The organism is Kitasatospora sp. NPDC091335, assembly GCF_044757205.1.
GTDB lineage: Bacteria > Actinomycetota > Actinomycetes > Streptomycetales > Streptomycetaceae > Kitasatospora.
Genome location: NZ_JBIVUM010000001.1, coordinates 618,332 through 673,606, shown reverse-complemented (window position 1 = coordinate 673,606; position 55,275 = coordinate 618,332). Strand labels below are relative to the sequence as shown.

The window sequence follows — 55,275 nt, the reverse complement described above, 5'->3', positions numbered from 1 at the left end:
CGCCGGACATGCCGGCCGCGAGGTTGCGTCCGGTCTCGCCGAGGACGACGACCCGGCCGCCGGTCATGTACTCCAGGCCGTGGTCGCCCACGCCCTCGACCACCAGGGTGGCCCCGGAGTTGCGGACGGCGAAGCGCTCGCCGGCCTTGCCGCGCAGGTGGACGCGGCCCGAGGTGGCGCCGTAGCCGATGGTGTTGCCGGCGATGACGTGGTTCTGCGCGTCGTTGCCGATGGCCGCGGCCTCGCGGGCCGGGCGGACGACGAGCACGCCGCCCGAGAGGCCCTTGCCGACGTAGTCGTTGGCGTCGCCCTCCAGCCGCAGGGTCACGCCGCGCGGCAGGAACGCGCCGAAGGACTGCCCGGCGGAGCCGGTGAAGGTGACGTCGATGGTCCCCTCCGGCAGGCCCTCACCGCGGTACCGCTTGGTCACCTCGTGGCCGAGCATGGTGCCGACGGTGCGGTTGACGTTGCGGATCGGCAGCTGCACCCGCACCGACTCGCCGCGCTCCAGGGCGTCCTCGGCCAGTGCGATCAGCTGGTTGTCCAGGGCCTTGTCCAGCGCGTGGTCCTGGGTGGTGGTGCGGTGCCTGGCGGCGCCCTCGGGCAGCGCCGGCACGTGGAACAGCGGAGCCAGGTCGAGCCCGGCGGCCTTCCAGTGGTCGATCGCGGCCCTGGCGTCGATGTGCTCGGCGTGGCCGACGGCCTCCTCGATCGAGCGGAAGCCCAGCGAGGCCAGGATCTCCCGGACCTCCTCGGCGATGAACTCGAAGAAGTTGACCACGAATTCGGGCTTGCCGGAGAACCGCTCGCGCAGCACCGGGTTCTGGGTGGCGACGCCGACCGGGCAGGTGTCCAGGTGGCAGACGCGCATCATGATGCAGCCGGAGACCACCAGCGGGGCGGTCGCGAAGCCGAACTCCTCGGCGCCGAGCAGCGCGGCGATCACCACGTCGCGGCCGGTCTTCAGCTGGCCGTCGGTCTGCACCACGATCCGGTCGCGCAGCCCGTTCAGCAGCAGCGTCTGCTGGGTCTCCGCGAGCCCCAGCTCCCAGGGGCCGCCGGCGTGCTTCAGCGAGGTGAGCGGCGAGGCGCCCGTCCCGCCGTCGTGGCCGGAGACCAGGACGACGTCCGCGTGCGCCTTGGACACACCCGCCGCGACCGTCCCGACGCCGACCTCGGAGACCAGCTTCACGTGGATGCGGGCCGCCGGGTTGGCGTTCTTGAGGTCGTGGATCAGCTGCGCCAGATCCTCGATCGAGTAGATGTCGTGGTGCGGCGGCGGCGAGATCAGGCCGACGCCCGGGGTGGAGTGCCGGGTCCTGGCGACCCACGGGTACACCTTGTGGCCGGGCAGCTGGCCGCCCTCGCCGGGCTTGGCGCCCTGGGCCATCTTGATCTGGATGTCGTCCGCGTTGACCAGGTACTCGGAGGTGACGCCGAACCGGCCGGAGGCGACCTGCTTGATCGCCGAGCGGCGCTCCGGGTCGTACAGCCGGTCCGGGTCCTCGCCGCCCTCGCCGGTGTTGGACTTGCCGCCGAGGCGGTTCATCGCGATGGCCAGCGTCTCGTGCGCCTCGCGCGAGATCGAGCCGTACGACATGGCTCCGGTGGAGAAGCGCCTGACGATCTCGGAGACCGGCTCGACCTCCTCGACCGGGATCGGCTCCTGCCCGAGCCCGTTCAGCCGGAACAGGCCGCGCAGCGTCATCAGCCGCTCGGACTGCTCGTTCACCCGGTCCGTGTACTGCTTGAAGATGTCGTACCGGCGGTTGCGGGTGGCGTGCTGGAGCCTGAAGACGGTGTCCGGGTCGAACAGGTGCGGCTCGCCCTCGCGGCGCCACTGGTACTCGCCGCCGATCTCCAGCGCGCGGTGCGCGGCCGGGATGCCGGAGGCGGGGTACGCCTTGGCGTGCCGGGCGGCGGTCTCCCTGGCGAGCTCCTCCAGGCCGATGCCGCCGAGCTTGGTGGTGGTGCCGGCGAAGTAGCCGTCGACGAGGTCCTGGGAGAGGCCGATGGCCTCGAAGACCTGGGCGCCGCGGTAGGAGGCGACGGTCGAGATGCCCATCTTGGACATGACCTTGAGCACGCCCTTGCCGAGCGCCTTGATCAGGTTCTTGATCGCCTTCTCGGGCTCGACGCCCTCGATGAAGACCCCCTGGGCGACCAGGTCCTCGACCGACTCCATCGCCAGGTACGGGTTGACGGCACCCGCGCCGTAGCCGATCAGCAGCGCGACGTGGTGCACCTCGCGGACGTCGCCGGCCTCGACCAGCAGCGACACCTGGGTGCGCTGCTTGGTGCGGATGAGGTGGTGGTGGACGGCGGAGGTGAGCAGCAGCGAGGGGATCGGCGCGTGCTCGGCGTCCGAGTGCCGGTCGGAGAGCACGATGATCCGGGCGCCGTCGGCGATGGCGGCGTCGGCCTCGGCGGCGATCGCGGCCAGCCGGGAGGCCAGGCCCTCGCCGCCGGCGGCGACCTTGTACAGACCGGAGAGCGTGACGGCCTTGAGGCCGGGCTGGTCGCCGTCCGCGTTGATGTGGACGAGCTTGGCCAGCTCGTCGTTGTCGATCACCGGGAAGGTGATGCCGACGGAGCGGCAGGCGGCGGCCTCGGCGGCCAGCAGGTTGCCCTCCGGGCCGAGGTTGGACAGCAGCGAGGTGACCAGCTCCTCGCGGATGGCGTCCAGCGGCGGGTTGGTGACCTGCGCGAAGAGCTGCACGAAGTAGTCGAACAGCAGGCGCGGCTTCTCGCTCAGCGCGGCGATCGGCGAGTCGGTGCCCATCGAGCCGAGCGCCTCGCCGCCGGTCCGCGCCATCGGCGCGAGGATGACCCGCAGCTCCTCCTCGGTGTAGCCGAAGGTCTGCTGGCGGCGGGTGACGGAGGCGTGGGTGTGCGCGATGTGCTCGCGCTCGGGCAGCTTGGCGAGCTGGATCTGCCCGCCGTCCACCCACTCCTCGTACGGGTGCTCGGCGGCGAGGGCGGACTTGATCTCCTCGTCCTCGACGATCCGGCCCTCGACGGTGTCCACCAGGAACATCCGGCCGGGCTGGAGGCGGCCCTTCCTGACGACCTTCTCCTGGTCGATGTCGAGCACGCCGACCTCGGAGGAGAGGACGACCAGGCCGTCCTCGGTGATCCAGTACCGGGCCGGGCGCAGGCCGTTGCGGTCGAGCACGGCACCGATCCGGATGCCGTCGGTGAAGGTGACGCAGGCCGGGCCGTCCCAGGGCTCCATCAGGTTGGAGTGGTACTGGTAGAACGCGCGGCGGGCCGGGTCCATGGTGGCGTGGTTCTCCCACGCCTCCGGGATCATCATCAGCACCGAGTGCGGCAGCGAGCGGCCGCCGAGGTGGAGCAGCTCCAGGACCTCGTCGAAGGAGGCGGAGTCGGAGTGGTCCGGGGTGCAGATCGGGAAGATCCGCTCCAGGCCCTGCCCGTTCCCGTTGGCGGGGATGAGGTCGGTGGCGAGCTGGGACTCCCGGGCCCGCATCCAGTTGCGGTTGCCCTTGACCGTGTTGATCTCGCCGTTGTGCGCGACGAAGCGGTACGGGTGGGCGAGCGGCCAGCTCGGGAAGGTGTTGGTGGAGAACCGCGAGTGCACCAGGCCGATCGCGGACGCGTAGGTGCGGTCCGACAGGTCGGGGAAGAAGGGCTCCAGCTGGCCGGTGGTCAGCATGCCCTTGTAGACGATGGTGCGGGCGGACAGCGACGGGAAGTACACCCCGGCCTCGCGCTCGGACCGCTTGCGGGCCACGAAGGCGACCCGGTCCAGCTCGATGCCGGCCAGGCCGGCCTTCGCCAGGAAGAGCTGCCGGAACCGCGGCATCACGCTGCGCGCGGTGGCCCCGAGCAGGTCCGGGGTGACCGGGACGTCGCGCCAGCCGAGGACGGTCAGCCCCTCCTCCAGCGCGATCGCCTCGATCCGGGCGACGGCGGCCGCGCAGGTCTCGTCCTCGTCCGGCAGGAACGCGATGCCGACGGCGTAGGACCCGGCCGCCGGGAGCTCGAAGGCGACCTTCCCGCGCAGGAAGGCGTCCGGGATCTGGGTCAGGATGCCCGCGCCGTCACCGGAGTCCGGATCGGCGCCGGTGGCGCCGCGGTGCTCCAGGTTGCGCAGGACGTTCAGCGCCTGCTCGACGATGGTGTGGTCGGCGATGCCGGTCAGCGTGGCGACGAAACCGACGCCACAGGCGTCGTGCTCGTTTCGCGGGTCGTACAGGCCCTGAGCAGCAGGTCGCGCATCCGGCACGAGCGCGTACGGCCGGCGGGCGGCGCCGGCCTGGTGCTCGTTGGCGGAGTGCATGGATGCAGACAGCATCGGCTCTCCCGTCGTCGTCTTTCGGCAAGTTGATGCAAGGAGGGACGACGTTGGCCCTGATGCGATGGTGCAAGTTACATGATGCCCGTGATCCTGAGAAGCGAAATATCCCGTCCACATGGCGGAATGACGCGCAGGTCAGAGGGTGTGTGAGGGGACGCGCCACAGTGCGCGTCCCGACGATTGTGCCCAACCGTCCGCGGCCTGAAACAGCGGCGAAACCGGATCGTCATGGAAGCCGATCATGGTTGCCTGCGAATCCATCCCGGGAGCCCGTCCGCGGATGCGAATCCGCGGCGAAGGGGCTCGAATGATGAGACAGTGCCAGGCCCCGCTCGCCGTCCATGTGTGAAACGTCACGCACTGACCAGCATAGTCATGCACGCCCGCGGTTAGCCCACATGGCCGCCGATCAGCAACCCGAGCAGGTAGGTCACCCCGGCCGCGGCGCCGCCCAGCACCAGCTGCCGCAGCCCGCTGAACCACCAGCTGCGCGCCGTCACCCTGGCCACCACCGCACCGCACAGGAACAGCCCGGCGCCCGCCAGCAGCATGGCGGGCAGCAGCGTGGTCGCCCCCAGCAGGTACGGCAGCAGCGGCAGCAGCGCGCCGAGCGCGAAGCACAGGAAGGACGAGCCGGCCGCCACCAGCGGCGAGGGCAGGTCGGTCGGGTCGACGCCCAGCTCCTCGCGGGCGTGCACCTCCAGGGCCAGCTCCGGGTCCGCGGACAGCTGCCGGGCCACCTCGTGGGCCAGCTCCGGGTCCACCCCGCGCGAGACGTACAGCTGGGCCAGCTCGGCCAGCTCCCCGTGCGGGTTGCGGCTCAGCTCCAGCCGCTCGACCTCGATCTCGGCCTGGACGAGCTCCCGCTGCGAGGCCACCGAGGTGTACTCCCCCGCCGCCATCGAGCAGGCGCCGGCCGCCAGGCCCGCCAGCCCGGTGAGGATCACCGTCCCGTTGGAGGCCGCACCGCCGACCACACCCGTCATCAGCGCGAAGTTGGACACCAGCCCGTCCACCGCCCCGAACACGGCCGGCCGCAGCCAGCCCCCGTTGACGTCCCTGTGGTGGTCGGCCGCGGGTATCCGGGGCTGGTGTCCGGCGTCGGCCTCCACGGTGATCGCACTCATCGTCATTCCCCTCCGTCGTCGTTCGTCAGCCCTGAACGTAGCCCTTCTGACCTGGGCATTTCCAGCAAAGTAAGGCTGTCCGAACACCACTGAGGCCACCCTTCGCAAACCTCGCGAAGGGTGGCCTCAGTGCGGAGAAGTCCCAGGTCAGATCGGGTTCTTGGCGTCCTCGCCGGCCGTCTCCCCGTCCACGGGATCGGCCTGCTTGCGCAGAACCGGCTTCCCGTCGGCCTTCTCCTCGACGCTCTTGCCGTTCTTCTCCCCCACCGGGGCGTCCTCCGCCGGGGTGCCGTCCGCCGGCGCGCCCTCCACCACGTGCGCGGCCGGATCGACGCCCGCCGGGTCCTCCCGGCCGGGCCGGGTCCTGCCGACGATCACGAAGTACGCGACCGCGCCGAGGAACACCGCGATGGACACCCAGTCGTTCAGCCGCAGGCCGAAGTAGACGTGCGCGTCGTCAATCCGCAGCCACTCGATCCAGAACCGGCCCACCGTGTACGCGGCCACGTACAGCGCGAAGGCCCGGCCGTGGCCCAGCCTGAACCGGCGGTCCGCCCAGATCACCAGCAGCGCGACACCGACGCACCACAGCGACTCGTACAGGAAGGTCGGGTGGTAGACGCCCTTCACGACCTCGCCGTCGGGCAGCGTCTTGTCGATCTCCAGGCCCCACGGCAGGGTGGTCGACCGGCCGTACAGCTCCTGGTTGAAGTAGTTGCCCCAGCGGCCCAGCGCCTGGGCGAGCGCGATGCCGGGCGCGATGGCGTCGGCGTACGCGGGCAGCGGCACGCCCCGGCGGCGGGCACCGATCCAGGCGCCGACCGCGCCCAGCGCGACCGCGCCCCAGATGCCGAGGCCGCCCTCCCAGATCTTGAGGGCGTCCCAGGGGTTCTTCCCGTCGGCGAAGTACAGTCGGCCGCCGTCGGTGATCACGTGGTACAGGCGGCCGCCGACCAGGCCGAACGGCACGGCCCACACGGCGATGTCACCGACCGTGTGCTTGGCACCGCCCCGGGCGACCCAGCGCTTGCTGCCGAGCCAGACGGCGACGACGACACCGAGGATGATGCAGAAGGCGTAGGCGCGCAGCGGGATCGGTCCGATGTACAGGACGCCCCGCGACGGGCTGGGAATGTAGGCGATATCCATGGCAGTTCCGACGCTACAGGGTCCGACGGCCCCGTCGGACACCCCTGGGGTCACAGAAACCGAACAACGGGCCGCGCCACCCCCTCCGGACGGGGAGGGGACGGGCGGGACCGGGATCGCGCTCAGCCGGCCGTCGGCGACGGGTTGTTGGCCTCCGAGGCGGTGCTGGTCGGCGCCGGGGTCTGCCCGTGCGAGCCCGCCGTACCCAGCTGCTTGCCCTGGTTCGCGGCGTCCACCCACTTCACCAGGTTCGCCGGGGTGATCTCCTCGCCGCCGTTCTTCGGGTAGATCGGCTGGCCGTTGAGCAGCACCGTCGGGGTGGACTTGAAGCTGGACTTGTCGAAGTCCTGCTGCACCGCGGACACCCACCCGCCGAACTTGTTGTCCTTGACGCAGGACTGGAACTCGGGCGTGTCCAGGCCGTTGACCTGCTTGGCCAGGCTGAGCAGGACGGCCTTGTCGCCGAAGGCGTCGTTGGTCTCCTCCGGCTGGTTGCGGTACAGCACGTCGTGGAAGTCCCGGAACCGCCCGGCGTCCTGGGCGCAGCCCAGCGCGTTGGCGCCCGTCCTGGACCCCTTGCCCGACACGGCCCGGTCGATGAACGACACGATGTGGTAGTTCGTGAAGATCTTCCCGGCGTCCTCCAGCTGGTCGATGGTCGCCGAGAACTCCCGCTCGAAGGTGCCGCAGGCGGGGCAGCGCGGGTCCTCGTAGATGGTGAGGACGGAGGGCGCGTTGCCGGCGCCGACCGGGATGACCAGGTTCTTGTCGCCGATCGTCCCGGCCGGTACGGCGGTCGGGGTCTCCGGCTTGGAGCGCTGGTTCTGCACCACGACGCCGACGATCACCGCCGCGGCGATCACCGCGAGCACGGAGCCGCCCACGATCAGCTTCTTCCTGCGCCGGGAGGAGGCCTCATCGGCGGCCCGCTGTTCCTGCATCCGCTCGCGGGCGGTGCGCTTGCCTTCTCGGTTCTTATCGCTCATTGCCTTGACATCCACGGTCGGGGGCCTTCGTCGGGTGCGGGGATGTGGGGGTCAGCTCGCCAGCCAGCCGTCTGCCGACAGCCGGGTACGGGGCCGCCACAGCAGCCACCCGGCCAGCAACAGGAACCCGGTGTCGCGCAGGATCTCCTGGAGGTACTCCGTCCGGGACTCGTCGACGTGCCCGCCGCCGCCGAAGCAGCCGCAGTCGATCGAGATGCCACGGGCCCAGGCGGAGGCGATCCCGGCGATGAAGACCAGCAGCAGCAGCGCGGAGACCCCTGCCACCAGCCGGACACCGAGGCCCACCACCAGCAGCAGGGCCAGCGCCAGCTCCAGGAACGGCAGGCCGTAACCGATCGGCTTCACCAGGCCCTCGGGCAGGATCTCGTACGCCCGGACCGCCTGGGCGGCCTCCGCCGGATCGGAGACCTTGGCCAGTCCGGCCCACCCCCAGACCACCGCGAGACCGAGCCGGACGACGGTGCCGAGCCACTCGCTCCAGACCGGCACCGGCCGCCGCGCCATCGGCGCGGGCGCGGAACCACCGGGCTGCGCGGCCATCAGGGAACCCCCCTCGGGAAACTCGTTCACTCCCTGATGAACCGTAAGGGACGAAGGCCGGTTCCTCCGTATTCAGGAATTAAGCCGGATGAGTGACGTTCTGTCCGAATAACTCGAACACTCACGCGTCACCGGCACCCCGCCCGCCACCCGGAATCGAACAGATCGGGATGCCGAGCCGCCTCCGCACAAGCCACCGCCTCCCGCTCCGCCCGCTCGGCCCCCCGCTTCGCCAACGCGTGCCCCACCTCGACATGCACCCCGACCGCCGCCCCCAGCGCCAACGCGGCCACCACCGCCCGCAGCAGAACGGCCCGCTGGAGACCCCGCACCGGCTCACCCCTTCCGCTCACCCCACAACCCCGGCACACCTCGTTCGTGCACTCCTCCCTCCACTCAACGCCGCCCACCCCCACCCGATGCGTCCCCCCACCCCCAGTTCACCCGTTCGGGTCCACCCCCACCCCCGACACCCCCTCACCCTCACCGCGCCACCCCACCCCCAGCCCCCACCCACCCTCCCGAAAGCCCCCCGACCACACCCCCACCCCACCCTCCCGAAAGCCCCCAGAAAACCCGACGACCCCCCACTCCCCAAGGAGTGAAGGGCCGTCAGCCACCCGCTCTACCGCGCGTCAGCGCCTCCGCACGCCCCCAGCCAACTCCCCCGCCAGCCCCCGCACCGCGTCCAACGCCCCCGCCTCATCCTGGCCCGCGGCCAGGATCCGCTTCACGAACGCCGACCCCACGATCACCCCGTCCGCGAACCGCGCGACCTCCGCCGCCTGCACCGGGTCCGAGACCCCGAGCCCGACACAGACCGGCAGGTCCGTCGTCGCCCTGGTCCGGGCGACCAGGTCCTCGGCCATGGAGCCGACCGCCGACCGCGTCCCGGTCACCCCCATGACGGCGGCCGCGTACACGAACCCGCTGCCCGCCGCGGTGACCTCCGCCAGCCGCGCGTCCTTGCTGCTGGGGGCGACCACGAACACGGTGTCCAGCCCGTGCTCGTCCGCCGCCTTGCGCCACTCCTCGGACTCCTCCACCGGCAGGTCCGGCAGGATGCACCCGGCCCCGCCCGCGGCCGCGAGGTCGGCCGCGAACCGCGCCACCCCGTAGCGGTCGACCGGGTTCCAGTACGTCATCACGAGCACCGGCGCCTCGGGGTGCGCAGCGGCGACCTCCTGGACGGTCCGCAGCACGTCCTTGATCCGCACACCGCCCCGCAGCGCGATGTCGTCGGCGGTCTGGATGACCGCGCCGTCCAGCACCGGGTCGGAGTGCGGCAGCCCGACCTCGACCACGTCGCAGCCGCCCTCGATCAGCGCGTTGATCGCCCGGATGCCGCCGTCCACCGTCGGGAACCCGGCCGGCAGGTACCCGATCAGCGCGGCCCGGTCCTCCGCCTTGGCCGCGGCCAGGACACCACTCAGCTTCGAAGTCATGATCACTTACCCCCCTCGGCGGAGCCGTTGCCGGCACCGTTCCCAGCGCCTTCGCCCGCGGACCCCGCACCCGGCTCGTCGTACAGCCCGAAGTACTCCGCCGCCGTGTGCATGTCCTTGTCCCCGCGCCCCGACAGCGAGACCAGGATGGTCGCCTCGGGCCCGAGCTCGCGCCCCAGCTCCAGCGCCCCGGCGAGCGCGTGGGCGCTCTCGATGGCCGGGATGATGCCCTCGGTGCGGGACAGCAGCCGCAGCGCCTGCATCGCCGCGTCGTCGGTGACCGGACGGTACTCCGCCCGCCCGGTGTCCTTCAGCCAGGCGTGCTCGGGGCCGACCCCGGGGTAGTCCAGCCCGGCCGAGATCGAGTGCGACTCGATGGTCTGCCCGTCCTCGTCCTGGAGGACGTACGTCCGGGAGCCGTGCAGCACCCCCGGGTCCCCCTTGGTGAGGGTGGCCGCGTGCCGCGGCGTCTCGGCCCCCTCGCCGGCGGCCTCGCAGCCGACCAGCCTCACCCCGGCGTCCGGGATGAACTCGTGGAAGATCCCCATCGCGTTGGAGCCGCCGCCGACACAGGCCACGACCGCGTCGGGCAGCCTGCCGGTCCGGTCGAGAACCTGCTGCCGCGCCTCGACCCCGATGACCCGGTGGAAGTCGCGGACCATCATCGGGAACGGGTGCGGCCCGGCGACGGTGCCGAACAGGTAGTGGGTGGAGTCGACGTTGGCGACCCAGTCCCGGAACGCCTCGTTGATGGCGTCCTTGAGCGTCCGGCTGCCGGACGTGACGGCCACCACCTCGGCGCCCAGCATCCGCATCCGGGCGACGTTGAGCGCCTGGCGCCGGGTGTCGACCTCGCCCATGTAGATGGTGCAGTCGAAGCCGAACAGCGCGCAGGCGGTCGCGGTGGCCACGCCGTGCTGGCCGGCGCCGGTCTCGGCGATGATCCGGGTCTTGCCCATCCGCCTGGTGAGCAGTGCCTGACCCAGCACGTTGTTGATCTTGTGCGAGCCGGTGTGGTTGAGGTCCTCGCGCTTGAGCAGGACACGCGCGCCGCCCGCCTCGGCGGAGAAGCGGTGCACGTCGGTCAGCGGGCTCGGGCGCCCGGTGTAGTCCTTGAGCAGCGCGTCGAGCTCGGCGGCGAAGGCCGGGTCGGTCTTGGCCTTCTCGTACTCCTCGGCGACCTGCTCGACCGCGGCGACCAGCGCCTCGGGGATGAAGCGGCCGCCGTACGCGCCGAAGTAGCCGCGCGCGTCCGGCACCTGGGCACCGGGCAGGTAGTCCTTCTCGGACATGGTTATTTCCCTTGACGAAGACGGAGATGAACGACGATGACGTCCGATCGGCTGGTTCAGCCGGACGTCACGCGCCATCGCCGCCCCGGCACCTGCCCGGGCTCGCAGCCGATGACGTAGCGCACCCGCCGCCCCAGCACCCGGCGTGCGGGCGCGCGGCAGCCGCGCGGGCGGCAGCCGGGGGCGAGTCGGGCGGCGATCTTCATCGGGTGGTGTCAGTCCTTGTGCCGGACGGCGGGGTGGGCCCCGGCGGCGACCAGGTCGGCGACCGCGGCACGCGGGTCCTTGCCGGTCACCAGGGATTCGCCGACCAGCACCGCGTCGGCGCCGAGGTTGGCGTAGCCGATCACGTCCAGCGGGCCGCGCACGCCGGACTCGGCGATCTTGACGATGCCGTCCGGGATGGTGTGGGCCACGTTCTCGAAGGTGTTGCGGTCCACTTCGAGGGTCTTGAGGTTGCGGGCGTTGACGCCGATGATCCGGGCGCCGGCGTCCGCCGCGCGCTTGATCTCCTCCTCGTCGTGCACCTCGACGAGCGGGGTGAGGCCGATCGACTCGGCGCGCTCGATCAACGACACCAGGGCCGACTGGTCGAGGGCCGCGACGATCAGCAACGCGAGGTCGGCGCCGTGCGCGCGGGCCTCCCACAGCTGGTAGGCGGTGACGATGAAGTCCTTGCGCAGCAGCGGGGTGTCCACCGCGGCGCGGACGGCGTCCAGGTCGGCCAGCGACCCGCCGAAGCGGCGCTGCTCGGTCAGCACGCTGATCGCGGCGGCGCCGCCGGCCGCGTAGTCGACCGCCAGGGCGGCCGGATCGGCGATCGACGCCAGGGCGCCCTTGGAGGGGCTGGAGCGCTTCACCTCGCAGATCACCCGGACCCCGTCGCCCTTCAGGGCGGCGACGCCGTCCTTGGCCTCCGGTGCCTTGGCGGCGAGCGCCTTGAGCTCGTCCAGGGAGACCCGGGCCTGCCGCTCGGCGAGGTCCTCGCGGACCCCTTCGATGATCGAGTCGAGCACACTCACTCAGGAGCCCCCATCTTTTCTGCCAGTTGGCCGGCACGAGCCGGCGGGCGACAGCCCACCGGTTCTTCGATGGTATCGGCACCCGGCGGCGGGGGGCGCACCAGTCCTCCCGGCGTCTCGCGGACCGGACGCCCGCTCCAGCGGTCCCCAGCTGCGGGTTCACCGCTTCTGCACGGCTTTCCGGCCGGCCCTCGGGCCCGGTCCCGGCGCCGGCGCGGCAGGGCGACCCAGGTGGCCGGCAGGAGTGGCACGGGTGGCACGGCGGCCGGATCGGACCGGTCCGCTCAGACCAGCGGCGGTGCCAGCCCCGCCCCGACCGACGAGTTGCGCACCACCGTGAACACCAGCACCAGCAGGCCGATCAGCACCCAGCGCCTGGCCCCGACGGTGGTCCTCGGCGGTGGCCCGCCGGTCAGCGCGGCCCAGCCCCAGCGCAGCCAGAGCACCGCCAGCACGCCGAACAGCAGGACGGCGACGGCGTTGTCGTGCAGGGCGCCGGTGAGGTCCCCGTGGGTCAGCGCGTGGACGCAGCGCAGCCCCCCGCAGCCGGGGCACCACCAGCCGGTGGCGGTCAGGAACGGGCAGTCGGGGTAGTGCCCGGGGGTGTTCGGGTCCACCACGGCGACGTACGCGGTGGGGACGGCCACCGCCGCCAGCGCGGTCAGCGGCGGGCTCAGCCGGCGCAGTACGGGCGGCGGGGCGGGGGCGGCGGGGGCGGAGGTCACGCCCCGATTCTGCCCGGGGCGGGCCCGGACACGACGGAACGGCGGGCGTGGCGCGCCCGCCGTTCCGATGTACGACAAACGTGTGGTGCGACGAGCTCGCCGTCAGGCGGTGACGGCGGCGGCCTGGCGGGCCGCGGTCTGCTCCTCGACCGACTTGTAGACGTTGGCGCTGGCCTGCTGGCCCATGCCGGCGAGCGACATCGCCTTGCCGACCACGCCGCCGGCCAGGATGACCGCCAGGCCGACCCAGACGAGCAGCACCGACGGCAGGATCATCGCGACGCCCGCGACGCCGAAACCGACGAAGGAGATGACGACGCCGGTCCAGGCGGCGGGGGTGTGGCCGTGTGCTGCTGCTGCCATCGGTGGTGCTCCTTGGCTCTCGGGGCCCGGCCGGGCCTGCGGGGCCGCCGGCGGGTTGACGGGTTCCATTGTGCCGGGCCACACACCGGTGGCCCAAAGCGGGTGGCGGGTCTATCGCGTCACACGGACGCGGCTCACACCGCGGTGGGGTCCTCGCCGCGGTCCAGGGCCTTCCACAGGTCGCCCGGCGTCTCGGTCTTCGCGGGCGCCTTGCGGGTCGGCGCCTCGTAGCGGCTGCCCATGGCCGGCCAGCCGCGGCCGTAGCGCAGGGTGAGCAGCCCGGCCAAGGCCAGCAGCAGCCCGCCGGCCAGCGCGACCCAGGGCCAGCCGGTGTGCGCGACCTCGGTGGCCGCCGAGCCGGTCAGTGCCAGCTTTCGGGCGGCCTCGGCGTCCAGCGCGGCGGTGTCGCCCGCTCCGGCCACCGAGGCGGCCGCGGCGCCGAGCCCGGCCAGCAGGGTCAGCGCGCCGACCGCCAGCCGGCCGGCGCCGCGCACCGCGAACACCGCGACGGCCGCGGCGAGGCCCACCAGGGCCAGCCCGCCCGGGAGTTCGGAGATCCTGCCGCCGGTGACGGACACGTCCAGGGTGCCGGCCCGGCCCTCGGCCCAGGTCCGCCCGGCCGCGGTCAGCACCAGGACGGCGCTCAGCACGGTGAGCAGCAGCATCACGCCGAGGGTGCGGCGGCTGGGGGTGGCGGGGGCGGGGGTCTGCTCAGCGGTCACCCGTCCACTATCCCCCGGCCGACACCTCAGGCCGTACCCGGGGTCGGGAACGGGGCCGGGTCGGGCAACGGGAACGGGGCTGGGGTGGGGAACTCGTCGGTCCGCAGCACCACCGTGCGGCCGCCGAGCGGCAGGAACAGGTCGTTGCCGAAGGGCACCCGCTCGGCCTCCCGGTACACCCCCTCGGGGGACGGCGCGGTGTGCACGGTGCAGACCGCCGCCGCCGGGTCGACCACCACGTACAGCGGGACGCCGCTGCGCGCGTACGCCCTCGCCGCCTCCGCCAGGCCGGGCCTGGCCACCTCCAGCACGGCCTCGACCCCGGCCGCGCCGAACCGGCCCCGGGCGCCGCGCACCGCGTCCCCGGCGAGCACCGCCAGGTCCGGGGCCAGCACCGCCGGGTCCGGGGCCGGCACGGCCTCCGGCCCGGGGCCGCCGGGTGCCGCCGGGAAGTCGACCGCCACCCCGGACAGCACCCGGCCGTGGCCGGCCGGCTGCTCGCCGAGCTGTCCGGCGGCGCCGAGCACGACCGCCCAGCGCAGTTCGTCGTACGGCACCTCGGGCATCCCGGCCGCCTCCTCGCGCGTTCCGGCAGTCACCGCACCGGCCCCGCGACCGCTACGACGGTTCCGGCGTCCGCAGCGTATTGGCGGTGGCGACGGCCCGCAGCACGGCGGCCGCCTTGTTGCGGCACTCGGTGTCCTCGCCGTGCGGGTCGGAGTCGGCGACCACGCCCGCACCGGCCTGCACGTACGCGGTGCCGTCGCGCAGCACCGCGGTGCGGATCGCGATCGCGGTGTCCGAGTCCCCCGCGAAGTCCAGATAGCCGACGCAGCCCCCGTACAGGCCGCGGCGGGTGGGCTCCAGCTCCTCGATGATCCGCATCGCCCGCGGCTTGGGCGCGCCGGAGAGGGTGCCGGCCGGGAAGCAGGCGGTCAGCACGTCGAAGGCGGTCCGCCCGGGGGCGACCTTGCCGGTGACCGTCGACACGATGTGCATCACGTGGCTGTAGCGCTCGATCTGCATGAAGTCGACCACCTCGACGCTGCCCGGCTCGCAGACCCGGCCGAGGTCGTTGCGGCCGAGGTCCACCAGCATCAGGTGCTCGGCCCGCTCCTTGGGGTCGGCGAGCAGCTCGGCGGCCAGCGCCGCGTCCTCGTGCGGGGTGGCGCCGCGGTGCCGGGTACCGGCGATCGGGTGCAGCATCGCCTCGCCCTCGGTGACCTTGACCAGCGCCTCGGGGCTGGACCCGACCACGTCGAAGCCGCCCTCGGCCCCGCCGTCCGGGCCGGGGAAGCGGAACAGGTACATGTACGGGCTGGGGTTGGTGGTGCGCAGCACCCGGTAGACGTCCAGCGCGGAGGCCGGGCAGGGCGCCTCGAAGCGCTGCGAGGGCACCACCTGGAAGGCCTCGCCGGCCCGGATCCGCTCCTTGATCTCCTCCACCGCGGCCCGGTACGGCTCGCCGCCGAACGGCGAGTGCACCTCGCCGGGGCCGGCCGGGGTGAAGGTGGCCAGGCCCGGGTCGACCGGCTTGGACAGCTCGGCCTCCATCGCGTCCAGCCGGGCCACCGCGTCCGCCCAGGCCTCGTCCACGCCGCTGGCCAGGTCGTTGTGGTTGACGGCGTTGGCGATCAGCAGCACCGTGCCGTCGACGTGGTCGAGCACCGCGAGGTCGGTGGCGAGCAGCATGGTGAGCTCGGGGAGCCGCAGGTCGTCCGGGTTGAGGTCGGGCAGCTTCTCCAGCCGGCGGACGATGTCGTAGCCGAGGTAGCCGACCAGGCCGCCGGTGAGCGGGGGCAGGCCGTCGTCCTCCTGGCGCGGGGTGTGCAGCGCCTGGAGCGCGGCCCGCAGCACCTCCAGCGGGTCGCCGGTGGTGGGGATGCCGACCGGCGGGGTGCCGAGCCAGCGGGCCCCGCCGTCCGGGCCGACGGTGAGCGAGGCGGCGCTGCGCACCCCGACGAAGGAGTAGCGCGACCAGCTGCGGCCCTGTTCGGCGGACTCCAGCAGGAAGGTGCCGGGGCGCTCCTCGGCGAGGCTGCGGTAGAGGCCGATCGGGGTGAGGCCGTCCGCGAGGAGCCTGCGGGTGACCGGGATGACCCGGGTGTCGACGGCGAGCTTGCGGAAGGCTTCGAGTTCCATGACGGGCGGCACCTTCTGGAGTTGTGGGCGGAGTGGGGTCAGGACAGCGGGAGCACGTCGGCGTCGAAGCAGGTGCGGTCGCCGGTGTGGCAGGCCGCGCCGGTCTGGTCGACCTTGACCAGCAGGGTGTCGCCGTCACAGTCCAGGGCCACCGACTTGACCACCTGGACGTGGCCCGAGGTGTCGCCCTTCACCCAGTACTCACGGCGGCTGCGGCTCCAGTAGGTGCAGCGGCCGGTGGTGAGGGTGCGGTGCAGCGCCTCGTCGTCCATCCAGCCGAGCATCAGCACCTCGCCGGTGTCGTACTGCTGGGCGACGGCCGGGACCAGCCCGTCCTCGGTGCGCTTGAGGCGGGCGGCGATCCCGGGGGCGAGGGCGGTGCTGCCGGGAGTGGCGGGTGTGGTGGACATGGGCCCCATTGTGTCAGCCCGGCCCGCCGCCGCCGCGGCGCCCGCCCGCGCTACCACCTGCGGGGCGGCGCTCCCCTCGGCTTCCGCGGGACGAACCGGATCGCACCGGGCCCGCTACGGGCGCAACTGCCCGGTCAGCTTGGGGCCGCCCTGCTTGTTGCTCACGGTCAGGGTGCAGGTGTAGTCCCGCCAGCCCTGCTGGTAGTTGGCCATGGCCGGGCCGAACTGGCGGCCGTAGTAGGTCTTTCCGTCGCCCTGGCGGGCCTTGGCGGCGGCTTCGGCGTCCTTGCAGCCCTCCCGCATGGCGAGGGCGAGCGGGATCTCCCCGGTGAGGCCGTCGGCGAGCTGGAGGTCGGCGATCACCTCGCCGTCGTGCTCGCCGGCGCACGGGCGCTCCTCCGCCTTGGTGATCACCGGGCTCAGCTGGGGGTGGTCGAAGCAGGCGCCGACCGGGAAGAAGGCGTACGGCGGCGGCGGCTTGGTGGGGGTGGGCGTCGGCGTGGGGGTCGGCGTCGGCGTGGCCGTGGGGGTGGGCGGCGGCGGCGCGGCGGCCGGCTTCTTGTCGTCCGGCCACAGCACCGCGGTGGCCACCACCGCGAGCAGGACGACCAGCACGGCGGCAACGGTGAGGACCAGGCCGCGGGACGGACGGGAGTCGGCTGCGGGCGGCGGCTGCTCGGAGGTCATGGCCACGAGGATGGCCCACACCGGCCCCGCTCGGCAGCCGCTTCGCCGAACTCACCCGTACGGGCTGCCGGAGCCGAAAGCCCGCCACAGGGCACCTGATCTCACAAACAAGAATGACTTCAGACAAAAGAGGAAATGGGCTGATCCAACAAAGAGGGGCCTCAACGGGCGGACAACACATCGAATGTGCGGCTCCCCTCGGCGGCGCCGAGGGGAGCCGCGCCAAGAAGCCGAACGAATGGAAACGCGAACCGGATTCGGGTGCGGCCTCTCGGAATACCGAGAGGCCGCACCCCACACACCACCCCAGGCATGCCACCCACGGGGCAGGGGACTCGGCACCTCAGGGATCATCCGGAAGGCCACCTCGCCCGAGGCGATTTCACGTGTCGGGACCGCCAACCGGCGTCCACTCGTGTTCCAGGATCGAGTAGGTGATGGAGTCGCGCCAGGCGCCGTGGACGAAGACGTGGTCGCGGATGCGGCCGTCCTCGGTCATGCCGGCGCGCAACAGGGTGCGCGCCGATGCCTCGTTGAGCGGTGAGCGAGCCGCCCAGATGCGATGCAGCCCCAGGGCGTTGAAGCCGAGCGCGCACAGCAGGTGGACGGTTTCCGTGCCGAGGCCTTTGCCCCACTCGGCCGGGTAGAGGGCGAAGCCGATGGTGGCGGCCTGCTGTGGCTCGGTGGCCAGGCGGGCGTAGCCGATCAGCCGGTGCTCGCCGCGTCGGGTGACGGCGAGACAGTACTCGTCGCGCGGGGTGGCGTTCGCGGAGGCGATGGAGCGGGCGGTGATCGCCTGGACCTGCTCGCGGGTGCGGGGTTCGAAGCTGAGGTGCCTGGTGGCCTCGGGGTCGCCGTAGATGGCCAGGAGGTCGTCGGTGTCCTCGGGTTCGACCTCGCGCAGTGCCAGGCTGGGGCCGGTCAGGTCAACTGGGGTCATGGCGGCGGAGCCTATCCGTGGGGTCACCGGACGAGGACGGAGGTCGGGGTGGCGGTGAAGGCCTCGACCTCCTCGCGCAGTCCGGCCGCCGCGCTGCCGCTGCGGCGGCCGTCGCCGTGCAGAGCGACGTGGACGCGCTGGGCGCTGCTCACGATGCCGAAGTTCCGCTGCTCGACGGGGAGGTCGAGCACGGGGCGGACGGCCTCGGCGGCGCCCTCGATCTCGCCGCGGGCGATGCGGGCGAGTGCGAGGTCGGTCTGGGCGCCGGCCTGGTCGCCGAAGGCCCACTCGTCCTCGGTGGCACTGCGGTAGGCGACGACGGCTGCTTCGGACTGGCTCTCGCCGAGTGCCGGGTCCTCGCCGAGCTGCACGGTGGCCTCGGCGACGTAGTACAGCTGGCGGGGCACCGGGAAGGTCATGATGCCGCCGAAGGCGTCGAGATCGTCGGGTTCGACCGCCGCGCGGGCGTCCTCGGCCCGCAGGATGGCCGTACGGGTGGCCTCGCCGTCGCCGAGGAGGGAGTGGGCGCGGGCGGAGAGGCAGGCCAGCCAGACGCCGGTGGTCCCGTGGACGTCGCCGGCCACGCTCTGCCCGAGTGCCGCGTACTCGGCGGCCTCGCCGGGGCGGCCTGCCCAGTAGGAGATGAGCGATTGGAGCGAGCGGACCCAGGCGCGCATGGCGTGGTGGTCGGCGTTGTCGGCGCAGACGAAGGCGGTGCGGGCCTGCATCATCGCGGCGCTCGGGTTGCCGAGGTCGTGGCTGGCCTTGGCGAGCATTCCGGAGGTGATCCCGGCGAGCAGGTACAGCTCCCGGGCCTGCAACGGCTTGACGCGGCCGTGCTCCAGTAGCCGGAAGGTGAGGTCCTGGACCTCGACCAGGTCGCCGAGCAGGGCCGGCAGGGCCAGCTTCGGGTAGGCGGCGGTCAGTCGCCGTACCTCGTCGTGGATCTGGCCCAGGGTCTCCGAGCCGATGCTGCTGCCCTCCGCCATCGCGGTGAACCGAAGTGCCCGACGAGCCGCCATCATGACCTGCCTTTCCAATTCCGTTGTGCCCGCGTCGAAGCGGGGTTCGCTGCTGGACGGGCCACCGACAGGCAGTGCCGCTGCCTGCTCGGATGGGAGGAGGACAGGGACCGGCCGTGGTGGCGGGACGACGAACGAGGCGGTGTCGGCGTGCGGGTGGCCGGCCGGTGCGGGTGCGAGGAGTTGGCCGACGCCGACGCCGAACATGGCCTCCAGCACCCGGCACTGGTCCGGGTAGGGGCGGGTCTTCACCGCTCCGCCGTACCAACGCTCGAACTGCCGCTTGGAGACCGACAGGCCCCGGAGTCGGGGGTCGCGCTCCTGCTCGGCGGCCGAGTTCGCCGTCGCCTCGAACCGGAGGCGGAAGGTCTCGTAGACCTGCCAGTGCCGCTGAAGCGTCAAAACCCGTAGGAGTGTGGGAGTTTCAGCCACCGCGGATCATCTCCGTCCCCGTTCGTCTGCTCTGACGATAGCCATCGTCGCTCGACAGGAAACCCGTTCGAGGCCGTACCGGACCAGATGACGGCGGCCATGACGGCAGTCACGACGCACACCGCCATGACACTGGCCTCGCCGCCCTCAGGACGACGGGATGGTGACGGCAGCCTCGTCGTATCGATGCCGCACCCTGCGCCGCCATCCTGAACGCCACCTCGCCGTCCGTGCATAGCCGACAGCGAAGCGTGAGATCGAGGGCGCTGGGACCGGCGCCCGATCGACCCCATCCAGCACCACGTGCACTCCGGCTCGCCATGCCGCGAGCCGGCCCGGGAGGGAACCGATGGACAGCACCCTGACCGCTCTGGCCGGGCAGATCGCCCAGCTGGACGCCGTGGACTCCGCCCATCTGGAGCGGATTCGCCACGAGGCCCTGACCGCCCATGCGCCCTGGAAGGAGGAGTACGGCGCCTACCAGTCCGGCGGCTGGTGGACCACCTCACTGATGAACGCGTCCGGCGACGCCGCCGACGTGACGATCGGCGACTGCGCCGCCCGTCCGACCGACCTGCTGGGGCGGATGCCGGCCACCGCCGCGTTCCTGGCCGGCCTCGGCCTGCACTTCATGTGGGTGCGGCTGGCCCGGCTGGAGGGCAACGCCTTCCTCTGGGAGCACCGCGACTACAACGAACTTCACCAGGTCGAGCGGCACCGGCTGCACGTCCCGCTGCACACCAACAGGTCCGCCTTCCTGGTCACCGGCAGCACCAAGGTGCACATGACGGGCGGGCGGATCTGGCGGCTGACGCCGACGTACGCCCACGGGGTGTGCAACCTGCTCGGCCCGGACCGGATCCACCTGATCGCCGACGTGTACGCCGACGACGCCTACCGGCACCTGGCCCGCCGGCCCGCGCTCAGCCCGACGGTCGCGGAGCCGCTGCCCGTCGCCGACCAGAACATCCTGGCCGCGCGACTGGAGAGCGCCCGCACCATGGCCACCCTCGGCTACACGGAGGCGGCCGAGCGGATGCTGCTGCGGCTCTTCTACACCTACGCCCTGCCGGAGGGCACGGCCTACGACCTGATCGCCGAACTGCACACCTCCCTCGGCGACATGGAGGCCGCGACGCGCTGGGAGGCCGCCAAGCGCCGCCTGCTCGCTCTCCCCGCCTGATCCCAGCCCGCACCTACGCCCGGAAGGAAGAAGCGCATGCCCACCCTGCAACTGGCGGCGATCACCCAGGCCAACCGGCCCGCACAGCTGCCGCTGCTGTCGAAGCTCGCCGACATCCTGGCCACCTCCCTGTCGGTGACCCATCTGATGGTCCGCGGCTCGCTGGCCCACGGCACCGCCGACCGCCTGTCCGACGTCGACTTCGTCGTCGGCGTCCACGACGCCCAACTCCCGGCCTTCGTCGAGGCGCTGGAAACCCTGATGCCGGTCGAGGCCGGCGCCCTGCTGCCCGGCTGGCGCGACACGATCGTCGCCGACCTCGGTGGCGTCGGGATGGTCTTCCTCGTCCCGGACGAGGGGAAGCTCCACCAGATCGACCTCTACGTCGCACCGGCCTCCCGGATCCCGCGGCTGCAGGCGATGGTCAGCACCGCCGTCCTCCTTGACCGCCGGCCCGGACCGGTCGACGTGGCGGACATCGCGGCGGCCGAGAGCTTCGTCGCCGCCTTCGCCGCCCGGCCGCGCTCCTGCGCCGAGCTGCTGATCGAGCACTTGGTGCTGGCCGTGCTCCTGCACAAGCGGATCCGGCGCGGCCAGCGGTTCGTGGCGTACTCCGAGTGGCACCGGCTGCACACGGCTACGAAGGACCTGATCAAGACGGCTCTGGCCCCGGCCTCGCGGTACTGGGGCTGGTACCAGCTGCGCGAGGAGATCGCCGTCACCCCGATCGGCCGGGCCTGCCTGGGTGACCTGGATGCGGCGATCGGTGGCCCGGCCATCCCGGAGGCGGCCGATGTCACCAAGGCGATCGAGCGGGTGCTCGCCTTGACGGAGCGGGCCTGCCCGCAGGCGCTCGACGGCCTGCGCGACGCGATCGCCGCCTACCGCACCTACCAGGAGCTGGTGTGAACGCACTCCACCTCGCGGGCCCGGCCGCCAGCCGGGCCCGCGAGGGCCTGACCGCCGTCTTCTTCGGCGGTGTCGTCCCCGCCTCGGCCGAGGAGGAGGCACTGGCCGAGGAGATCGGCCGGAGCTTGGCCCAGGCCGGGTACCAGCTCCTGCACGGCGGCTACAACGGGCTGATGGAGGCCGCCGCCCGCGGAGCCGGAGGCCAGGGAGCCACGGTCACCGCCGTCACGCTGATCGGCAAGCACGACGAGTGGGGCGCGTTCAACCCGCACACCACCCTGTCCGTCCACCTGCCCGACCCCGGTGCCCGCCTCAACCACTACCTGGAGCACGCCGACCTGATCGTCGCCATGGGCGGTGGTGTCGGCACCCTCCACGAGCTGACCGCCGCCCTCTACTACGCGACCGCCATCCGGCCCGTCCCGGTCTGTGTCGCCGGACCGGCAGCCCTGCGTCTGCTCGCCTTCCTGCGCGAGGAGCGGTGGCTGTACGAGACCCCGACCCGGCCGCTCGGCTTCCTCGCCACCGCGGGGTCCGCCGACGCCTTCCGCGCCCACCGCCGAGGCCCTGCGCCGCCAGGACACCTACCGCGAACTGTCCTCCCGCCACGGCCGCACCGACTTCACCGGCTACGAACGCCTCGACGCCGAAGCCACCATCCTCGGCCTCATCTCCGACGGCACCGTCGTGCCCGGCGCCGACCAGGGCACCACGCTCGAACTCGTCCTGGACCGCAGCCCGTTCTACGCCGAGTCCGGCGGCCAGGTCGGCGACACCGGCACCATCCGCACCGCCGGCGACGCGCTCCTCGAAGTCCTGGACACCAAGCTCGGCCTGGAGGGCTTCCACGTCCACACCGTCCGCGTCCGCGAAGGCGAGATCCGCACCGGCGAACAGGCCGAAGCCCTCGTCGACGGCCCGCGCCGCGACGCGGTCGCCCGCTCCCACTCCGCCACCCACGTCCTGCACGCCATGCTCCGCCGCACCCTCGGCGACCACGCCCGCCAGCACGGCTCCCTCGTCGACGCCGGTCGCCTGCGCTTCGACTTCGCCCACTTCTCCGCCCTCGACCGCGCCCAGCTCGCCGCCATCGAGACTCTCGTCAACGACCACCTCCTCGATGACCCCGAAGTCCGCATCTGGCACGCCACCCGCTCCGAAGCCGAGGCCGCCGGAGCCACGGCCCTGTTCGGCGAGAAGTACGGCGACCACGTCCGCATCGTCGACATCGGCGACTTCTCCCGCGAACTCTGCGGCGGCACCCACGTCCCCCACGGTGCGGGTGCCGGTCCCGTCCGCATCCTCGGCGAAGCCAGCATCGGATCCAACCTCCGCCGCATCGAAGCCCTCACCGGCCGCGACGCCCTCACCTACCACGACACCGAACGCCGCCTCCTCGAAGAACTCTCCAGCCTCCTCGGCACCCGCCCCCAGGACGCCCCCGACACCCTCCGCAAGCGCCTCGACGCCCTGACCACCGCCCAACAGGAACTCGCCCGCCTCCGCGACACCGAGCTCCGCAACCAGGCCCAGCAGCTCGCGGTCTCCGCCCGCACCGTCCCCGGCGGCCGGATCGTCACCGAGAAGGTCACCGGCCTCGGCCCAGACGAACTCCGCACCCTGGCCACCAACACCGCCGACCTCCTGGGCGACGACCACGCCGTCGTCGTCCTCGGCACCGAACACGACGGCAGGGCCCTCTTCGCCGCCGCCATCACCCGCAGCCTCCACGACACCGGCACCCACGCCAGCCAGATCCTCACCGCCGCCGCCCACGCGGTCGGAGGCGGCACCGGTGGCAAGGGCCATGTCGCCAACGCCGGCGGACGCCAGCCCGAGGGCCTCGACGAGGCCCTCACCATCGCCGCCCAGGACGCCGCCCGAGCCCTCGGCCGGTAGGGCCAGGTCGCCAGGCGCGGGCGGAGCCTCCCATTCCCGGGGAGGCTCCGCCAGTCCTTGCGACCCCCTCGTCAGACCACCAGGTTCTTCAGCAGGACCACGCTCTGGTAGTTGGTGACATCCCAATGCCACGTCCCGACCGGCACGTACCCCCGCCGGCGATACCAGCCGACCAACTCGATGGCCTCGGCCGACGTATCGATGACGGCCACCGTGGACCCGAGCGCAACGATCCGTTCCTCCGCCAAGGTCAGCAGCCTGTGCCCGAGGCCCGTCCCCCTGAACCCGGGATCCACCGCCAGCTGCCAGAACGAGCCTGCTCCCGCTGGGGCTGGATACCCTTCCGGGACCTCGTGCGGGGCCGCTACCGTCACGGTGCCCACCGGCTCAGTCTCATGCAGAGCCAGCCAGCACTCGCCCCTACCCACCCGGGTAGCCGTGTCCTCGATGGACTGGTAGGAGGCGAAGAAGACTCGCCCGGCGGCTGCGTGCTCGGAATACGCGCGGCGAAGCAGACGCGTGAGCTCTTCAGCGGAGTCGCCCTCGGTGAATCGCCGCACCTCGATCGTCTCGCCGGAACATGGCGAACTCGACCCGTGGGCTGATCGTGTCGTCACGGGATCAAGTGTCGGCTGAGCACCGACCTGCCGCCCGCTGAACCGTGGTCACGCTCCTACGCGCACGACGCGGCCCGCTCCGAAATGGCGGAGCACCACGCCGGGCCGGTTCTGGGAGGCTGTGCGCCGTGACCACCACCCGTGTCCGCTGGACGGACCTGCCCGACTCCGTTCGCCTGGCCGCTTCTGCCCGGCTCGGAGGGCGGGTCCTCACCGCGGAGACCGTCCCGGCCGGATTCAATTCCGAGATCGCCGCCAGGCTCGCTACCGCGGAGGGCAGTGTGTTCGTCAAGGGCATGCGGCTGAGCCACCCGCGGGTGTGGACCCAGCGACGGGAAGCGGAGATCAACCCCTTCCTTCCAGGGCTCACCCCAAAGGTGCTGTGGCTTCTGGAGGTTGACGGCTGGAGCCTGGTCGCGTTCGAACACATCAAGGGCCGTCACGCCGACTACGAGGCCTCCGGGGACCTGGAGCTCATGGTCGACGTCCTCAGCCGACTCGGCAGCACGCCATGCCCCGAGATCGGGATTCGTCGTGCCGAGCAGCGCTGGTCCGCATACGTGGACGATCCCGGGATGCCGGCCCGATTCGCCGGCGGTTCCCTGCTGCACACCGACCTGAACAACGAGAACGCGTTGATCCGCCAGGATCGCGCGCTCCTGGTCGACTGGGCGTGGGCCACCCGTGGAGCGCCCTGGATCGACCCGGCTCTGTGGGTGATCTGGTTGATCGCCGCGGGCGGCCACAGTCCGGCCTCGGCGGAGGCGTGGGCTGCCAGGGTTCCGGCGTGGCAGCGCGGCGAGCCGGCCGGTGGTGGACGCCTTCGCGGGGGCCCAGGCCCGGATGTGGGCCGACATCGCCGGAGCGGATCCGGACCCGTGGACTGCCGGGCTGCGCCGGGCAGCTCAGCGGTGGGCCGGCTTCCGGGGTGGTCGGTGACATCCCGGTCGGCAGAGGTCGGCCCCGACCGGGTTCCGGTCGGGGCCGACGTCATTGCGCGCCGCGGGAGGCCGCCGCCCGGCCCCCGGTCAGGCCGCTCGCCCGGGGGCCGGGCGGGGCAGGCGGCGGCGGACCGCCCAGACGGCCGCGGCGAGGGCGAAGCCGTAGACGGAGACCAGCCCGTGGCCGTTGTCCTGGGCGATCCACATCGCGAGGCCGAGCGCGGGGACGCCGGCCGCCAGGGCGATTTCCCTGGGCAGACGGGTGCGGGTGAGGAAGGCGAGGGCGAGGCCGGCGCCGAGGAAGTAGGTGGCGCCGGAGCTGCCGGCGAAGTTGCGCGGGTCGGTGCTGGGGCCGTCGCCGAGGCCGAGCAGGGTGTCGATCCGGCCGGGCAGCAGGATGCCGGCGAGGAAGAAGCCGAGGGTGAGCGGGCCGCCCCAGTACCACTGGGCGAGCGCGGCGACGGCGGCGAGGGTGACGAGGTTCCACAGGCCGCCGAAGAGGCCGCCGTTCTGCATGAACACCGAGGTGAACTCGCGCCACCAGCCGGACCTGGCGGGGTCCGCGTCGAGCGCGTCCATGGCGCCGGACCAGACCAGTTGGAGCAGCACGCCGCCGACGGCGAGCGCGGTCAGGCCGATCGCCGCCCACGGGAGCGGCCGCCCCCGCAGGGTCTCGCGGCCGACCACGCCGAGCCCGCAGTTGACCATCATGACCATCAGCGCGGCCGTGGTCACGTTGAAGACGATCGCCCCCATTGCCTGGCCCCTCCCCCCCGGTTCCGACGCTTTCCAACGCCGTTCGAAAATCCGACGGCGCAAAGCTAGCACAGTTTTCGAACAGTGTTGGAATGCGTTGTACGGTAGGCCCATGAAGCTCACCAAGGACCGCATCGTCGACGCGGGCATGGCCGTCTTCGCCGAGGTCGGCTACCAGAACCTGTCCATGCGCCAGGTCGCCGACCGCCTCGACGCCCACGCGGGCAGCCTCTACTACCACGTACGCGGCAAGGACGAACTGCTCGCCCTGATGGCCGACCGGGTCTGCCGACGGGCGTACGACGCCGGCACCGAAGCCCTGGACGGCCTTCCGGCCACCGCCACCTGGCAGGACCGCGTCCGGACCCAGGCCACCGCCCTGCGCCTGAGCATCAAACAGCACCCCGGCGGCGCCCAGCTCCTCGCCGAGAGCCCCGGCACGCTCAGCACCGGCGCCCTCTCCCTGATGGAACGCCTGCTGCGCACCCTCCTCGACGCCGGCCTGCCCGCCGGCCACTGCGCGATCGCCGCCGACACCCTCCTCAGCCACGTCACCGGCTTCGTCCTCCAGGAGCAGAACCAGCCGGCCGCGCCGCCGCCCGTCACCGCCGAGCTGTACGCCGAACTGTGCGAGCGGTTCCCCCTGGTCATGGGCCCGTCGATGCCGCGCCTGAGCCAGGACGAGAAGTTCACCCGGAGCGTCCGCCTGCTCTGCGCCGGCTTCGCGGCCACCCCCGGCTGACGGCACCCGGGAAACGGGACCCCAGAGAAGGGACCCCGGAGACCCCGACCGGCCGGACCGGCCCGGCACAGGACCGACCCCCTAGGCTGACGCCATGTCGAACCACGCCCTCGCCGAACGCCACCGGCTCGCCCGACTGCTCACCGCCGCCGGGCCGGACGCCCCCACCCTCTGCGCCGGCTGGACCACCCGGGACCTCGCCGCCCACCTGGTCGTCCGCGAGCGCCGCCCCGACGCCGCCGCGGGCATCCGGGTCGGCGCGCTGGCCGGCTGGACGCAGCGGGTGCAGGACGGCTACGCCGAGCGGCCGTACGAGGAGCTGGTGCGGCTGTTCCGGGCCGGCCCGCCGGTCTACTCCCCGTTCGCCCTGCCCGGTGCCGACGAGGCGGCGAACACCGTGGAGTACTTCGTCCACGCCGAGGACGTGGTGCGCGCGGCCGAGGACTGGACCGGGCAGTCCGTCCCGCCCGGCCGCGCCGAGGCCCTGTGGCGCCGCCTCCCCCTCATCGCCCGCTTCGAGGCGGGCCGCCGCTCCCCCGTGCGACTGGCCCTCACCCATCCGGACGGCCGTTCCCTCACCGTCGGCCCGGCCGGCGCCCCCACCGTCCACCTCACCGGCGAACCCGGCGAGCTGGTCCTCTTCGTCTACGGCCGGGGCGACCGGACCACCCTCGCCGTCGACGGCGCCCCCGACGCCGTCGAGGCCCTCCGCCACGTCCTGCCGCTGCCGTGACCGACGTCCGATCAACGCGGAGGTGCCGCACGTTGACCGGCCGTCGATACGCCCCCGGCGGGAGCGGCTACGACGGCATCTCCTCGCCGTCCCGCACCTGGCACAAGGCCGGGGGCTGAGCCCGGGACGGGCCCGCCCGGGCTCCCCTGACCGTGCTCCGGCTGCGGATGTCGGTGCCCGGGTGCAGACTCGCAGGTGGCCGGGGAGCGGGCGGGCGCGCGCCCGACGGAACCGCCCCGGTCATGTCGCCGAAGCGTCGAACCGTCGAAGGGGCACCCTCCCATGATCACCACCGACTTCCCCATCGGCTCGCCCTGCTGGATCGACCTGGGCAGCCCGGACATCCCCGCCACCGCCGGCTTCTACCGCGAGGTCTTCGGCTGGACGTTCCTGGAGATCCCCGAGACCGGTGGCTACGGCTTCGTCCAGCTGAACGGGAGGACCGTCGGCGCGATCGGCTCGCTCGACGAGGGTGACCAGTCCACCTGGACGACGTACTTCCGCAGCGCCGACGCGGACGCCACCGCCAACGCCGTGCAGCAGGCCGGCGGCAAGGTCCTGGTCGAGCCCATGGACGTGATGCGGGAGGGCCGGCTGGCCCAGTTCTCGGACCCGCAGGGCGCCCGCTTCGCCGTCTGGCAGGCGGGCAACACCAAGGGGCTGGACGCCGTCTCGGAGGAGGGCGCCCTGGTCTGGGCCGAGCTGCACACGTCCGACCAGGACGGCGCCTTCACCTTCTACCGGCAGCTGTTCGGCTGGCGGGTGGAGAACTTCGAGCCGTCGCCGGGCATGAACTACCGGGTGGTCTCCACCGCCGAGGGCGACCAGCGGGACACCGGCTTCGGCGGGATCGCTCCGACCATGTCGCCGGAGCAGCCCCCCGCCTGGACGCCGTACTTCGCCGCCGAGGACGTGGACGCGGTGGTCGCCAGGGCGACGGCGGCCGGCGGCTCGGTGCTGATGCCGGCCTCGGACGTGGAGAACGTCGGCCGGCTCGCCTGGCTCGCGGACCCGAACGGCGCACCCTTCGCCCTGATCAAGGGCGAGCCCCGGGAGTCCTGAGCCCGCGGAGAATCCGGGAGTCCTGAGCCCGCGGAGAAACCCCGGGAGTCCTGAGCCCGCGAGGAACCCCGGGAGTCCTGAGCCGACGAAAAAGCGGTGCCCGTCCGCGAACGCGGACAGGCACCGCTCGACAAGATCACCGCACCGGGTGCCCGGCCTCCCGCAGCGCGCCCTTGACGTCGCCGATCCGCAGGTCCCCGAAGTGGAACACGCTGGCCGCCAGCACCGCGTCCGCGCCCGCGTCGACGGCCGGCCCGAAGTCCGCGAGCCTGCCCGCCCCGCCGGAGGCGATCACCGGCACCGAGACGGCCTTGCGCACGGCCCGGATCATGTCCAGGTCGTAGCCGTCCTTGGTGCCGTCCGCGTCCATCGAGTTGAGCAGGATCTCGCCCGCGCCCAGCTCGGCGGCGCGGCCCGCCCACTCGACGGCGTCGAGCCCGGTGCCCTGGCGTCCGCCGTGCGTGGTGACCTCGAAACCCGACTCGGTCTCCACGCCGGAGGGGCAGCGCCGGGCGTCGACCGAGAGCACCAGCACCTGCCGCCCGAACCGCCGGGCGATCTCCCGCACCAGCTCCGGCCGGGCGATCGCGGCGGTGTTGACGCCGACCTTGTCGGCGCCGGCCCGCAGCAGCTTGTCGACGTCCTCGACGGCGCGGATGCCGCCGCCCACGGTCAGCGGGATGAACACCTGCTCGGCGGTGCGGCGGACCACGTCGTAGGTGGTCTCCCGGTCGCCGGAGGAGGCGGTGATGTCGAGGAAGGTCAGCTCGTCGGCGCCCTCGGCGTCGTAGAGCTTGGCCATCTCGACCGGGTCTCCGGCGTCGCGCAGGTTCTGGAAGTTGACGCCCTTGACCACCCGCCCGGCGTCCACGTCGAGGCAGGGGATGACACGTACTGCGAGGGTCACGGCTGTTCGCCTTCCGGGGCTTCCAGGGTCTTTGCCAGCCCGGATCGGTACGCGTCGAGCTCGACCTCGACCAGCATCCGGGAGTCGATCAGTCCGTCGACCACCACCATGGTGGCCACCGGGCGTGCGGCGCCGAAGAGTTCGCGGTGGGCGCGGCCCACCTCCTCGGCGTCGCGGACGTGGGCGATGTACATCCGGGTGCGGACGACGTCGTCCGTGGTCAGACCGTACGCGGCGAGGGCCGAGAGCCCGACGCCGAACGCGGCGAGGGTCTGCCGGTACGGGTCGCCCTCGTGCTCGATCCGGCCGTCCACCCAGGCGGTGGAGCCGGCCACGTGCACGTGGTCGCCCGCGGCGACCGCCCGGGAGTAGCCGAACTCGTCCTCCCAGGGGGAGAATCCGCCGACCCTGCCACGTACGATCCGACCGTCCGTCATCCTGAAACCGCCTCCAGGGCCTCTTCGAGGGTGAACTTCTGCTCGTAGAGTGCCTTGCCCACGATGGCGCCCTCGACACCCTCGCCGACCAGCGAGGCGATGGCGCGCAGGTCGTCCAGCGAGGAGACGCCGCCGGAGGCGACCACGGGCTTGTCCGTCGCGGCGCAGACGTCGCGCAGCAGCTGGAGGTTGGGGCCGGTCAGGGTGCCGTCCCGGTTGACGTCGGTGACGACGTAGCGGGCGCAGCCCTCCTGGTCGAGGCGGGCCAGCACGTCGAAGAGCTGGCCGCCGTCGCGGGTCCAGCCGCGGCCGCGCAGGGTGGTGCCGACCACGTCCAGGCCGACGGCGATCTTGTCTCCGTGCTCGGCGATGGCCTTGGCGACCCACTCCGGGGCCTCCAGGGCGGCGGTGCCGAGGTTGACCCGGGTGCAGCCGGTGGCGAGCGCGCGGGCCAGCGACTCGTCGTCGCGGATGCCGCCGGACAGCTCGACCTTGATGTCCAGGCTGCCGGTGACGTCGCGCAGCAGCTCGTAGTTGCTGCCCGTCCCGAAGGCGGCGTCCAGGTCGACCAGGTGCAGCCACTCGGCGCCTGCGTTCTGCCAGGCGAGGGCGGCGGCGAGCGGCTCGCCGAAGGAGGTCTCGGTGCCGGAGGCGCCCTTGACCAGGCGGACGGCCTGGCCGTCGCGGACATCGACGGCGGGCAGAAGTTCGAGGCTCATCAGTTCCAACTCTCAGGCAGTCAGAGGGTGTTGACCCAGTTGGTCAGCAGGGCGGCGCCGGCGTCGCCGGACTTCTCGGGGTGGAACTGGGTGGCCCACAGCGGGCCGTTCTCGATGGCCGCGACGAACGGCTGTCCGTGCGTGGCCCAGGTGACCAGCGGCGGGTTGATCCGCGCGCTGTGGGTCTCCAGCTCCCAGTGCCGGACGCCGTAGGAGTGCACGAAGTAGAAGCGGGTCTGCGGGTCGAGGCCGGCGAACATCCGGGTGCCCTCGGGCGCGTCCACGGTGTTCCAGCCCATGTGCGGGACGACGGGGGCGTCCAGCGGCTCCACGGTGCCGGGCCACTCGTCGCAGCCGGCCGTCTCGACGCCGTGCTCGACCCCCTTCTCGAAGAGGATCTGCATGCCGACGCAGATGCCCATGACCGGTCGGCCCCCGGCGAGCCGGCGGCCGATGATCCAGTCCCCGCGGACGGACTTGAGCCCGCGCATGCAGGCCTCGAAGGCGCCCACGCCGGGGACGAGCAGGCCGTCCGCGGCCATCGCGGTGTCGTAGTCGGAGCTGACCGTGACGTCCGCTCCGGTCCGCTCCAGGGCGCGCTGCGCCGAGCGGAGGTTGCCGGAGCCGTAGTCGAGGACGACGACGTTCTTGCCCATTGTTCAGGTGTCCAGTCTCTGTGCGGCGGGCGGCTGGCGGTGGTGGCTGGCGGCGGTCTACAGGCGCATGAGGCCGGAGGCCAGGCACATCACGGAGCCGAAGGCCAGCACCAGGATGACGCTCCTGGAGTGCTTCTGCTTCCAGAAGGAGATCACTCCGCCGCCCAGGAAGAGGCCGACGAAGATGAGGATCATCGCGGTATTGCTCACAGCGCACCCTTGGTCGACGGAAGGATTCCGGCCGCGCGCGGGTCGCGCTCGGCGGCGTAGCGCAGCGCCCGGGCCAGCGCCTTGAACTGGCACTCCACGATGTGGTGCGCGTTGCGCCCGTACGGCACGTGGACGTGCAGCGCGATCTGCGCCTGGGCCACGAAGGACTCCAGGATGTGCCGGGTCATCGTGGTGTCGTACGAGCCGATCATCGGTGCGATGCCCTCGGGCTCGGTGTGCACCAGGTACGGCCGGCCGGAGAGGTCCACGGTGACCTGGGCGAGCGACTCGTCCAGCGGCACGGTGCAGTTGCCGAAGCGGTAGATGCCCACCTTGTCGCCGAGCGCCTGCTTGAAGGCCGCGCCGAGCGCGAGGGCGGTGTCCTCGATGGTGTGGTGGGTGTCGATGTGCAGGTCGCCGTCGGTCTTGACGGTGAGGTCGAACAGACCGTGCCGGCCGAGCTGGTCGAGCATGTGGTCGTAGAAGCCGACGCCCGTGGAGATCTCGGTCCTCCCGGTGCCGTCGAGGTCTATCTCGACCAGGACGGAGGTCTCCTTGGTGGTGCGCTCGACGCGTCCGATGCGGGACATGGGGGTCACAGCTCCTTGCTGACTCTGCGGACGGCGTCCAGGAAGGCGTCGTTCTCGGCGGGCGTGCCGGCGGTGACGCGCAGCCACCCGGGGACGCCGTTGTCGCGGACCAGGACGCCCTGGTCGAGGATCGCCTGCCACACCGCGTGGGTGTCGGCGAAGCGGCCGAACTGGACGAAGTTGGCGTCCGAGTCGGTGACCTCCAGGCCGAGCCCGCGCAGCGCGTCGACCAGCCGGTCGCGCTCCTCCTTGAGCCGCCCGACGTACCCGAGGAGGGTGTCGGTGTGCTCCAGGCAGGCCAGCGCGGTGGCCTGGGTGACGGCCGACAGGTGGTACGGCAGCCGGACCAGCTGCACCGCGTCCACCACGGCCGCGTCGGCGGCCAGGTAGCCCAGGCGCAGCCCGGCCGCACCGAAGGCCTTGGACATGGTGCGGCTGACCACCAGGTTGGGGCGGCCCTCGATCAGCGGCAGCAGCGAGGGGCGGTGCGAGAACTCGACGTACGCCTCGTCCACCACCACCAGGCTGGGCCGGGCGGCCTGCGCGGCCTCGTACAGCCGCAGCACGGTGCCGGCGTCCACGGCGGTGCCGGTCGGGTTGTTCGGCGAGCAGACGAACACCACGTTCGGCCGGTGCTCCGCGATGGCGGCGACGGCGGCGTCCACGTCGATGGTGAAGTCGTCGTTGCGCGGGCCGGAGATCCACGCGGTGCCGGTGCCGCGGGAGATCAGCGCGTGCATCGAGTACGAGGGCTCGAAGCCGAGCGCGCTGCGGCCGGGGCCGCCGAAGGTCTGCAACAGCTGCTGGAGCACCTCGTTGGAGCCGTTGGCGGCCCACACCTGCTCGCGTCCGACCGGGAAGCCGGTGGTCTTCCCGAGGTACCCGGCCAGGCCCTCGCGCAGCTCGACCGCGTCCCGGTCGGGGTACCGGTTCAGCCCGCGGGCGGCCTCGGCGACCCGCTCGGCGATCCGGGCCACCAGCTCCTCGGGCAGCGGGTACGGGTTCTCGTTGGTGTTCAGCTGGACGGGCACGTCCAGCTGCGGCGCGCCGTACGGGGACTGGCCGCGCAGCTCCTCCCGGATCGGGAGGTCGTCGATCCGGGTCGTGCTGTTCGTACGGGTCACAGAAGCCTCACGAGTCACGAGCCGGGAACCGTCCAGTCGAAGCGTGCCTTGATCGCGTCCCCGTGCCCCGGCAGGTCCTCGGCGTTGGCCAGGGTGACCACGTGCGCGGCGACGTCCGCCAGCGCGTCCCGGTCGTACTCGACGACCTGGACGCTGCGCAGGAACGTCTGCACCGACAGCCCGGAGGAGTGGCAGGCGCAGCCGCCGGTCGGCAGCACGTGGTTGGAGCCGGCCGCGTAGTCGCCCAGCGAGACCGGGGTCCAGCGGCCGATGAAGATCGCGCCGGCGTTGACGACCCGGGCCGCCACCGCGTGGGCGTCGCGGGTCTGGATCTCCAGGTGCTCGGCCGCGTACGCGTTGACCACGGCGAGGCCCTGCTCCAGGTCGTCGACCAGGATGATGCCGGACTGCCGGCCGCCCAGCGCCTCGGCCACCCGCTCGCCGTGCTTGGTCCTGGCGACCTGCACGGCCAGCTCGGCCTCGACCGCGTCGGCCAGCGCCGGGGAGTCGGTGACCAGCACCGAGCCCGAGGTCGGGCCGTGCTCGGCCTGGCTGATCAGGTCGGCGGCGACGTCGGACGGCAGCGCGCTGTCGTCGGCGAGGACGGCGATCTCGGTCGGGCCGGCCTCGGAGTCGATGCCGATCCGGCCGGCGAAGTAGCGCTTGGCGGCGGCCACGTAGATGTTGCCCGGGCCGGTGACCATGTTGACCGGCGCGCACTCCTCGGTGCCGAGGGCGAACATCGCGACCGCCTGGGCGCCGCCGACGGCGTAGACCTCGTCCACGCCGAGCAGCGCGCAGGCCGCCAGGATGGCCGGGTGGACCCGGCCATCGAACTCCTTCTGCGGCGGCGAGGTGACCGCGATGCCCCTGACGCCCGCCTCCTGGGCCGGCACCACGTTCATCACGACGGAGGACGGGTAGACCGCCAGCCCGCCGGGCACGTAGAGGCCGACCCGCTCGACCGGCACCCAGCGCTGGGTGACCGTGCCGCCCGGCACCACCTGGGTGGTGTGCCCGGTGCGGCGCTGGTCCCCGTGCACGACGCGGGCCCGGCGGATCGACTCCTCCAGGGCGGCCCGCACCTTCGGGTCCAGCGTCTCCAGGGCGGCGGTCAGCTGCTCGGCCGGGACCCGGGTCGACTCCAGCCGGACGCCGTCGAAGCGCTCGGTGATCTCGATCAGCGCCGCGACCCCGCGATGGCGTACGTCCTCGGCGATCGGCCGCACCTTCTCCAGGGCGTCGGCAACGTCGAACTCGGCACGGGGCAGCAGGTCACGCGGGTCGTCCAGCGAGCCGCGGAGGTCGATTCGAGAGATCACGCCACCCAGTGTAAGGAGTGGCCGGAACCGCTGGTCCCGCATTTCAGTCCGTGATACGAAGGGCGAGACGACCGGGGGGACGGGGGAACCATGGCGGAGCGCGCTCCGGAGGGCTGGAACGGGGTCGAGCGAAGGCTCTGGGAGGCCTACCGCCAGGGCGAGATCCTGGATCTGCGAACCGGCGAGGCGGACACCGACGACCCCTTCGGCGACGCCGTCTGGGGCCCCGACCGCACCGTCCGCGCCGAGGTGCTGGCCCATCTGCTGCTGGCCGGCCCGGCGCCCGCCCCCGGCAAGGTCGCCTCGCTGCGGCTCAGCGGCGTGCTGGTGACCGGCGCGCTCAAGCTGGCCGGCGCCACCATCGACCGCTACGTCGAGGTGCACGACTGCCGCTTCGAGCAGAAGATCCTCGTCTCCGAGGCCGCGGCCCCCACGCTGCGCTTCGTGCGCTGCCTGATCCCCCGGCTGGAGGCCTCCCGGCTCTCCACCACCGGCGACCTCCACCTGGCCCGCTGCCGCGTCCCCGGCGGCATCCGGCTCACCGACGCCAGGATCGGCACCGACCTGCTGCTCAACCAGACCGTCATCGGCGGCGACCGCCACGCCCGCGCCCTGTCCGCCGACGGGATCGCCGTCAACCAGGACTTCGAGGCCGAACGCCTGGAGACCACAGGCGAGTTGAGCATCCGCACGGCCCGGATAGGCGGCCGCCTCTCGCTGCGCGGCGCCCAGCTGCGCGCCATCCCGCGGAAGAACCGCATCTGCCTCAACGCCGTCCGGATCAGCGTCGGCCACACCCTCTACCTGACCGGCTCGGCCGACCTCGGCTGGGTCGGCTCCCGTGGCTACTACGGCTCCGGCTACGGCGAGTACCCGCCGCCCGACGGCCCCGTCACCCCGTTCCGCGCCTTCGGCCGGGTGCGGCTGTCCGACTCCCGCTTCGAGGGCGCCTGCCTGATCTCCGGGGAGTTCCACCTGGAGGGTGACGACGAACTGGCGCTGAGCCGCATCCACACCCCCGAGCTGCGCTTCTCCTGCAAGTTCCGCCCCACCGGCACCGTCTCGCTCTCCCGCGCCCGGATCGGCAACCTGGTCGACGACCCGCAGGCCTGGCCGCTCGGCAGGCACCTGCGGCTCACCGGCTTCGTCTACGAGAACCTGCGCCCGATCACGTCCTTCACCGTCCGGCAGCGGATCGCCTGGCTGGAGGGCTCCTCGGTGGACTTCCAGCCCGAGTCCTACGAGCAGCTCGCCGCCGCCCTGCGCCGCGACGGCGCCGACGACGACGCCCGCGAGGTGCTCTACGCCAAGCAGCGCCGGCGCCGCCGCACCCTGCCACTGCCGGCCCGGGTCTGGGGCGCCGTCCAGGACGCCACCGTCGGCTACGGCTACCGCCCGGGCCGGGCGGGCCTGTGGCTGCTGCTCGCCTGGTTCCTCGGCAGCCTCTGGTTCGCCACCCACCCGCTGGAGCCGCTCAAGGCCGACGAGCGCCCGCACTGGAACCCGGTGCTGTACACCCTCAACCAGCTGCTGCCGATCGTGGACCTCGGCCAGGGCGGCTGGAACCCCGGCGGCCTCGCCCAGTGGATCTCCGCCGGGCTGGTCGTCGTCGGCTGGCTGCTCGCCTCCACCGTCGTCGCCGGCGCCACCAGGATGCTCCAGCGGGGCTGAGGCCGTTATCCGTGCGACAAGGGCCCGGTCCGGGGAACTACGCTGTCCGCCGTGACAGAACGGCTGCCGCTCTTCCCCCTGAACACCGTGCTCTACCCGGGCCTGGTGCTGCCCCTGAACGTCTTCGAGGAGCGCTACCGCCGTCTCGTCGCCGATCTGCTGGAGCAGCCCGAGGACGCCCCCCGGCGGTTCGGCGTGCTCGCGATCAAGGACGGCAGGGAGGTCGCTCCGGTCAGGCCGGAGGACGGCCCGGCCGGTCCGCTGGACGGCCTCGGCACCGTCACCGGGGACCCGCTGGAGGCGGTCTTCCACATCGGCTGCGTCGCCGACGTCGCCTCCGTCCAGCACCAGCCGGACGGCCGCTACGAGCTGCTGGTCACCGGCACCACCCGGTTCCGGCTGTGCTCGGCGGACGTCTCGGGGCCGTACCTGACGGGGGAGGTCGAGCAGATCGAGGAACGCCCCGGGGAGGGCTCCGGCGCGCTGGCCTCGGAGGTGGAGCGGGCGTTCCGGGTCTACCAGAAGCGCCTGGCCGGCGCCCGCGAGGCCAGCACCGTCGGCCGCCAGGACCTCCCGGACGACCCGCAGGTGCTCTCGTACCTGGTCGCCGCCGCCTCGGTGTTCGAGACCCCGGTCAAGCAGCAGCTGCTCGCCTGCCCGGACACCGCCCAGCGGCTGCGCACCGAACTCGACCTGCTGCGCCGCGAGACCGCCGTCCTGACCTGGCTGCCCTCGCTGCCCGCCACCGACCTCACCCGCCAGCGCTTCAGCCCCAACTGACCGGGGCCCCGAGGAAACCGAGGACCCCCGCATGGCCAAGAAGACCAGGAAGGGCGGCCAGGGCACGCCCGCCACCGTCGCCCTGGAAGCCGCCGCCGTCCCGTTCACCGTGCACTCCTACGACCACGACCCGGCCGCCGCCTCCTACGGCGGTGAGGCCGCCGAGGTCCTCGGCATCGCCCCCGACCGGGTCTTCAAGACCCTCGTCGCCGACGTGGACGGCACCCTCACCGTCGGCGTGGTCCCGGTCGCCTGCCGGCTCGACCTCAAGGCCCTGGCCGCCGCCGTCGGCGGCAAGCGCGCCGTCATGGCCGACCCGGCCGCCGCCGAGCGCAGCAGCGGCTACGTGCTCGGCGGCATCTCACCGCTGGGCCAGCGCCGCCCGCTGCGCACCGTCGTCGACGCCAGCGTGCTCGGTCACCCGACGGTCTACGTCTCGGCGGGCCGCCGGGGCCTCGAAGTCGAACTCGCCCCGGCCGACCTGGTCACCCTGACCAAGGCCCGCACCGCCCCGATCGCCCGCTGAGGAACCCCCGCGCCCCCGGGCCCGCCGGCCAGGGCCCACGGCCCGGTCAGCGCTGCGTGCCGCTCTCCGTGCCGCGCTGCGCATCGCTCCCCGTACCGTCCTGCGGTCCGGGCGGCCCGGACGGCCCGGTCTCCGGAGCGGCCCACGGCCCGGTCGGCGCCTGCGCCGCGGGCACCCCCGCCGGAACCCCCCAGTACGGCGGCGGGTCCTCCTCCCGCTTCCCGAACGCCGCCGAGAGCAGGAGCAGCACCACCATCGCCGCCATCGGCCAGACCAGCAGCGCGCCCAGCGCCCCCAGGTCGATGCTCGCGTCGAAGTGCCCGCCGTCACCGACCCGCCGGGCCTCGCCGATCAGGTCGTTGCCGGGCCCGAGCCACCGCCCGATCCGCCAGGCCCCGATCGATCCGAGCAGCCCGCCGACGGTCAGCCCGAGCGCGACCGCGATGCCGCCCCCGCGCCGCCGGGTCACCAGGAAGGCCCCGAGCGCGGTCACGATCCCGGCGCCCAGGCCGATGAGCACGAACACCGCGTCGGCGCCGGCCCGCTGCTCCCCCTCGGGGTCCGCGTAGAGGATCCGGTCCCCGTCCACCACCAGCGGCACCTTCGGCGCCAGCCAGGCCCACAGCCCGGCGAACACCACGCCGGCCACCAGGCAGGCCACGACGACACCCGCCCCGACCCGTACCTCCGGCAGCAGCCGCCGCCCCAGCGGGGGCGCGCCGTCCTTGAGGGCGGTGGCCCCCGGCGGCGGCGCGAACGGGTCGGGCGCTGCGTCCGGCACCGCCCGCGCATCGGCGTCGGCGGGATCCGGAGGTGTGTTCGGTGCGGTCACGGGCCCATCGTTTCACGACGGCCACGCGGACGGCCCACCCAGTCGGCGGCCCGCCCCCGGCCCCCTCCCCCGAGAAACGGCCCGCCCCGGATCGTCCTGCCACGAAGGACCTGCCGCGAGGGGCCCTGCCGCGAAGCGTCCTAGCGGGAGACCGCCCGCCGGTACGCCCAGGTGGCCACGGCCAGCGACACCACGCCCACGCCCGCGCAGACCGCGAGGTCCACGAGCACCCCCACCCAGTCCGGGTCCGGCGTGAACGTCCGCGCGAAGGCCTCCACCCCGTACGTGGACGGCAGCAGGGCGCGCAGCCACAGCACCGGCTGCGGCAGGTGGTCGGTCGGCAGCACGCCCAGCAGCAGTGCGGCCGACATGCCGAGCTGCCCGAGCATCGTCGCGATCTCCTGCCGCGGCGCGAGCAGCCCGCAGGCCGCCCCCAGCCCGGACAGCGCCGCCCCGGCCAGCGGCACGACCGCCAGCAGCACCCAGAGCTGCCCGAGCGGCAGCCCGAACAGCACCGCCCCGGTCGCCGCCGTGACGAGCGTCCCCGGCAGGGTGAACGAGGCGTACGCCGCGGCCGTCCCCAGCACCACCGAGGCGGCCGGCACCGGCAGCGTCGCGTAGTGGTCGAGGCCCCCGGTGGCCCGCAGCTTCCCGAAGTACTGGGCGAGCAGGTTCAGCGCGACGAACGCCACCACCAGCACGCTCGCCCCCGCGACCACCGACCGCGCCCCCGAGGACTGCCCGGCCTCCACGACGCCCCGCATCATCACCAGGATGCCCAGCGACTGGAAGGTGGCCACGAACAGCAGCGGGATGCGCGCCACCCGCGCCCGGGCGAGCTGCGCCCGGTACACGGCCGCGAGCCCGGGCAGCAGCCCGGCCGCGGGGGCGAGCGGAGCGGGGGCGGCCGTGGACCGGCGGGTCTCCGGCGGTACCGAGAGCAGCGTCACTTGGCCAGTCCTCCGTGGCGGCCGCCCAGCTTGAGGTAGGCGTCCTCAAGGCTCGGGGTGGCGAGGGTGAAGTCGTCGAGCGCGGCGAAGGCCGGTCCCGTGGTGACGGCGGCGACCAGTTCGCGGGCCTGCTCGGGGGTGGTGCGGACGGTCCAGCGGCGCCCGGCGCACTCGGCCCGCTCGCGCAGCGCGGCGACGGCGGGCACGCCGACCGGCGCCTCGTCCCGCCAGACCAGGTCGAGCCGGACGTCACCGTCCACCAACGCCTTGAGCCCGCCGGGCGTGTCGCAGGCGATCACCCGGCCCTCGTCCACCACGGCGACCCGGTCGAGCACCGTCTCCGCCTCGATCACGTTGTGGGTGACCAGCAGCACCGTGGTCTCCTGCTCGGCGCGGCGCCGGTCCACGGCGGCCCACACCGCGCGCCGGGCGACCGGGTCCATGCCGGTGGTCGGCTCGTCCAGGACGAGCAGCGGCCGGTCCCCCACCAGGGTGGCCGCGAAGCAGGCGAGCCGCCGCTGCCCGCCGGACAGCTTGGCGAGCGGCCGGGCGGCAAGCGGCTCCAGCCCGAGTTCGGTCAGCACGTCGGCGGCGACGCTCCTGGCCCGCGCCCGGGTGAGTCCGCGCAGCCGGCCGGTGGTCTCGGCGGCGAGCGCCACCGTCAGCTCGTCCAGCGCGGTGGATTCCTGCCCGAGGTAGCCGAGCAACCGGGCGGCCCGCTCCGGGTGCCGCACGATGTCGTGGCCGAAGAGTTCGACGGATCCGGAGTCGGGGCGCAGCAGCCCGGTGAGCTGGCGCACCAGCGTCGACTTCCCCGCTCCGTTCGGCCCGAGCAGCCCGAAGACCTCGCCCGGCCGGACGGTGAGGCTGATCCCGTCGTTGGCCCGGATCTCGCCGGCGGCCGCGCCGCGCCCGCTGCGGTAGGTCCTTACCAGGTCGCGCACGGCGACGCACGGCTGGGGTTCCTCGGGTGCTCGCCCGGCCGTCTCGTTCACGACCGAAGACTCTACGCGTTCATACGGGCGAACCGGACAACGGGGCCCGTCCCGGCGCCCGGGCCGTTCCTCCCGCGGTGTCCGGAGCCCGTCAGTCGTCGACGACCATCGACCCGCCCGGCACCCGTGCCGCCAGTTCCTTCCAGAAGCCGGCCCTGATGGCGTAGCGGTCGTGCTCGTCGATCTGGTCGTCCTTGTGCGCCAGCAGCCCGAAGCGGGCCGCGTAACGCAGCAGTTCGCCGTCCACCCGGTGCGGGATGCGCGGGTAGTCGGGCCAGAGCGTGGTGAGTCTCTCGGCGTCGCCGACGCGATCGCTCCAGCGGCGGGCGAAGACCTGCCCGACCTCGTGGGCGTCGCCGCCGATGGAGGTGATGTCCTCCTCGCGGTCGGCCCAGCGCTGTTCGGCGGTGGTGAGCTGGGCGAGCGTGGGCAGGCTGTCGCCGGCGGTGACGGCGGGCTCGGGGGCCGGCCGGTCCACCCAGCCGCGGTCGGAGGACCAGCGCAGCACAGGACCGGCCTGCGCGAGCGCCCCGTGCCCGTTGGCGCCGTTGGAGCCGTTCGCGCCGTGTCCGTTGGTGCCGGGGCCGACGGCGCCGTTCGCCACCGGGGTGATCGGGGTGACCGAGGAGGCCCGCCCGGCGAGGTCCTTCGGTGTCGGTACGACCTTGAGCGCGGCCGCGGCGGCCGGCTGCGGCCCTCCGTCGGCGGGGGCCGCGCTCGCCGGGGCGGCGGCGGCCGGGGTGACCACCGGCGGTGCCGCGGCGGGCGGGGCGGGCGGGGCGGCGAGGATCTTGGCGATCTCCTGCCTGGCCCCCGGCGCCGGGAACACGCTGGAGTGCTCCCGCAGCGAGAAGGACCCCTCGATCCACTCCCGGTCCAGCACCCGCCGCTCGTCCGCCTCGCCGACCAGGTCCTCGGACTGGTTGAAGTCGCCGTCGGCGGCCTGGAGGGCCCACAGGTGGACGGCCACCCCGTGTTCCTTGGCGGTCATCATGCCGGGCAGCAGGTCCCCGTCCCCGGTGATCAGCACGACGTCGGCGCAGGCCCGGTTGCGGGCGAGTTCGGAGAGTTCGGCGTGCATCGCGGCGTCCACGCCCTTCTGCACCCAGCGCCCCTCGGCCCGGGTGAGCGCGCCGAGCCGTACGGTGACCCTGGGCAGGACCCGCAGCCGCCGGTGCTCGGGCATCGGGCGCCGGTCGGGCGCGGCGTCGAACCAGTAGATCCGCAGCAGCGGCAGCCCGGTCTCCGCCTCGGCGCGCTCGCGCAGTGCGGTGATCAGGGCCGTGTGGTTCACGGTGACCTTGGACCGGGATGGATCTCCCGCGAGCAGGCTGGCGGCGGCGCCCAGCAGGTATCCGGCGTCCACCAGGACGACACAGCGGTCCATCGCGCACCTCTTCTCGCTCGCCCTCGGATCAGTCGGGTGGATCGTTTCGGGAACGGGCGGTCCGCCCGCCGTCCGGGCGTGCCGAGGTGAGGGGCCCCCGTCGTCCGATCGGTGGGTCACCTTTTACCCGCGGTTCGCCCGCCGAACCTCGCGTGTTGTCCCGGTACCGCAACAGCCGCCCCGGCGCGGAGCGAACGAAAGCGGGGGCGGGCCCCGTACAACGACGAGGCCCGCCCCAGGTCACGCAGCGGTGTTCCGACCGGTGGACGCCGGTCCGCCGTCCCGGGGGCCTTGCCGTCCCCGGGTCCGGCCCTTCCGTCCCGGCGCGTCAGCCCTTCAGCTCGGCGGCGACCAGCTCGGCCAGCTGGACGGCGTTCAGCGCGGCGCCCTTGCGCAGGTTGTCGTTCGAGATGAACAGCGACAGACCGTTCTCCACGGTCTCGTCCACCCGGATGCGCCCGACGTAGCTCGGGTCCCGGCCGGCCGCCTGGAGCGGGGTGGGGATGTCGGACAGCTCGACACCGGGGGCGGCAGCGAGCAGCTCGACGGCGCGCTCGGGGCTGATCGGACGCTCGAAGCGGGCGTTGATCTGGAGCGAGTGGCCGGAGAAGACCGGGACGCGCACGCAGGTGCCGGCGACCTTGAGCTCCGGGATGCCGAGGATCTTGCGGCTCTCGTGGCGGAGCTTCTGCTCCTCGTCGGTCTCGTTGGAGCCGTCGTCCACGACGGAGCCGGCCAGCGGCACCACGTTGAAGGCGATCGGCCGCTGGTAGACCTTGGGCTCGGGGAACTCGACGGCACCGCCGTCGTGGGCGAGCGCGGCGGCGCCGTCCACGACCTTGGCTGCCTGGTCCTGGAGCTCGGCGACGCCGGCCACCCCGCTGCCGGACACCGCCTGGTAGGTGGAGACGACGAGCGCGGCCAGGCCGGCCTCCTCGTGCAGCGGGCGCAGCACGGGCATGGCGGCCATGGTGGTGCAGTTGGGGTTGGCGATGATGCCCTTGGGGCGGTCCGCGATGGCCCCGGGGTTGACCTCGGAGACGACCAGCGGGACCTCGGGGTCGCGGCGCCAGGCGGAGGAGTTGTCGATCACGACGGCACCGGCCGCGGCGGCCTTGGGGGCCAGGGCCTTGGAGGTGGAGCCGCCGGCGGAGAAGATCACGATGTCCAGGCCCGTGTAGTCGGCCGTGGCCGCGTCCTCGACGGTGACCTCGGTGCCCTGCCAGGGCAGCGTGCGCCCGGCCGAGCGGGCCGAGGCGAACAGCCGCAGCTGCTCCACCGGGACGTCGCGCTCTGCCAGGATCTCGCGGACCACACCGCCGACCTGGCCGGTGGCACCGACAATGCCGATCTTCATCTCCGACTACTCCTCTGAATGGTGCTGTTCACAGCCGCACTCCGCCCATCATGCCTTGTCACGCGGGTCGGGCGGCCTGGTGTTCCACGGTGTGAGAGCGCGACTACTGGTCCAGACCGCTCGCCAGCGCCAGCGCGGCGCGGACCTCCGCCTCCCCGGCCGGCAGCAGCGGCAGCCGGACGTCCGGGGTCGGGATGCGGCCCTGGGCGTGCAGCACCCCCTTGGTCACCGTCGGGTTGGGGGCGGTGAACGCGGACAGCGCCAGCCCGGTCAGCCGGTGCCCGAGCGCCCGCGCCCGCGCCACGTCCCCGGCCTGCCAGGCCTCGACCAGTTCGACGAACCGGGCGGTCGCCAGGTGCGCCGAGGCGAGGATGCCGCCGGCCGCGCCGAGCGCCATCATCGGCGAGAGGAAGGCGTCCTCACCGGTGAGGAAGGCGAACCCCTCGGGGGCGTCGGCGAGCAGCTCGGCGGCCGTCTGGTCCAGCCCTCCGGTCGCGTACTTCACGCCCACCACGCCCTCGATCGCGGCGAGTTCGCGCAGCGCCGCGGTGGAGAGCTGCTGCCCGGTGCGGTACGGGATGTGGTAGACGACCAGCGGCAGCGGGCTGCTCGCGGCGAGCGCCCGGAAGTGCGCGACCGTCCCGGCCTCCCCGGCCCGGACGAAGGACGGCGTGGTGACCAGCGCCGCCGCCCGCGGCACCCGCGCGCCGAGCGCGGCCAGCGCCTCGCCGACGGCCCGGGTGTCGCCGCCGGAGGCACCGACGGTCAGCTGCGCCCCGCGCGCGGCACAGGCGGCCGCGGCGACGTCCACCACCGCGTCGCGCTCCTCGGCGGTCAGCGCGGCGGGCTCGCCGGTGGTGCCGAGCGCGACCAGTCCGGCCGCCCCGGCGTCCAGGACCTCGTGCGCGAGCTTCTCCAGCGCGTCGAGGGCGACGGATCCGTCGGCGGCGAAGGGGGTGATCAGGGGGACGTGGATGCCCGTGAGTTCCATGCCCACGATCCTGCGGCCCGGCGATCACTCAGGTCCAGTTCACATGTCCGACGCTTCTCGTAAGCTGAGCCGATGCTCGGCAGGGAATGTCCCGCGCCAGGGCCTAGGGTGGCCTGATGCTGGACGTCCGACGCCTGCGCCTGTTGCGCGAACTCGCCCACCTCGGCACCATCGCGGCCGTCGCCGAGGCGCTGTCCTTCAGCCCCTCGGCGGTGTCCCAGCAGCTGTCCGTCCTGGAGAAGGAGGCGGGCGTCCCACTGCTGGAGCGCACCGGCCGGCGGGTCGCCCTCACCCCGGCCGGTCTTGGCCTGGTCAGGCACGCCGAGGCGGTGCTCGCCCTGCTGGAGCAGGCGGATTCCGAACTCGCCCACGCCAAGCGGGGGTTGGCCGGTCCGCTGCGGATCGGCACCTACCCCTCGGCGGCCCGGGCGATCATCCCCGCGGTGCTCGCCGAACTGGCCTCCTGGCACCCGGGGCTGGAGCCGATGGTCACCGAGGTGGATCCGGCGGCCGTCGGCGCCGCGCTGCGGGCGGGCGAGCTGGACGTGGCGCTGGTGCACGAGTACGACCTCGTCCCGGCCGACCCTGAGCCGGGCCTCGCGGTGACCCGTCCGGTCTTCACCGAGCCCATGTACCTGGCCGCCCGCGCCCCCGGCACCGTCGCCGAGCAGCGCGGCGCGCCGTGGATCATGTCCCCGCGCGGCACGCTCTGCCACACCATGGCCGTCCGCGCCTGCGAGGCGGCCGGGTTCGCCCCCCGCGTCCGGCACCAGATCGACGACTTCACCACCGTGCTGGCGCTGGTCGCGGCCGGCCAGGGCGTCGCCCTGGTCCCCCACCTGGGCACCGCCGGGTCCCGGCCGGGCGTCGTCCTCACCCGCCTGCCGATGTACCGCCGCACCCGCGCCGCCTTCCGCGCCGGCGCGGGCTCCCACCCGGCCATCTCCGCCTTCGTCTCGGCGCTGCACACGGCGGTGCCGCCGGGGCTGGGCAGCGGGGCCTGAGGACCTCGCGTACGCGAAGGGCCCGGGGCGCCCGGCCCCTAGCCCTTCGTGACGGGTACGGCTAGACCACCAGGCAGCTCGGCCCGAGCAGCTGCTTCAGGTCCCCGAACAGCGCCGGGTCCGACTTCACCCGGTGCCGGTCCAGCCGCAGCACGGTGGTCTTGTTGCGGCTCTCCAGCCGCACCCGCACCTCGGTGGTGCCCCGGTGGCTCCCCAGCACCTCGCCGAGCCTGGCCACCAGCGGCGGGGTGACCTTCCCGCTCGGGATGTTGATGATGATCGGCGCGTCGGCGTGCGCGTTCGACAGGTCGGGGGCGGACAGCTCCATGCCCATCAGCCGCGGCACGTCCTCCCGCTTGTCCAGCTTGCCGCGCACGAACACGACGGCGTCCTCGACCAGTTGCGAGGACACCAGCTGGTAGCTGGCCGGGAAGAACATGCAGTCGATCGAGCCCGCCAGGTCCTCGACGGTCGCGATCGCCCAGGCGTTGCCCTGCTTGGTCATCTTCCGCTGGAGGCCCGAGATGATGCCGCCGATGGTGACGATCGTCCCGTCCGGCCGCTCCGCGAGGTCCGCCACCGCGCAGTCCGCCTTGTCGGCGAGCACGTGCTCGATGCCGTGCAGCGGGTGCGAGGAGACGTACAGGCCGAGCATCTCCCGCTCCTGGGTGAGCAGGAAGGACTTCTCCCACTCCTCCTCGGAGAAGACGACGTCCAGTCCGAAGCTCGGCTCGTCGGCGGTGGCGTCGCCGCCGAACAGGTCGAACTGCCCCTCGGCCTCCTTGCGCTTCACGCCGACCACGTTGTCGATCATCGGCTCGAACTGCGCGCTCAGGCCCTTGCGGGTGTGTCCGAGCGAGTCGAAGGCGCCGGCCTTGATCAGCGATTCGACGGTCCGCTTGTTGCAGACCACCGACTCCACCTTGTCCAGGAAGTCGGGGAACGACGCGAACTTCCCCTTGGCCTTCCGGGTGCGGATCATGGACTCGACCACCGGGCCGCCGACGTTGCGGATCGCGGTGAGGCCGAAGCGGACCAGGGTGTCACCGTGCGGGGTGAAGTCCGAGTCCGACTCGTTGACGTCCGGCGGCAGCACCTGGATGCCCATCTTGCGGCACTCGTTGAGGTAGACCGCGGACTTGTCCTTGTCGTCCTTGACGGAGGTGAGCAGGCCCGACATGTACTCGGCCGGGTAGTTGGCCTTGAGGTACGCCGTCCAGTACGAGACCAGCCCGTAGCCCGCGGTGTGCGCCTTGTTGAACGCGTAGCCGGAGAAGGGGACGAGGACGTCCCACACGGCCTGGATGGCCGCGTCGGAGTAGCCGCGCTCGCGGCAGCCCTTCTGGAAGGGGACGAACTCCGCCTCCAGGATCTCCTTCTTCTTCTTGCCCATGGCGCGGCGCAGCAGGTCCGCCTGGCCGAGCGAGTAGCCGGCCAGGATCTGCGCGGCCTTCTGCACCTGCTCCTGGTAGACGATCAGGCCGTACGTCGGCCGGAGCACCTCCTCCAGGGGCTTCTCCAGCTCCGGGTGGATCGGGGTGATGTCCTGCTGGCCGTTCTTGCGCAGCGCGTAGTTGGTGTGGGAGTTGACGCCCATCGGGCCCGGGCGGTACAGCGCCAGCACGGCGGAGATGTCTTCGAAGTTGTCGGGCTTCATCAGGCGCAGCAGCGAGCGCATGGGGCCGCCGTCGAGCTGGAAGACGCCGAGCGTGTCGCCGCGGGCGAGCAGTTCGTAGGTGGGCTTGTCGTCGAGCGGCAGCTTGAGCAGCTCGATCTTCTCGCCCTTGTTCCGCTCGATCGCCTTGACGGCGTCGTCCATGATCGTCAGGTTGCGCAGGCCGAGGAAGTCCATCTTGAGGAGGCCGAGGCCCTCACAGGTGGGGTAGTCGAACTGCGTGATGGTGACGCCGTCGGTGTGCCGGGTCCAGACCGGGATGTGGTCGGTGAGCGGCTCGGCGGACATGATGACGCCGGCGGCGTGCACACCGGGCTGGCGGATCAGGCCCTCGATGCCGCGCGCGGTGTCGATGACCTTCTTGACGTCCGGGTCGCTCTCGTACAGGCCGCGGATCTCGCCGGCCTCGCCGTAGCGGGGGTGGCTGCTGTCCGTGATGCCGGAGAGCGGGATGCCCTTGCCCATGACGTCCGGCGGCATCGCCTTGGTGATCCGGTCGCCCATCGCGTACGGGTAGCCGAGGACCCGGGAGGAGTCCTTGATGGCGGCCTTCGCCTTGATGGTGCCGTACGTGACGATCATGGCGACCTTGTCGGATCCCCACTTGTCCGTCACGTAGCGGATCACGTCGCCGCGCCGGCGCTCGTCGAAGTCGATGTCGACATCGGGCATGGAGATGCGCTCGGGGTTCAGGAAGCGCTCGAAGATCAGGCCGTGCGGGATGGGGTCGAGGTCGGTGATGCCCATCGCGTACGCGACCAGCGAACCGGCCGCCGAACCACGGCCGGGGCCCACCGCGATGCCCTGGCTCTTGGCCCACATGATGAAGTCGGCGACCACGAGGAAGTACGCCGGGAACCCCATCTGGATGATGGTGTCCATCTCGTACTCGGCGAGCTTCTTGTGCTCCTCGTCGTACCCGTCCGGGAAGCGCCAGTCCATGCCCTCCCAGACCTTGGACTTGAAGAAGTCCGCCTCGGACTCGAAGCCCTCCGGGATGGGGAAGCGGGGCATCAGGTTCTTGAACTTGAACATGCCCTCGGTGTCGACCCGGGAGGCGACGAGCAGCTGGCTGTTGCGGCAGCCCTCCTGCCAGGCGTCCGAGGAGTCCAGCGCGTACATCTCGGCGGCGGACTTGATGTAGTAGCCGGTGCCGTCGAAGCGGAAGCGGTCCGGGTCGGAGAGGTTCTTGCCGGTCTGGACGCAGAGCAGCAGGTCGTGCGCGCCGGCGTCGGCCTCGGTGGTGTAGTGCGAGTCGTTGGTGACCACCGGGGGGATGTTCAGCTTCTTGCTGATCTCCAGCAGCCCGTCGCGGACCCGCTTCTCGATGTCGAGGCCGTGGTCCATCAGCTCCAGGAAGTAGTTCTCCCTGCCGAAGATGTCCTGGTAGTCGGCGGCCGACTTCACCGCCTCGTCGAACTGGCCGAGCCGCAGGCGGGTCTGCACCTCGCCGGAGGGGCAGCCGGTGGTGGCCATCAGGCCGCCGGACAGGTCGGAGATCAGCTCCTTGTCCATCCGGGGCCACTTCACCAGCCAGCCCTCGGAGTAGGAGCGCGAGGTCAGCTTGAAGAGGTTGTGCAGGCCCTCCTTGTTCCGGGCCCAGATGGTCTTGTGGGTGTAGGCGCCGGACGCGGAGACGTCGTCGCGCTTCTGGTGCGGCTGGCCCCACAGGATGCGCTTGGTGTTGGAGCGGGACTCCGGGGCGACGTACGCCTCGATGCCGATGACGGGGGTGATGCCCGCGTCCGTGGCCTGCCGGTGGAACTCGGCGGCGCCGTACATGTTGCCGTGGTCGGTCATGGCGACATGGGTCTGGCCGAGCCGCTCGACCTCCTTGAACATCTGCTTCAGCCGGGCGGCACCGTCCAGCATCGAGTACTCGGTGTGGACGTGCAGATGCGCGAACGGCTGGTCGCTCAAGGCGGGGCCTCCGGGGGCTCTGGTGCTGGGCTGGTGGGCCGGCGAACGTGCGGGTCACAGGGGGTACCCCCGGAAATGGATGTGGTCCGGAGCGCCTCGCGGGGCCCGGACCATCACTCACACGTTCACCCGTCTACTCTAGCCCCCTCCGAACGGCTTCCCCCGCGCCGTTCGCGGCTCCCCTGGTCGGCCCGGCGAGTCGGGCTCCGGCGGCTTCGCGGACCTCCGGCGCCTCCATCGGATCGTCGCGGAGGTACGCCAGGCGGGTCCTCACACCGGGCCGCTCGGGTGCGTGCCCGACCCCGAGGAGCCGGGCCTCGGCCTGGCAGTCCCACAGTGACTCGGTGTACGCCTCGTCCAGCCCGGCGGGGTCGACGGCGGCCAGCGCCCTGAGGTAGGCGGGGCGCTCGTACGAGTGCGGGGTGCGGACCCAGAAGCGGCGGAGGAGGGGGACGGCGCCGGCCGCGTCGAGGCCCAGCCGGCCCAGGCCCTGCGCCATGATCATCGGACCGCACCAGGTGCGGCGCGCCCAGTCCCGCTCCAGTTCGGCGAGGAGCGCCGGGGCGTCCCGCGGCTCACCGTGCGCGGCCAGCACCCTCAGCCCCTCCCAGGCCAGCCAGCGGGTGTCCGAGGCGGCCCAGTCCCGGGCGGCGGGCACGGCGTGGGCGCCGAGCTTCCGCAGGACGCCGGTCACCAGGGGCAGCGAGTGTTCGCCGTCCGCCGTGCCGAGCGAGGGCACCAGCGGGAGGAGGCCGGGCTCCGGGTCCCGGTGGTGGTAGAGCACGTACAGGGCGTCCGACCTGCGGTCCTCCGACGCGGTGGGGTCGGCGAGGATCGCCAGAAGCTCCGCGTTCGCCGGCGCTGTCGGCAGGTGCGGCTCCGGGGGCCGGCGGTCCGGCCTGGGGATGGATATGCCCCAGTGCTCCCAGGCCCTCGCCCAGGGCGTCGGGTCGTCGTCAGCGCCGAGGCGGGCCCGCGCGACGTCGCGCAGGTCCTCCCACCACTCCACCGGCCAGCGCTCGGACACGGACTCCAGGACGGACAGCCAGTGCTCGCCCTCGCGGATGTACGCCCGTAGTGTCTCCCGCGCCTCGTCCGACCCGCCGAGCGCCAGCAGCTCCAGTACCCGGGCGGCCTGCCCACCGTCCTCCTCGTCCCCGGCCAGTGCGTCGGCCACCGGGTCGAGCGGGAGGGCCAGGTCCCGGAGGAGCCTGGCGAGGTACAGGTGGCGCTCGTCGACCAGCCGGTCCCAGCGCCAGTCCGTACGGACGCAGGCGTAGACGGCTTCGGCGGCGGTGGGGTCCTCGGCGGCGGTCAGCGCGCCCAGGCCCCGGCCGCGCTGGAGCAGGCCGAGGAGGGTGCCGGCCGGCGCGTAGCTCTCCGTCATGACTGCACAAGTCCGGCGAGTCGGACGGCAGCGGCTTCACGGACCTCCGGCGCCTCCATCGGATCGTCGCGGAGGTACGCCAGGCGGGTCCTCACCTCGGGCCGGTCGGGTGCGTGCCCGACCCCGAGGAGCCGGGCACGCACCTCGCAGTCCCACAGCGACTCGGTGTACGCCTCGGCCGTGCCGGCGGCTCCCATCGCCGCCAGCGCCTCCAGGTAGACGGGACGCTCGTACGAGTGCGGGGTCGAGAGCCAGAAGCGGCGCAGCAGGGAGACGGCGTCGGCGGCCTTCGATCCGAAGCGCGCCAGGCCGCGCGCGAGGGTGTCGGGGCCGCACCAGGTGCGGTCCACCCAGTGCCGCTCCAGCTCGGCGACGAGGGCCGGCACGTCGCTCTCGTCGCCGTGGGCGGCCAGCACTCCGAGGCCCAGCCAGGAGAGCCAGTCCTGCTCCGAGGCCGCCCACTGCCGGGCCGCCGGCACGGCCTGCCCGGCGAGTCGTGCGACCGCCCGCCCCAGGTACGGCACCTGCCGGGTGCCGTCGGCGGCGCCGAGCCGGGGTACCAGCGGGATCAGCGCGGGCTCCGGCGGACGGAGCGACAGCGCGTGGAGAGCGGTCGCCTTGGCGCCTTCGGGGGCTGCCGGATCGCGCAGCAGGGCGAGCAGGCTCGCGCTGTCGCGGTCGGGGTACGGGTCCTCCACGGGGTGGCGCGTGGTCGGCCCGTCCTCCTCCGGAGCGGATTCCGGCAGCGCCTCGCGGGCTTCCTCCGAGCCGGCGAGCGCGAGCAGTTCCAGAACGCGGGTGGCCCGGTACCGGGTGTCCTCGTCGCCGGACAGGAACTCCACCACCGGCGCGAGCGGAAGGTCCAGGTCCCGGATCAGCCGGGCGAGGTAGAGGTGCCGGTCGTCGACCAGCGAGTCCCACCGCCACTCCCAGCGGATGCAGCCGTACACCAGGTCGGCGACCGACGCCCGGTCCTCGGCGGCGATCAGCGCGCCCTGGCCCCGGCCGCGCTGGAGGAGGCCGGGGAGAGTGGTCGTCGGTGCGTAGTGGTCGGTGTGCATGGGGTCCATCGTGCCGGAGCCCCCGGCGCGTGGGCGGCGGGGGCCGGCGGGTGGTGGGTCAGGTGTCCTCGTCGGGCGGCGGGGCGGCGCGGAGGGCGGTGACGACGCCCAGGGCGACCGTGGAGACCGCGAGGGCGAGGAGGGCGGCGAGGGCCGTCCCGATCAGGTATCGCACGGGGTCCTGCGTTCGGCGTCGAGGAGCAGGGTGAGGAGGTTGAGGAGGGTCGACGCCGGCGCGGTGTTGAAGCGGACGAGGACGCGGCCGTCCATGGTCCTGTCGGTGTCGATCGAGGGGAAGATGAGGCCGAACTCGCGGCCCCGCTCCTGGACTTCGGCGAGGAGGGTGCGGATGTGGTCCTCGGTGTAGTACCGGATCCGGGGGTCGGTCGGCAGCATCGGGTGGCGGCCGGGGCGGTAGATCATCAGCCGGCGTCCTTCAGCAGCTCGAACCAGACCGATTTGGCACGCTCGTGGGGGTCGACGCCCCAGCGGTGGGTGAGGGCCTCGACCAGCTGGAGGCCGCGCCCCGACTCGGCGAGCAGCGAGAGCGGAGGGGCGGAGGGCAGGACCGGGCTCTCGTCCGTGACGGAGACGCGGAGCGAGTCGTTGACGGAGATGATCTCGACCAGCGGGGCGGGGGTGTCGGTGTGGCGCCACGCGTTGACAAGCAGCTCACAGAGCGCGAGCTGCGCGTCGGAGATCGTGGCGGGGGCCCAGCCGACGCGGGTCATGGTGGTGCAGAGGGTCTGACGGGCGACGGCGATGGTGGGGGTGTTGACGAGACGCATGGAAGTTCTCCGGGGATGCGAAGAAGTGGCTTGACAACAGCCAGAGCTGACGATCCATCGGATCGACGTAGCACTGACGATACCCCTCTGGAATCATGTGTGATCCCAGATCCGGATAGATTCATCCTCAAGTGGACCCCGAGCGCAGCAGCGCGGCAGACTTGGGGCACTTCGGCAAGGAAGGGACCAATGCCGCCACGAGTCAACCCGACGCTTCGTCAACGCCGCGTCGGGGCCGAGCTTCGGAAGATGCGCGAGGCAGCCGGACTGTCGACCTTGACCCTGAGCAGAGCCCTCGGCATCGACCGGACGCAGGTCAGCCAGATAGAGGCAGCGAAGGTCGGCGTCAGCCCGGAGCGGCTCCGCTCCTTCGCCGCCGCCTGCAAGTGCATGAACGAACCCTTGGTCGATGCCTTGGAGACCATGATTCAGGACCGCTCCAAAGGTTGGTGGGAGGAGTATCGCGGCACCATCCCAGACGGCTTCCTCGAAGTCTCCGAGCTTGAGAAGAGCGCGGACAGCCTCATGCTGTGGGTCCTCACGCACATGCCTGGCCCCTGCCAGACGATCAGCTATGCATCGTCGATGTTCGGACGATCGATCCCTCCGATCCCTCGACACGAGCTGGAGGCCCGGACCGCGTTCAGGATGCAACGCAAGGCCGATCTGCGCCGCGATCAGAAACAGATGACCTTCTTCATCTATGAATCCGCACTGTGGACTCGCTTCGGAGGCGTCGAGATCCTTCGGGAACAACTCGCATCGCTGCTCGAAGACTCTGGGCAATCATGGATGACCATCCGGGTCGTACCGTTCGGCATCGACACCTTCCCCGGGGCCATCGAGAACCTCACCTACGCGTTCGGCAAGGTCCCGGAACTCGACACTGTCGAGATCGAGTCCTCCCGAGGTCCGGTCTACATGGACGCAGTCAACGAGCTCACCAGCTACAGATCCATCTTTGCTCGCACCGAATCGATGGCGCTGAGCGAGGGCAAGTCTCGTAGCCTGATTCGCAAGATCGCGCAAAGCCTATGAAAGGCCGAACATGACCTACACCGAGTGGCAGAAGTCATCCTTCAGCGGCTCCGGCAGCGAGTGCGTGGAGGTCCGCACCGCGGGCAGGGCAGTCGAACTCCGCGAGTCCGACGAGGGCCACCTCACCATCCACACCACCCCCGCCGCCCTCGCCACCCTCCTCCACGGCGTCAAGGCCGGCGAATTCGACCACCACGCCTGACACTCCACGCCCCCACGCCCCCTCGCCCGCCCCGGGCGAGGGGGCGTAGCTCGTTCAGGTGATGACACGCTGCGGCCCCTCCCCCGCCTTCCTCCGACCACGTACAACTGTCGTGCACCTCGCCCGCACCGCGAAGGAATGACAGCCATGGCACAGCTGGAGTCCGGCCTCTACACCATCCAGAACGGCGACGCCAAGATCGGCCGAGCCCGTCACGAAGCCCTGGACCTCTCCCCCAAAGCCGTCTTCGCCCACACCGACGACCAGGACGCGGTCTGGGTCGTCGAGGCCTACCCCAACAACCACTACCGGCTCTACGCCAAGGGCGCCCCGACCGCCGTGGAGGACCTCAAGCCCGCCGGCCCGCTGGTCTCCCTCCTCCTCGACCAGGGCGACGCCCCCGAGTGGGAGTTGATCCCCGTCGACGGCGCCCCGGACACCTATCAGATCAAGTCCCCCCAGGGCTCCTCGTGGACCGTCCTCGAACCCAACAAGCAGAGCAGGATCGAGGTCATCCCCGTCCTCGAAGGCTCCACCGCCTTCACCTTCGAGAAGATCGACGTCTGACCCCCGCCGCACCGGAAGTCGGCCCGCCCGACTTCCGGTGCACACGCACTCCCCCGACGCCGGAACTGACCTGCCACCACAGCACGTTGGGGCTGACATGGTGATGACGGCGGGTCTGCTCCTCATGGCGGCGCTGGTGATCGTGCCCTTCACGCTCGCCTCCGCCCGGCACGTCGTCGCGCGCTCGGGCCATCCCGCCTGGCTGTCCCGACGGCTCTCGGCCCGGTCCCGATCCGGCGAACTCGGCCTCGGTGCCACCGCGACCGAGGAGTTCCACGCCTTCCTCAACGCCAACAAACGCGTGCAGATCGAGCAGCGCCAAGCCCGGCTCGTCCTGCGGGACGACGACCACGCCGGCGCCCCGCCCCGCACCGGTGTCGACCTTGACGGAGGCACCGCCGTCATCCCGCCCCGCCGGTAGCACCGCGCAGGAAGCCGGCCCGCCCCCCGAGCCCCCGAGGACCGTCCGGCGGTCCTGCTCCACTCCGACCCCGAGCGCATCGCGACGATCCTCGCGCGCGGCCACTTCACGGCCTCCGGCCCCTCGGGTGTCCACGCTTCGTCCCCGCACACGCGCGACCGACCCGCCCGCCGCGGTGCCCGGCGTCGAACCACCCGTCACCCGAACGGACGCACCCACACCCGTACGTCCGTCGGGCAGGCCCCGCCGCGCCGCGCCCGTCCGACCCGGCGGCCGGGGAGGTGCGCCGAGTGGCGAACCAGGGTGCGCAAGGAGATGGTGACCGGCAGAGACCCCTCACCAGAAAGGGCGATCATGCCCGAGGTCACCTCCCCGTACGCGACCGGCACCCCGTGCTGGGTCGATCTGATGGCCAAGGACCAGCAGGCCGCACTGGACTTCTACCGCGACCTCTTCGGCTGGCAGGGCCAGCCCGGCCCGGCCGAGTTCGGCGGGTACGCCGTCTGCGAGCTGGACGGCAAGGCCGTCGCCGGCATCGGTCCGGCGATGGCCCCCGAAGGAGCGCCGGAGCCGCCCACCGTCTGGACCAGCTACCTGGCCACCACCGACGCCCAGGCCACCCAGGACGCGATCGTCGCCGCCGGCGGCACCCTGCTCGCGCCGGTCATGGACGTCGGGAACCTGGGCCGGATGCTGATCGCCGCCGACCCGCAGGGCGCGGTGTTCGGCGCCTGGCAGCCGGGCGAGTTCTCCGGCGCCAAGGTCGTCAACGAGGCCGGCGCGCTGACCTGGAACGAGCTGCACACCAGCGACATCCCGGCCGCCACCGCCTTCTACGGCGAGGCGTTCGGCATCGAGATCGAGCCGCTGGACGGCGCGGACGCGTACTGGGAGCTGCGGGTCGGCGGCCGGCCGGTGGGCGGCGCCACCCTGCTCGCCAACGACCCGCCCGGCACCCCGGCGCACTGGCTGACGTACTTCTCGGTCGACGACGTCGACTCCACCGTGGACGCCCTGGTCAAGCGCAACGGGACGGTCCTCGCCCCGCCCTTCGACATGGTCGCCGGCCGGATGACCGTGGTCGCCGACCCGCAGGGCGCCCCCTTCGCCATGATCAAGCCCCAGCCGCTCTGACCCGCCCCGCCCTCACGACCCGCCGCCCGCCCGGCCCCCATCCGGGCGGGCGGCCGCCGTTCCACCCCCGCCGGACCCCGCTCGGGAACAGGAGGTCGGCCGGGCCGACTTCCCACGCACGGCCGGGGCACCGCTCAGTCCAGTTCCGCCAGGAAGGCCAGCGCCGCCGCCCAGGCCCGCTCCGCCGCCTGCGCGTCGTAGTCCGGCAGCTCCGGGTCGGTGAACAGGTGCCCGGCACCCCGGTACCGGTGCACCTCGACGTCCGCCCCGGCCCGCACCATCCGCAGGTACCAGGCGTTCAGCCAGTCCTCCGGCTCGAACGGGTCCGGCTCCGCGATGTGCAGCTGCACCGGGATCTCGGTGGCCGCGTCCTCCCGCAGGTCCGAGGTGCCGTGCAGGAGCAGCAGCCCGCGCGCCTTCTCGTCGGCCAGCGCCA

The 55,275-nt window shown here is 72.7% G+C and carries 55 protein-coding genes and 1 pseudogene (2 of these 56 only partly in view); 16 read left to right on the top strand and 40 right to left on the bottom strand.

Going from position 1 to position 55,275, the window contains the following annotated elements:
• The 18 genes from gltB to ACIQOW_RS02940 all read right to left on the bottom strand — a co-directional run.
• Positions 1–4,303 carry the 5' portion of a glutamate synthase large subunit gene (gene gltB, locus ACIQOW_RS03025; RefSeq protein WP_401079785.1) on the bottom strand. It extends 299 nt beyond the left edge of the window, so only the first 4,303 of its 4,602 coding nucleotides appear in the window; its start codon is at positions 4,301–4,303; the stop codon falls past the left edge of the window.
• Between the two features lie 407 nt (positions 4,304–4,710).
• Positions 4,711–5,448 (bottom strand): VIT1/CCC1 transporter family protein, encoded by a 738-nt coding sequence (locus tag ACIQOW_RS03020; protein ID WP_223244298.1) that lies wholly within the window; start codon positions 5,446–5,448, stop codon positions 4,711–4,713.
• 147 nt (positions 5,449–5,595) lie between these two features.
• Positions 5,596–6,597, bottom strand: coding sequence for a prolipoprotein diacylglyceryl transferase (gene lgt, locus ACIQOW_RS03015; RefSeq protein WP_401079135.1), 1,002 nt, complete (start codon positions 6,595–6,597; stop codon positions 5,596–5,598).
• 122 nt (positions 6,598–6,719) lie between these two features.
• Positions 6,720–7,583, bottom strand: a complete 864-nt coding sequence (locus ACIQOW_RS03010) for a DsbA family protein (protein ID WP_401079133.1) — start codon at positions 7,581–7,583, stop codon at positions 6,720–6,722.
• 51 nt (positions 7,584–7,634) lie between these two features.
• Positions 7,635–8,144: a MauE/DoxX family redox-associated membrane protein gene (locus tag ACIQOW_RS03005; RefSeq protein ID WP_401079131.1), complete on the bottom strand. Its 510-nt coding sequence runs from the start codon at positions 8,142–8,144 to the stop codon at positions 7,635–7,637.
• Between the two features lie 635 nt (positions 8,145–8,779).
• Positions 8,780–9,589, bottom strand: a complete 810-nt coding sequence (trpA, locus tag ACIQOW_RS03000) for a tryptophan synthase subunit alpha (protein WP_401079129.1) — start codon at positions 9,587–9,589, stop codon at positions 8,780–8,782.
• 2 nt (positions 9,590–9,591) lie between these two features.
• Complete coding sequence (gene trpB, locus ACIQOW_RS02995) at positions 9,592–10,881, bottom strand: tryptophan synthase subunit beta (protein WP_401079127.1); 1,290 nt, start codon at positions 10,879–10,881, stop codon at positions 9,592–9,594.
• A gap of 56 nt (positions 10,882–10,937) precedes the next feature.
• A complete protein-coding gene (gene trpM, locus ACIQOW_RS02990) occupies positions 10,938–11,087 on the bottom strand; it encodes a tryptophan biosynthesis modulator TrpM (RefSeq protein ID WP_188296911.1) in 150 nt (49 codons plus the stop codon).
• 9 nt (positions 11,088–11,096) lie between these two features.
• Positions 11,097–11,903 carry an indole-3-glycerol phosphate synthase TrpC gene (gene trpC, locus ACIQOW_RS02985; protein ID WP_401079125.1) on the bottom strand — a complete coding sequence of 269 codons (807 nt, stop codon included), beginning with the start codon at positions 11,901–11,903 and terminating at the stop codon, positions 11,097–11,099.
• A 284-nt stretch (positions 11,904–12,187) separates the two neighbouring features.
• On the bottom strand, positions 12,188–12,628 hold the full coding sequence (locus ACIQOW_RS02980; protein ID WP_401079123.1) for a DUF2752 domain-containing protein: 441 nt from the start codon (positions 12,626–12,628) through the stop codon (positions 12,188–12,190).
• A 102-nt stretch (positions 12,629–12,730) separates the two neighbouring features.
• On the bottom strand, positions 12,731–12,991 hold the full coding sequence (locus tag ACIQOW_RS02975) for an HGxxPAAW family protein (protein WP_188296909.1): 261 nt from the start codon (positions 12,989–12,991) through the stop codon (positions 12,731–12,733).
• Between the two features lie 134 nt (positions 12,992–13,125).
• Complete coding sequence (locus tag ACIQOW_RS02970; RefSeq protein WP_401079120.1) at positions 13,126–13,713, bottom strand: TIGR02234 family membrane protein; 588 nt, start codon at positions 13,711–13,713, stop codon at positions 13,126–13,128.
• Positions 13,714–13,739: 26 nt separating this feature from the next.
• Complete coding sequence (locus ACIQOW_RS02965) at positions 13,740–14,279, bottom strand: Uma2 family endonuclease (RefSeq protein ID WP_401079118.1); 540 nt, start codon at positions 14,277–14,279, stop codon at positions 13,740–13,742.
• 52 nt (positions 14,280–14,331) lie between these two features.
• Positions 14,332–15,855: an anthranilate synthase component I gene (locus ACIQOW_RS02960; RefSeq protein WP_188298692.1), complete on the bottom strand. Its 1,524-nt coding sequence runs from the start codon at positions 15,853–15,855 to the stop codon at positions 14,332–14,334.
• Between the two features lie 38 nt (positions 15,856–15,893).
• Positions 15,894–16,265: a phosphoribosyl-AMP cyclohydrolase gene (hisI, locus tag ACIQOW_RS02955; protein WP_401079115.1), complete on the bottom strand. Its 372-nt coding sequence runs from the start codon at positions 16,263–16,265 to the stop codon at positions 15,894–15,896.
• A 114-nt stretch (positions 16,266–16,379) separates the two neighbouring features.
• On the bottom strand, positions 16,380–16,952 hold the full coding sequence (locus ACIQOW_RS02950; RefSeq protein WP_401079113.1) for a hypothetical protein: 573 nt from the start codon (positions 16,950–16,952) through the stop codon (positions 16,380–16,382).
• A 382-nt stretch (positions 16,953–17,334) separates the two neighbouring features.
• Complete coding sequence (locus ACIQOW_RS02945; protein ID WP_401079111.1) at positions 17,335–17,892, bottom strand: GNAT family N-acetyltransferase; 558 nt, start codon at positions 17,890–17,892, stop codon at positions 17,335–17,337.
• A 23-nt stretch (positions 17,893–17,915) separates the two neighbouring features.
• Entirely contained in the window at positions 17,916–19,316 is a 1,401-nt protein-coding gene (locus ACIQOW_RS02940) for a hypothetical protein (RefSeq protein WP_401079109.1), read from the bottom strand.
• 379 nt (positions 19,317–19,695) lie between these two features.
• Here ACIQOW_RS02940 and ACIQOW_RS02935 point away from each other — a divergent pair, with 379 nt between their 5' ends.
• From ACIQOW_RS02935 to ACIQOW_RS02920, 4 genes and pseudogenes are all read left to right on the top strand, one after another.
• Positions 19,696–20,529, top strand: a complete 834-nt coding sequence (locus ACIQOW_RS02935) for an aspartyl/asparaginyl beta-hydroxylase domain-containing protein (protein WP_401079107.1) — start codon at positions 19,696–19,698, stop codon at positions 20,527–20,529.
• A 36-nt stretch (positions 20,530–20,565) separates the two neighbouring features.
• Positions 20,566–21,438 carry a hypothetical protein gene (locus ACIQOW_RS02930; RefSeq protein WP_401079104.1) on the top strand — a complete coding sequence of 291 codons (873 nt, stop codon included), beginning with the start codon at positions 20,566–20,568 and terminating at the stop codon, positions 21,436–21,438.
• Positions 21,435–21,824: pseudogene (locus ACIQOW_RS02925) on the top strand (LOG family protein); the annotation flags it as partial. The gene ACIQOW_RS02930 and the pseudogene ACIQOW_RS02925, both read left to right, overlap by 4 nt.
• A 43-nt stretch (positions 21,825–21,867) precedes the next feature.
• Complete coding sequence (locus ACIQOW_RS02920) at positions 21,868–23,337, top strand: alanine--tRNA ligase-related protein (protein WP_401079101.1); 1,470 nt, start codon at positions 21,868–21,870, stop codon at positions 23,335–23,337.
• Positions 23,338–23,408: 71 nt separating this feature from the next.
• Here ACIQOW_RS02920 and ACIQOW_RS02915 read toward each other — a convergent pair whose 3' ends face one another.
• Both ACIQOW_RS02915 and ACIQOW_RS02910 read right to left on the bottom strand, forming a co-directional pair.
• The gene (locus tag ACIQOW_RS02915; RefSeq protein WP_401079098.1) at positions 23,409–23,954 is read right to left on the bottom strand and encodes a GNAT family N-acetyltransferase; all 546 of its coding nucleotides are present in this window, start codon (positions 23,952–23,954) and stop codon (positions 23,409–23,411) included.
• A 1,028-nt stretch (positions 23,955–24,982) separates the two neighbouring features.
• Positions 24,983–25,651 carry a hypothetical protein gene (locus ACIQOW_RS02910; protein ID WP_401079095.1) on the bottom strand — a complete coding sequence of 223 codons (669 nt, stop codon included), beginning with the start codon at positions 25,649–25,651 and terminating at the stop codon, positions 24,983–24,985.
• A gap of 112 nt (positions 25,652–25,763) precedes the next feature.
• On the opposite strand from ACIQOW_RS02910, the gene ACIQOW_RS02905 reads away from it, so the two are divergent.
• The 3 genes from ACIQOW_RS02905 (at position 25,764) to ACIQOW_RS02895 (ending at position 28,188) form a co-directional block, all read left to right on the top strand.
• Positions 25,764–26,393, top strand: coding sequence for a TetR/AcrR family transcriptional regulator (locus ACIQOW_RS02905; protein ID WP_188298701.1), 630 nt, complete (start codon positions 25,764–25,766; stop codon positions 26,391–26,393).
• A gap of 94 nt (positions 26,394–26,487) precedes the next feature.
• The gene (locus ACIQOW_RS02900) at positions 26,488–27,126 is read left to right on the top strand and encodes a TIGR03085 family metal-binding protein (RefSeq protein ID WP_401079091.1); all 639 of its coding nucleotides are present in this window, start codon (positions 26,488–26,490) and stop codon (positions 27,124–27,126) included.
• 282 nt (positions 27,127–27,408) lie between these two features.
• Entirely contained in the window at positions 27,409–28,188 is a 780-nt protein-coding gene (locus tag ACIQOW_RS02895; RefSeq protein ID WP_401079088.1) for a VOC family protein, read from the top strand.
• Between the two features lie 136 nt (positions 28,189–28,324).
• On the opposite strand, the gene hisF is transcribed toward ACIQOW_RS02895, so the two are convergent.
• The 8 genes from hisF to hisD are packed head-to-tail and all read right to left on the bottom strand — an operon-like array spanning position 28,325 to position 34,153.
• A complete protein-coding gene (gene hisF / locus ACIQOW_RS02890) occupies positions 28,325–29,095 on the bottom strand; it encodes an imidazole glycerol phosphate synthase subunit HisF (RefSeq protein WP_401079085.1) in 771 nt (256 codons plus the stop codon).
• A complete protein-coding gene (locus tag ACIQOW_RS02885) occupies positions 29,092–29,532 on the bottom strand; it encodes a RidA family protein (protein ID WP_188298706.1) in 441 nt (146 codons plus the stop codon). Before ACIQOW_RS02885 ends, hisF begins: the two co-directional genes overlap by 4 nt.
• Positions 29,529–30,251: a bifunctional 1-(5-phosphoribosyl)-5-((5-phosphoribosylamino)methylideneamino)imidazole-4-carboxamide isomerase/phosphoribosylanthranilate isomerase PriA gene (priA, locus tag ACIQOW_RS02880; protein ID WP_401079081.1), complete on the bottom strand. Its 723-nt coding sequence runs from the start codon at positions 30,249–30,251 to the stop codon at positions 29,529–29,531. The genes ACIQOW_RS02885 and priA overlap by 4 nt, the downstream gene beginning before the upstream one ends.
• Positions 30,252–30,271: 20 nt before the next feature.
• On the bottom strand, positions 30,272–30,907 hold the full coding sequence (hisH, locus tag ACIQOW_RS02875) for an imidazole glycerol phosphate synthase subunit HisH (RefSeq protein WP_401079078.1): 636 nt from the start codon (positions 30,905–30,907) through the stop codon (positions 30,272–30,274).
• A gap of 57 nt (positions 30,908–30,964) precedes the next feature.
• Positions 30,965–31,117 (bottom strand): hypothetical protein, encoded by a 153-nt coding sequence (locus ACIQOW_RS02870; protein ID WP_188298708.1) that lies wholly within the window; start codon positions 31,115–31,117, stop codon positions 30,965–30,967.
• Positions 31,114–31,707 carry an imidazoleglycerol-phosphate dehydratase HisB gene (hisB, locus tag ACIQOW_RS02865; RefSeq protein WP_188298709.1) on the bottom strand — a complete coding sequence of 198 codons (594 nt, stop codon included), beginning with the start codon at positions 31,705–31,707 and terminating at the stop codon, positions 31,114–31,116. The genes ACIQOW_RS02870 and hisB overlap by 4 nt, the downstream gene beginning before the upstream one ends.
• A gap of 5 nt (positions 31,708–31,712) precedes the next feature.
• On the bottom strand, positions 31,713–32,831 hold the full coding sequence (locus tag ACIQOW_RS02860; protein ID WP_401079073.1) for a histidinol-phosphate transaminase: 1,119 nt from the start codon (positions 32,829–32,831) through the stop codon (positions 31,713–31,715).
• 14 nt (positions 32,832–32,845) lie between these two features.
• Positions 32,846–34,153, bottom strand: a complete 1,308-nt coding sequence (gene hisD / locus ACIQOW_RS02855; protein ID WP_401079071.1) for a histidinol dehydrogenase — start codon at positions 34,151–34,153, stop codon at positions 32,846–32,848.
• 90 nt (positions 34,154–34,243) lie between these two features.
• Between hisD and ACIQOW_RS02850 the strand changes: the two genes are divergently transcribed.
• Genes ACIQOW_RS02850 through ybaK form a run of 3 tightly spaced genes read left to right on the top strand, consistent with a single transcriptional unit; the run spans position 34,244 to position 37,130 of the window.
• Positions 34,244–35,824, top strand: a complete 1,581-nt coding sequence (locus ACIQOW_RS02850) for an oxidoreductase (protein WP_401079068.1) — start codon at positions 34,244–34,246, stop codon at positions 35,822–35,824.
• A gap of 51 nt (positions 35,825–35,875) precedes the next feature.
• Entirely contained in the window at positions 35,876–36,604 is a 729-nt protein-coding gene (locus tag ACIQOW_RS02845) for an LON peptidase substrate-binding domain-containing protein (RefSeq protein WP_317620267.1), read from the top strand.
• Between the two features lie 31 nt (positions 36,605–36,635).
• A complete protein-coding gene (gene ybaK, locus ACIQOW_RS02840; RefSeq protein WP_188298713.1) occupies positions 36,636–37,130 on the top strand; it encodes a Cys-tRNA(Pro) deacylase in 495 nt (164 codons plus the stop codon).
• A 46-nt stretch (positions 37,131–37,176) separates the two neighbouring features.
• On the opposite strand, the gene ACIQOW_RS02835 is transcribed toward ybaK, so the two are convergent.
• The 6 genes from ACIQOW_RS02835 to ACIQOW_RS02810 form a co-directional block, all read right to left on the bottom strand.
• Positions 37,177–37,962, bottom strand: a complete 786-nt coding sequence (locus ACIQOW_RS02835; protein ID WP_401079063.1) for a hypothetical protein — start codon at positions 37,960–37,962, stop codon at positions 37,177–37,179.
• Between the two features lie 140 nt (positions 37,963–38,102).
• Positions 38,103–38,912: an ABC transporter permease gene (locus tag ACIQOW_RS02830; RefSeq protein WP_188298714.1), complete on the bottom strand. Its 810-nt coding sequence runs from the start codon at positions 38,910–38,912 to the stop codon at positions 38,103–38,105.
• Positions 38,909–39,907, bottom strand: a complete 999-nt coding sequence (locus ACIQOW_RS02825) for an ABC transporter ATP-binding protein (RefSeq protein ID WP_401079058.1) — start codon at positions 39,905–39,907, stop codon at positions 38,909–38,911. Before ACIQOW_RS02825 ends, ACIQOW_RS02830 begins: the two co-directional genes overlap by 4 nt.
• 91 nt (positions 39,908–39,998) lie before the next feature.
• Positions 39,999–41,294 (bottom strand): NYN domain-containing protein, encoded by a 1,296-nt coding sequence (locus ACIQOW_RS02820; protein WP_401079055.1) that lies wholly within the window; start codon positions 41,292–41,294, stop codon positions 39,999–40,001.
• 328 nt (positions 41,295–41,622) lie between these two features.
• The gene (locus tag ACIQOW_RS02815) at positions 41,623–42,651 is read right to left on the bottom strand and encodes an aspartate-semialdehyde dehydrogenase (RefSeq protein WP_401079052.1); all 1,029 of its coding nucleotides are present in this window, start codon (positions 42,649–42,651) and stop codon (positions 41,623–41,625) included.
• A 103-nt stretch (positions 42,652–42,754) separates the two neighbouring features.
• Positions 42,755–43,642 (bottom strand): dihydrodipicolinate synthase family protein, encoded by an 888-nt coding sequence (locus ACIQOW_RS02810; RefSeq protein WP_401079049.1) that lies wholly within the window; start codon positions 43,640–43,642, stop codon positions 42,755–42,757.
• Positions 43,643–43,758: 116 nt separating this feature from the next.
• Between ACIQOW_RS02810 and ACIQOW_RS02805 the strand changes: the two genes are divergently transcribed.
• A complete protein-coding gene (locus ACIQOW_RS02805; protein ID WP_401079046.1) occupies positions 43,759–44,646 on the top strand; it encodes a LysR substrate-binding domain-containing protein in 888 nt (295 codons plus the stop codon).
• 61 nt (positions 44,647–44,707) lie between these two features.
• Here the strand turns inward: ACIQOW_RS02805 and dnaE are convergent, their stop codons facing one another.
• From dnaE to ACIQOW_RS02780, 5 genes are all read right to left on the bottom strand, one after another.
• A complete protein-coding gene (gene dnaE / locus ACIQOW_RS02800) occupies positions 44,708–48,241 on the bottom strand; it encodes a DNA polymerase III subunit alpha (protein ID WP_401079043.1) in 3,534 nt (1,177 codons plus the stop codon).
• 133 nt (positions 48,242–48,374) lie between these two features.
• Positions 48,375–49,628 (bottom strand): hypothetical protein, encoded by a 1,254-nt coding sequence (locus ACIQOW_RS02795; protein WP_401079040.1) that lies wholly within the window; start codon positions 49,626–49,628, stop codon positions 48,375–48,377.
• Complete coding sequence (locus ACIQOW_RS02790) at positions 49,625–50,689, bottom strand: hypothetical protein (protein ID WP_401079037.1); 1,065 nt, start codon at positions 50,687–50,689, stop codon at positions 49,625–49,627. Before ACIQOW_RS02790 ends, ACIQOW_RS02795 begins: the two co-directional genes overlap by 4 nt.
• 162 nt (positions 50,690–50,851) lie before the next feature.
• Entirely contained in the window at positions 50,852–51,112 is a 261-nt protein-coding gene (locus ACIQOW_RS02785; RefSeq protein WP_401079034.1) for a hypothetical protein, read from the bottom strand.
• Positions 51,112–51,477 (bottom strand): ATP-binding protein, encoded by a 366-nt coding sequence (locus ACIQOW_RS02780; protein ID WP_401079031.1) that lies wholly within the window; start codon positions 51,475–51,477, stop codon positions 51,112–51,114. Before ACIQOW_RS02780 ends, ACIQOW_RS02785 begins: the two co-directional genes overlap by 1 nt.
• A gap of 15 nt (positions 51,478–51,492) precedes the next feature.
• Between ACIQOW_RS02780 and ACIQOW_RS02775 the strand changes: the two genes are divergently transcribed.
• The 5 genes from ACIQOW_RS02775 (at position 51,493) to ACIQOW_RS02755 (ending at position 54,839) form a co-directional block, all read left to right on the top strand.
• Complete coding sequence (locus ACIQOW_RS02775; protein WP_401079028.1) at positions 51,493–52,515, top strand: helix-turn-helix domain-containing protein; 1,023 nt, start codon at positions 51,493–51,495, stop codon at positions 52,513–52,515.
• A gap of 10 nt (positions 52,516–52,525) precedes the next feature.
• Positions 52,526–52,717, top strand: a complete 192-nt coding sequence (locus ACIQOW_RS02770) for a DUF397 domain-containing protein (protein WP_401079025.1) — start codon at positions 52,526–52,528, stop codon at positions 52,715–52,717.
• Between the two features lie 147 nt (positions 52,718–52,864).
• Positions 52,865–53,284 carry an I66 family serine proteinase inhibitor gene (locus ACIQOW_RS02765; RefSeq protein ID WP_401079022.1) on the top strand — a complete coding sequence of 140 codons (420 nt, stop codon included), beginning with the start codon at positions 52,865–52,867 and terminating at the stop codon, positions 53,282–53,284.
• Between the two features lie 97 nt (positions 53,285–53,381).
• A complete protein-coding gene (locus tag ACIQOW_RS02760; RefSeq protein ID WP_401079019.1) occupies positions 53,382–53,705 on the top strand; it encodes a DUF6191 domain-containing protein in 324 nt (107 codons plus the stop codon).
• Positions 53,706–54,059: 354 nt separating this feature from the next.
• A complete protein-coding gene (locus ACIQOW_RS02755; RefSeq protein WP_401079017.1) occupies positions 54,060–54,839 on the top strand; it encodes a VOC family protein in 780 nt (259 codons plus the stop codon).
• A gap of 134 nt (positions 54,840–54,973) precedes the next feature.
• Here ACIQOW_RS02755 and ACIQOW_RS02750 read toward each other — a convergent pair whose 3' ends face one another.
• On the bottom strand, positions 54,974–55,275 hold the 3' portion of the coding sequence (locus ACIQOW_RS02750; RefSeq protein ID WP_401079015.1) for a dienelactone hydrolase family protein. The gene runs 274 nt beyond the window's last position; only the last 302 of its 576 coding nucleotides appear in the window; its start codon lies beyond the right edge, outside the window; its stop codon occupies positions 54,974–54,976.

What these genes read in the sequence shown, in the direction of transcription:
- ACIQOW_RS02770 (WP_401079025.1), top strand. Translation starts at nt 52,526, where the DNA reads ATGACCTACACCGAGTGGCAGAAGTCATCCTTCAGCGGCTCCGGCAGC.
- ACIQOW_RS02900 (WP_401079091.1), top strand. Translation starts at nt 26,488, where the DNA reads ATGTCGAACCACGCCCTCGCCGAACGCCACCGGCTCGCCCGACTGCTC.
- ACIQOW_RS03005 (WP_401079131.1), bottom strand. Translation starts at nt 8,144, where the DNA reads ATGGCCGCGCAGCCCGGTGGTTCCGCGCCCGCGCCGATGGCGCGGCGG.
- ACIQOW_RS02810 (WP_401079049.1), bottom strand. Translation starts at nt 43,642, where the DNA reads ATGGAACTCACGGGCATCCACGTCCCCCTGATCACCCCCTTCGCCGCC.
- trpB (WP_401079127.1), bottom strand. Translation starts at nt 10,881, where the DNA reads ATGTCCGAGAAGGACTACCTGCCCGGTGCCCAGGTGCCGGACGCGCGC.
- ACIQOW_RS02820 (WP_401079055.1), bottom strand. Translation starts at nt 41,294, where the DNA reads ATGGACCGCTGTGTCGTCCTGGTGGACGCCGGATACCTGCTGGGCGCC.
- hisH (WP_401079078.1), bottom strand. Translation starts at nt 30,907, where the DNA reads ATGGGCAAGAACGTCGTCGTCCTCGACTACGGCTCCGGCAACCTCCGC.
- ACIQOW_RS02785 (WP_401079034.1), bottom strand. Translation starts at nt 51,112, where the DNA reads ATGATCTACCGCCCCGGCCGCCACCCGATGCTGCCGACCGACCCCCGG.
- ACIQOW_RS02930 (WP_401079104.1), top strand. Translation starts at nt 20,566, where the DNA reads ATGCCCACCCTGCAACTGGCGGCGATCACCCAGGCCAACCGGCCCGCA.
- ACIQOW_RS02815 (WP_401079052.1), bottom strand. Translation starts at nt 42,651, where the DNA reads ATGAAGATCGGCATTGTCGGTGCCACCGGCCAGGTCGGCGGTGTGGTC.
- ACIQOW_RS02935 (WP_401079107.1), top strand. Translation starts at nt 19,696, where the DNA reads ATGGACAGCACCCTGACCGCTCTGGCCGGGCAGATCGCCCAGCTGGAC.
- trpM (WP_188296911.1), bottom strand. Translation starts at nt 11,087, where the DNA reads ATGAAGATCGCCGCCCGACTCGCCCCCGGCTGCCGCCCGCGCGGCTGC.
- ACIQOW_RS02775 (WP_401079028.1), top strand. Translation starts at nt 51,493, where the DNA reads ATGCGAAGAAGTGGCTTGACAACAGCCAGAGCTGACGATCCATCGGAT.
- ACIQOW_RS02950 (WP_401079113.1), bottom strand. Translation starts at nt 16,952, where the DNA reads ATGACCTCCGAGCAGCCGCCGCCCGCAGCCGACTCCCGTCCGTCCCGC.
- ACIQOW_RS02975 (WP_188296909.1), bottom strand. Translation starts at nt 12,991, where the DNA reads ATGGCAGCAGCAGCACACGGCCACACCCCCGCCGCCTGGACCGGCGTC.
- ACIQOW_RS02760 (WP_401079019.1), top strand. Translation starts at nt 53,382, where the DNA reads ATGGTGATGACGGCGGGTCTGCTCCTCATGGCGGCGCTGGTGATCGTG.
- ACIQOW_RS02910 (WP_401079095.1), bottom strand. Translation starts at nt 25,651, where the DNA reads ATGGGGGCGATCGTCTTCAACGTGACCACGGCCGCGCTGATGGTCATG.
- ACIQOW_RS02850 (WP_401079068.1), top strand. Translation starts at nt 34,244, where the DNA reads ATGGCGGAGCGCGCTCCGGAGGGCTGGAACGGGGTCGAGCGAAGGCTC.
- ACIQOW_RS02895 (WP_401079088.1), top strand. Translation starts at nt 27,409, where the DNA reads ATGATCACCACCGACTTCCCCATCGGCTCGCCCTGCTGGATCGACCTG.
- ACIQOW_RS02795 (WP_401079040.1), bottom strand. Translation starts at nt 49,628, where the DNA reads ATGACGGAGAGCTACGCGCCGGCCGGCACCCTCCTCGGCCTGCTCCAG.
- ACIQOW_RS02755 (WP_401079017.1), top strand. Translation starts at nt 54,060, where the DNA reads ATGCCCGAGGTCACCTCCCCGTACGCGACCGGCACCCCGTGCTGGGTC.
- ACIQOW_RS02805 (WP_401079046.1), top strand. Translation starts at nt 43,759, where the DNA reads ATGCTGGACGTCCGACGCCTGCGCCTGTTGCGCGAACTCGCCCACCTC.
- ACIQOW_RS02945 (WP_401079111.1), bottom strand. Translation starts at nt 17,892, where the DNA reads ATGACCCCAGTTGACCTGACCGGCCCCAGCCTGGCACTGCGCGAGGTC.
- hisI (WP_401079115.1), bottom strand. Translation starts at nt 16,265, where the DNA reads ATGTCCACCACACCCGCCACTCCCGGCAGCACCGCCCTCGCCCCCGGG.
- priA (WP_401079081.1), bottom strand. Translation starts at nt 30,251, where the DNA reads ATGAGCCTCGAACTTCTGCCCGCCGTCGATGTCCGCGACGGCCAGGCC.
- ACIQOW_RS03020 (WP_223244298.1), bottom strand. Translation starts at nt 5,448, where the DNA reads ATGAGTGCGATCACCGTGGAGGCCGACGCCGGACACCAGCCCCGGATA.
- ACIQOW_RS02885 (WP_188298706.1), bottom strand. Translation starts at nt 29,532, where the DNA reads ATGACGGACGGTCGGATCGTACGTGGCAGGGTCGGCGGATTCTCCCCC.
- ACIQOW_RS03010 (WP_401079133.1), bottom strand. Translation starts at nt 7,583, where the DNA reads ATGAGCGATAAGAACCGAGAAGGCAAGCGCACCGCCCGCGAGCGGATG.
- ACIQOW_RS02780 (WP_401079031.1), bottom strand. Translation starts at nt 51,477, where the DNA reads ATGCGTCTCGTCAACACCCCCACCATCGCCGTCGCCCGTCAGACCCTC.
- ACIQOW_RS02765 (WP_401079022.1), top strand. Translation starts at nt 52,865, where the DNA reads ATGGCACAGCTGGAGTCCGGCCTCTACACCATCCAGAACGGCGACGCC.
- ybaK (WP_188298713.1), top strand. Translation starts at nt 36,636, where the DNA reads ATGGCCAAGAAGACCAGGAAGGGCGGCCAGGGCACGCCCGCCACCGTC.
- ACIQOW_RS02965 (WP_401079118.1), bottom strand. Translation starts at nt 14,279, where the DNA reads ATGCCCGAGGTGCCGTACGACGAACTGCGCTGGGCGGTCGTGCTCGGC.
- trpA (WP_401079129.1), bottom strand. Translation starts at nt 9,589, where the DNA reads ATGACTTCGAAGCTGAGTGGTGTCCTGGCCGCGGCCAAGGCGGAGGAC.
- ACIQOW_RS02905 (WP_188298701.1), top strand. Translation starts at nt 25,764, where the DNA reads ATGAAGCTCACCAAGGACCGCATCGTCGACGCGGGCATGGCCGTCTTC.
- ACIQOW_RS02790 (WP_401079037.1), bottom strand. Translation starts at nt 50,689, where the DNA reads ATGCACACCGACCACTACGCACCGACGACCACTCTCCCCGGCCTCCTC.
- lgt (WP_401079135.1), bottom strand. Translation starts at nt 6,597, where the DNA reads ATGGATATCGCCTACATTCCCAGCCCGTCGCGGGGCGTCCTGTACATC.
- hisB (WP_188298709.1), bottom strand. Translation starts at nt 31,707, where the DNA reads ATGTCCCGCATCGGACGCGTCGAGCGCACCACCAAGGAGACCTCCGTC.
- ACIQOW_RS02960 (WP_188298692.1), bottom strand. Translation starts at nt 15,855, where the DNA reads ATGGAACTCGAAGCCTTCCGCAAGCTCGCCGTCGACACCCGGGTCATC.